Raw genomic sequence first — 57,671 nt, forward strand, 5'->3', positions numbered from 1 at the left:
GTCCTCGGACTGGGCGCCCTCGTTCGCCGCCGTGCCCCGCGCGCCGTTCCTCCCGGAACTCATCTGGCCGTTCGACATGGAGACCGGGCAGAGCGTTCCTGTCTTGCGGGCGACCGATCCTGAACTCTGGTACCGGTACGCGGAATCCGACGTCCCTTTGGTCACGCAGTGGGACGACGGAAAGCATTCCGGCCCTGAGCCGGGAGCAGTGGCGACCTCTTCGGCGTCCATGCCGTCCGCCGTGTTCCGGATGCTCCAGGACCTCGACGTGCAGCCGGGAAACCGCGTGCTGGAGATCGGCACCGGGACTGGATGGAACGCGTCCCTGCTCGCTCACCGGCTGGGCGCCGGGAACGTCACCACGGTCGAAGTCGATGCCACGGTTTCCACTGAGGTGCGCACGGCGCTGAACGTGTTCGGGCTCCCGGTCCGGGTCGTCCACGGGGACGGACTCAAGGGGTACCCGGAAGGCGGTCCGTACGACCGGATCATCGCCACATGCGGGCTGCGTTCCATCCCCTTCGCGTGGGTGGAGCAGTGCCGACCCGGCGGGGTCGTCGTCGCCCCTTGGGCCACCCACTACGGCAACGGCGACGCCGTCGCGCGGCTGGTGATCGCCGAGGACGGGCGAAGTGCCTCAGGGGTCTTCACCGGCCCCGTGGAGTTCATGAAGGCACGGGCTCAGCGGCTCCCGTCGATCGTCCATGGCGACTACATCAGCGGCGCCCCCGACCGAAAGAGATCGTTCACCACGATCTCGGAGGGCGACTTCCTCGGAGGACGATTCGACCCCCTGCAATTCGCGCTCGGCGTGAGCCTCCGCGAGTGCGTTCACGTCGTGGCGGAGAAGCGCGATGGGAAACGCCCCGTGTGGCTCTATGGCCTCACCGACCGTTCATGGGCATGCACGGTGTTCCAGAACGGCCACCCCGCGCCCGTATGGCAGTCGGGTCCGCGCAGCCTGTGGGACGAGGCGGAGTCGGCGTACGTGTGGTGGAAAGGGAAAGGGGAACCCGGATTCGAGCGATTCGGGCTGACGGTCACCGCCGGAGCGGAGACCGTCTGGCTCGACGATCCGGGAAATCCGGTCCGTGGACAGTTCCTGTGAATTGATCACTTCGCCCGGTCGAAATCCACCGCGCTGTAGGCCCGCAGCTTCCGCAGCCGGTGTTCGGAGTCGATCCGCCGGACGGTGCCCGACTTCGAGCGCATGACGATGGAGTCGGTGGTGGCGGTCTCGGAGCGGTAGCGGACGCCGCGCAGCAACTCGCCGTCCGTGATGCCCGTGGCGACGAAGAAGACGTTCTCGCCCGTGACGAGGTCCTCGGTGGTCAGGACGCGGTCGAGGTCGTGGCCGGCGTCGAGGGCGCGCCGGCGCTCCTCCTCGTCCTTGGGCCAGAGCTTGCCCTGGATGACGCCGCCGAGGCACTTGACGGCGCAGGCGGAGATGATGCCCTCGGGGGTGCCGCCGACGCCGAGGAGGAGGTCGATGCCGGTGCCTTCGCGCAGGGCGAGGATGGAGCCGGCGACGTCGCCGTCGGAGATGAGCTTGATGCGGGCGCCCGCCTTGCGGACCTCGTCGATGATGCCGGCGTGCCGGGGGCGGTCGAGGATGACGACGGTGACGTCCTCCGGCGTGGCCCGCTTCGCCTTGGCGACCCGCCGGATGTTGACCTCGACGGGCGCGTTGATGTCGACGAACTCGGCGGCCTCGGGCCCGGTGACGAGCTTGTCCATGTAGAAGACGGCCGACGGGTCGAACATCGCGCCCCGCTCGGTCGCCGCGAGCACGGCGATCGCGTTCGGCATGCCCTTGGCCGTGAGGGTCGTCCCGTCGATGGGGTCGACGGCGATGTCGACCTCGGGCCCCGTCCCGTCGCCGACCCGCTCGCCGTTGAACAGCATCGGCGCCTCGTCCTTCTCGCCCTCCCCGATGACGACGACGCCGTTCATCGAGACGGTCGACACGAGCGTGCGCATCGCGCGTACGGCGGCCCCGTCGGCACCGTTCTTGTCGCCGCGCCCGACCCACCGCCCCGCGGCCATCGCGGCGGCCTCGGTCACCCGGACGAGTTCGAGGGCGAGGTTGCGGTCGGGGGCCTCGGAGGGGACATCGAGCTCGGACGGCAAGTGATGGTGCTCGGACACGGGGCGCACCTTTCTGACCGATACGACGACGGCCGGGGCGAGGTTCTGACTCCTGACTCTAACTCCAGTACGAAAAAATGAGCAGGGGACCCCACGGATGAGCGCGGGGGGCACCTGCGACGATAGGAGGCGTGGCAGGTTCGAACGGCAAGCAGAAGTCGGCCCGGGACATGATCCTCTCCCTGGGGCTCATCGTGGCGGCGGCACTCGTCATCTACCTCTTCATCCCGCACGACGACGGGGAGCCCGACCTCAAGCGGGTCGACTACACGGTGGAACTGGCGACGGCCCGCCGCGCGGCGTCGTACCCGGTCTCCGCGCCCGTCGGACTGCCGGACACCTGGAAGGCGACGTCCGTACGGTTCAACGGCGCCGACTCCGACGCCTGGCACCTCGGCTTCCGCGCGCCCGACGGGCAGTACGTCCAGGTCGAGCAGTCCGCGTCCGCCAAGCGCGACCAGTTCGTGGACGACGCGAGCCAGGGCTCCACCGCGACCGACGTCACCGACGAGATCGGCGGCGCGAAGTGGACCCGCTGGACCGGCGGCCGGTACGACGCGCTCGTCCTGAACGGCGCCGACGGCTCCACCACGGTCGTCGCCGGCACGGCCTCCTTCGACCGCCTCGCGGAGATGGCGCGGGCCCTCAAGACGGCCTGACACGGAGAAACCCCCCGGCTGATCCCGGGGGGTTCCGTCTGCCGTACGGCGCTGATCAGACCGTCGTGACGACATCCTCGTACGCCAGGCGCGGCGAGCGCGGGTACGAGGCGCCCTCGGCGGCGTGACCGATGTTGACCACCATCAGCGGGGTGTGGTCGTCGTCCAGGAACTCCTTGCGGACGCCCTCGAGGTCGACGCCGGTCATCGGGCCGGCCGCGAGGCCCGCCGCGCGCACGCCGATGATGAAGTACGCGGCCTGGAGGGCGGCGTTCACCTTCGCGGAGCCCTCACGGACCGGGCGCTCGGCGAAGAAGACGTCCTTGGCCTGCGGGAACGCGGGGAACAGGGTCGGCAGCTCCTCGTGGAACTCGTTGTCCGCGGAGAGGATCGCGACCAGCGGCGCCGCCTGCGTCTTGGCCTGGTTGCCCTCGGCCATGTGCCGCACCAGGCGCTCGCGGGCCTCCGGCGAGCGGACCAGGGTGATGCGCAGCGGCGTCTGGTTGAACGCCGTGGGTCCGAACTTGACCAGGTCGTAGATCGCCTGGACCTGCTCGTCGGTCACCGCCTCGTCCGTGAAGGCGTTCGCGGTGTGGGCCTCACGGAACAGCAGGTCCTGGGCGGTGGGGTCGAGAACGAGAGACATGCGTGGCTTTCCTTAGGTGCGCGTCCGGGTACGGGACGCCGTACCGGTTGACGTGTACGACGGTACGCCACAGAAGTTCAATGTTCAACCAACATTTGTCCTGGACCCCACCACTCACTCCGCCTCCCCCTCGTCCTCCTCCGCCAGCGCCGCGTCCAGCCGCGCCCGCGCGCCCTCCAGCCAGCGGCGGCACACCTTCGCGAGCTCCTCGCCGCGCTCCCACAGCGCGAGGGACTCCTCCAGGCTCGTACCGCCCGCCTCCAGCCTGCGCACCACGTCGATCAGCTCGTCCCTCGCCTGCTCGTAGCCGAGGGTCTCCTGCTGGGTGTCCGTCATTCCTGTGCTCCCCGCTGCTCCTGTGCCACCCGTACCGCGAACTCGCCCTCGGCGACCCGCGCGCGCAACGTCTCGTCCGCCGCCACCTCGTCCGGGGCGCGGACCACATGGCCGTCCGGCCGTTGCAGGACCGCGTACCCGCGCTTCAGCGTCGCCGCGGGGGAGAGGGCCACCACGCGCGCGTGCGTGTGCGACAGTTCCGACTCCGCGCGGTCCAGGACGTGGCCCAGCGTCCTGCGCGAGCGCTCCAGCAGCGACGCCACGTGATCCTCCCGCTCGGCCACCATCCGGTGCGGATCCTGTATCGCCGGCCTCGCGAGCGCGTGCGCCAGCCCCCGCTCCTCCCGGTCCACGAACCCCTCCACACAGCGCCGGGCCCTGCCGCGCAGCATCCGCACGCGCTCCAGCTCCTCCCCGACGTCCGGAACGACCTTCTTCGCCGCGTCCGTCGGGGTCGAGGCGCGCAGGTCCGCGACGTGGTCCAGCAGGGGGTTGTCCGGTTCGTGGCCGATCGCCGAGACGACCGGCGTACGGCACGCCGCGACCGTCCGTACGAGCTGCTCGTCCGAGAACGGCAGCAGGTCCTCCACGCTGCCGCCGCCCCTGGCCACGACGATGACGTCCACCTCGTCCAGCGCGTCCAGCTCCTTCACCGCCTGCACGACCTGGGTGACCGCGTGCACGCCCTGTACGGCGACGTTGCGCACCTCGAACCGGACGGCGGGCCATCTGTGCCGGGCGTTCTCCAGCACGTCCCGCTCCGCCGCCGACGCCCTCCCGCACACCAGCCCGATCAACTGCGGCAGGAACGGCAGCCGCTTCTTGCGCTCCGCCGCGAACAGGCCCTCACTCGCCAGCGCCATCTTCAACTGCTCCAGCCGCACGAGCAGTTCGCCCACCCCCACGGGCCTGATCTCGGCGGCCCGCAGCGACAGCTGACCCCGGGGCGCGTACCACTCCGGTTTGGCCAGCACGACGACCCTCGCGCCCTCGCCCACCACATCGGCGACGGCATCGAAAACCTGCCGAAAACAGGTCACCCCGACGGAGATGTCATGCGAGGCGTCCCTGAGGGTCAGAAAGACAACCCCCGCGCCGGGCCTCCTCGACAGCTGCGTGATCTGCCCCTCGACCCACACCGCCCCCAGCCGATCGATCCAACTCCCGATGAGCCGCGACACCTCCCCGACGGGCAGGGGAGCTTCCGCGGACGTGTTGACAGCCATGTGCCCGAGAGTATCGGCCGGGACTGACAACGGGCGGGCTGTTCGTCTGCGGGCTCGTCGTGGCTGTTCGCGCAGTTCCCCGCGCCCCTGGGGTCGTCGGACTCACGTGTGTTGGATACAGCCCCGCGCCCCTGGGGCGGCGTGCTTGCCCCGGTTGCCAAGGGGCCACAGCGACGCACCCTCGCCTGCCGCCTGCACTTGATGAGGCACGGTCACCCCCACCCACCTCAGGGGCGCGGGGAACTGCGCGACCAGCCACGATGGGCCTGCACTCACCCACACACCTCACCCTCAACGGCGGGTCCACACACCCACTCACCCGTCAGGCTCAGCTCGCGCGCCCCGCTGAACCAGCAGCACCCCCAACCCCACCGCCAACCACACCGCCCCCACCACCAACGCCGTCCCCGACGCTTCCACGATCACCGTGATCGTGATCGCCGCGCCCAGCAGGGGAACCGCGACGTGGCGCCACCAGACCACCGGCCCGCCCGCGCGGCGTACCGCGAACCAGCCGATCACGCTCGCGTGGAGCAGCGTGAAGGCGGTCAGCGCGCCGATGTCGACGACGGAGACCAGGTGGTCCATGCCGTCGTCGCGGCGGGCGGCCCAGACCGCGGCGACGAGGGTGATCAGCGCCGAGGTGAGGAGCGCGGGGCGGGGGACGCCCGAGGTGGTACGGGACAGGACGCGGGGGAGCCGGCCGTCGCGGGACATGGCGAAGAGGAGGCGCCCGGCGGCGGCCTGCCCGGCCAACGCCGCGAACGCCGCGCCGATCGCCTTGCTGACGGCGACGAGGTCGTGCAGCCAGGTCCCGACGGACGCCTCGACGGCGTCGTAGAAGGCCGAACCCTGCCGGGAGGGGGCCGAGGACAGCTGGGCGGAGGAGAGGGGCTCCAGGAGGGCGACCAGGTACGTCTGGGCGATGAACAGGACGCCCGCGAGGGCGAGGCAGAACAGCAGCGCGCGGGCGACGCGCGCGGAGCCGCCGGTGACCTCCTCCGCGAAAGAGGCGACCGCGTCGAAGCCGAGGTAGGACAGGACGGCGACGGAGACCGCCCCGAGGACGGCGGAGAGGGCGAAGTCACCCTGCGTACCGTCCCCGGTGAACGGCGACAGCCACCCCCGCTCGGCGCCGTCCCACGCGAGGACGACGACCGCCGACACGACGAACACCAGCAGGACGACGATCTCCATCGCGAGGACGAGGAACCCCACGCGCGCGGCGGCGCGTACGCCCCAGAGGTTCAGCAGGGTCGTGACGACCACGGCGAGGGCGGTCCACACCCACCGGGACACCTCGGGGACCAGGGAGTTCAGGGCGATGCCGGAGAAGAGGTAGGCGACGGCGGGGATGAGGACGTAGTCCAGGGCAGCCATCCACCCGGCGACGAACCCGGGCCCACGACCGAGCCCCACGCGCGCGTACGCGTAGACGGACCCGGCCTGCGGGGCGACGCGCACCATCTGGGCGTAACTGAACGCGGTGAACGCCATGGCGACGGTGGCGACGGCGTACACGAGGGCGACGGCGCCGTGCGACTTCGCGTCGAGCGTGCCGTACACACCCACCGGCGCCATGGGCGCGATGAACAGCAGCCCGTAGACGACGAGGTCACGGAAGCCGAGAGTGCGTCGCAACGACGCCGTATCGACGTCCTTGGGGGTGGCCGTCATCAAGAACCTCCGCTCCCGCGCGCGTAGCGTGCCGACAGTCTCCCCGACGAGTGGATCTCCGACCCCTCGGACGCACCCTTACGATGGGACGCATGACCGCTTCGCCGCGCCGCCGTGTCCTGCTCGCCGCCCCCCGGGGCTACTGCGCGGGTGTGGACCGCGCCGTGATCGCCGTCGAGAAGGCCCTGGAGCAGTACGGGGCCCCGATCTACGTCCGGCACGAGATCGTCCACAACAAGTACGTCGTCCAGACCCTGGAGAAGAAGGGCGCGGTCTTCGTCGAGCGCACGGAGGAGGTGCCGGCGGGGAACATCGTGATGTTCTCGGCGCACGGTGTCGCCCCCGTCGTCCACGAGGAGGCCGCGCGCGGGCGCCTGGCCACGATCGACGCGACCTGCCCGCTCGTCACGAAGGTCCACAAAGAGGCCGTCCGGTTCGCCAACGAGGACTACGACATCCTGCTGATCGGCCACGAGGGCCACGAGGAGGTCATCGGCACCTCCGGCGAGGCACCGGACCACATCCAGCTCGTGGACGGCCCGAAGGACGTCGAGAAGATCACCGTCCGCGACGAGTCGAAGATCGTCTGGCTGTCGCAGACGACGCTGTCCGTCGACGAGACGATGGAGACCGTCGACGCCCTCAAGGAGAAGTTCCCGCAGCTCGTCTCGCCGCCGAGCGACGACATCTGCTACGCCACGCAGAACCGCCAGCTCGCGGTCAAGCAGATGGGCGCGGAGGCGGAGCTGGTGATCGTCGTCGGCTCCCGCAACTCGTCCAACTCCGTACGGCTCGTCGAGGTCGCCAAGCTCGCGGGCGCGCGCGAGGCGTACCTCGTGGACTTCGCGAGCGAGATCGACGAGGCGTGGCTGGACGGCGTGACGACGGTCGGGGTCACCTCCGGCGCGTCCGTGCCCGAGGTCCTCGTCGAAGAGGTCCTGGAGTGGCTCTCCGCGCGCGGGTACGGCGACGTCGAACTGGTCAAGGCCGCCGAGGAGTCGATCACGTTCTCGCTGCCGAAGGAGCTGCGCCGGGATCTGCGGGACGAGGCGGCGGCGCTGGTCGCGGAGCGCGGCGGGAGCGGGCCGGAAGCGGCCTGAAGGCGTCTTGACGGCCTCGGACGGGTGACTGTCAGTGGGGCGTCGTAACGTGGAGCCATGCAGATCTTCGGTGTGGACATCGGTGGTTCCGGGATCAAGGGCGCCCCTGTGGACCTGGACAGGGGCGACCTCGCGGAGGAGCGCTGCAAAGTGCTCACCCCGCACCCGGCGACGCCGGAAGCGGTGGCCGACGGCGTCAAGGAGGTCGTCGACCACTTCGGCTGGACGGGGCCCGTGGGGCTCACCTTCCCGGGCGTGGTGACCGGCGGATCCACGGTGCGTACGGCGGCGAACGTCGACAAGAGCTGGATAGACCTCGACGCGCGGGCGCTGTTCACCGAGCGGCTCGGCGGGCTGCCGGTGACGGTCGTCAACGACGCGGACGCGGCGGGCGTCGCCGAGATCAACTTCGGCGCCGGGCAGGGCCGCAAGGGGACGGTCATCCTCCTCACCTTCGGCACCGGCATCGGCAGCGCCCTCTTCGTCGACGGCGCGCTCGTGCCCAACACGGAGCTGGGCCACCTCGAACTGCACGGTCACGACGCGGAGACCCGCGCCTCCAGCAAGGCCAGGGAGGACGGCGAGCTGACGTGGGAGCACTGGGCCCACCGGGTGACCAAGTACCTGGCGCACGTGGAGATGCTCTTCTCGCCCGAGCTGTTCATCATCGGCGGCGGGGTGAGCCGTAAAGCGCAGAAGTTCCTGCCGTACGTCCAGGGGATCAAGGCGGAGATCGTGCCGGCGGAGCTCCAGAACAACGCGGGCATCGTGGGAGCGGCGATGCGCGCGGCCGGGTAGCGGGTCAGCGTCCGGGGGGCGCCGGGTGCCGGTCCGCCGGGCGGGGCCGGAACCGGCGTACGGCGACCACCGCCAGCGCCGCCAGCGTCCCCCCGTACAGCCAGCCCGCCTGCGTCGCCAGCGCCGTCACCAGGCCCATCAGGGTGGCGCCCACGCCGTCCCCGCCGTCCGCGACGAAGACGATCCCGACGGCGAAGGCGATCGGCAGCACGACCGGCGCGGAGACCAGGTCGCCGCGGCGGGTCCACAGGGCCGTCAGCAGGCACACCGGCAGGTAGAGCACCGCGTACACGGTCGTGGAGTCGCCGACCAGCAGGTTGACGAGGAGGCCGAGAGCGGTCATGAGGGTGGCGCTGAAGAGGCCGCTGCCGAGGCCGGTGAGGCGGGGGGTGGGGTAGCGCGGGGGGCGCGGCGCAGCGGTCCGACGGGGGGCGGCGTGCGGGGGGCGGCTGCGGCGGGGTGGGGGAGCGGTGGGTACGGGGGCGGCGTCGCCGGTCCGTTGGCTGCCTGCGGGGGTGCTGCCGCGGCTGGGGCGTACGGGAGGGGAAGCGCCGTTGCCTGTGCCGCGTACCGGTGTCGAGCTGCCGCTCCCGTTGGCGCGTACCGGTGTCGAGCCGCTTTTTCCGTTGGCGCGTACGGCCCCCGTGGTGCCCTTCGCGGCGGCGTCCCTTCCGCCCGGTGGGCGGTCCCTCTTCGCGGGGCGGGGGACGTCTCCCCTGGGGGCGAGGAGGTTCAGTGCGTCGGCGGTTGCCTCGGTGAACTCGTCCGTGCCGGGGCCGTTCGGGCGGGACCTGCCGTTGCCTGCCATGCGGGGCGCCTCCACGCGGTCTCGCACCGGGCTGTCGTCCGCGCGGCCCTCCCCCTGCCGGGGAGCCGCCGTGGGTCGGTGCACTCGTCCACGTTAGGTCTGTTTATGTGGAGAATCCGGTGCGGGACACGCCGTCGGAGCGGGCTTGCGCACGCGTTCGAGACGGACGGCGGGGCGGGGACGCGTACCGCTTAGACTGGGGGATCGGCCGGGTTTCCGGGCCGCGGCGGGGTTCTTCGTACGGACCGGCCGGGTCCCCACCGCCCCGGCTCCTGGCCCTCCACTCACGGGAAGTCGCAACGTGTCGCTCACGATCGGAATCGTCGGTCTGCCGAATGTCGGCAAGTCGACCCTGTTCAACGCCCTGACCAAGAACGACGTGCTGGCGGCCAACTACCCGTTCGCCACGATCGAGCCGAACGTCGGTGTCGTGGGCGTGCCGGACCCCCGCCTCGACAAGCTCGCGGAGATCTTCGGCTCCCAGAAGATCCTCCCGGCGACCGTCGACTTCGTCGACATCGCGGGCATCGTGCGCGGCGCGTCCGAGGGCGAGGGGCTGGGCAACAAGTTCCTCGCGAACATCCGGGAGTCCGACGCGATCTGCCAGGTCATCCGGGCGTTCAAGGACGAGAACGTCGTCCACGTCGACGGCAAGGTCTCGCCCAAGGACGACATCGAGACCATCAACACCGAGCTGATCCTCGCCGACCTCCAGACCATCGAGAAGGTCCTCCCGCGCCTCCAGAAGGAGTCCCGGATCAAGAAGGACATCGCGCCGAAGGTCGCGGCCGTCGAGGCGGCGAAGGAGATCCTGGAGCGCGGCGACACGCTGTTCTCCGAGGGCATCGTCCAGGGCACGGAGCGCGCCGAGCTCCTCCACGACCTGCACCTCCTCACGACCAAGCCCTTCCTGTACGTCTTCAACGTCGACGAGGACGAGCTCACCGACGACGCGTTCAAGGACGAACAGCGCGCCCTCGTCGCCCCCGCCGAGGCGATCTTCCTCAACGCGAAGCTCGAAGCGGACCTGGCGGAGCTGGACGAGGCCGACGCGCTGGAGCTCCTGGAGTCGGTGGGCGCGGAGGAACCCGGCCTCGCCACCCTCGCCCGGGTCGGCTTCACCACCCTCGGCCTCCAGACCTACCTCACCGCCGGCCCCAAGGAATCCCGCGCCTGGACCATCAAGAAGGGCGCCACCGCCCCCGAGGCCGCAGGCGTCATCCACACCGACTTCCAGAAGGGCTTCATCAAGGCGGAGGTCATCTCCTTCGCCGACCTGGTGGAGACGGGCTCCGTCGCCGAGGCCCGCGCGAAGGGGAAGGCGCGGATGGAGGGCAAGGAGTACGTCATGCAGGACGGGGATGTGGTGGAGTTCCGCTTCAACGTCTGACCCGCTGATCCGCCGCGCACCACAAGGGGCCGAGCTCTCCCGAGCCCGGCCCCTTTTCTCAGCTGGTCCGCGGCGGGGTGAGCTTGTCGAGGTCCAGGGTGATGTCGAAGGGGACGGGGCGTTTCAGGGTGGTGCGGAAGATGCCGGCGGGGGCGTAGGCGCCGGTCGGTTCGTCGAGTTCGTAGACGTGGACGACCGGGGCGCCGTCCTCTTCCTCGATGCACCAGTAGTGAGGGATGCCGGCTTCTGCGTATTTGCGGAGTTTTACTGTGCGATCACGATGGGCGGACTCAGGGGAGACGACCTCGATGACGAGCTGGACGTCTTCCGGTGCGAACCATGTGCGGTCGCCGTCGAAATCGGCCGTCGTCACCAGCAGGTCCGGCTCGGGGCGGTTGCGCGGGTCGAGCTTGATGGTCATTTCGCGGCCGACTCTGGCGCTGGCAGGCACCTGTTCCATGAGCGCGACAGTGAGCATGGTGATGAGGTGGCCGTGCCACCACCTCTGGGGCGACATCATGAAAACCAGTACTCCGTCGATCAGCTCGGTGTGGCGAGGTGCCTCGGGGAGGCGGTCCAGATCCTCCGCGAACCAGCCTTCCAAGCGCGGCGGGCGCATCCAGTCGGGCAGTGCGGTCATGGTCCAACCGTAGCGACGTGGCGGGGCGCGGGCCACGAGATCATCGACAAGGGGGGGCTGGTGTGGGGCGGGAAGAGCGGGGCGTTGTCGCGCGTGGGGTGGAGTTGGGGGACGCGGCTCGGAGGGTGGTCGGGGATCATGCGCGGGCTGTTGAGGAGGTGCGGGGTGTGTTGGGGCCGATTGAGGATGCTCTGGTGAGGAGGGAGGTCGACGGGATCGGGGTGGGGCGGCTTCAGGAGGTGACCGAGGGGCGGTTGCGGGTGGCGGGGATCGAGGGGAGCGGGGTGCGGACCGTGGGGGGTGTGCTGGAGGCGGGGGTGTATCGGCTGGTGCAGGTTCCGGGGGTGGGGCGGCGGACCGCGGAGCAGCTGGTGGCGGCGGCGCGGACGGTGGAGGCGGCGGTGCGGGAGAGCGTCGCCGTACGGATCGATGTGGAGCGGCCGGAGCCACGGACGACCGAGTTGGTGGGGGCGTTGTACGTGCTGGTCGCGGCGGGGTCCGAGGCGCGGCGGGCCGTTGATCGGGCCGGGGTGTTGTTGGAGCGGCTGGAGCCGTTGCTGGCGGATGCCGGGCCTGTCGTGCGGCGGTTCGGGATGGTCGTGGCCGGGCGGGAGAGGAGGGAGCGGGCGCGGGAGGCGGTCGCCGGGATCCGGGCGCTCACCGAGGAGGCCGCGTCGCTGGCGGAGCTGTTCGCGCAGAGTTCCGTGGACCTGCTGAGGAGGCCGCCGTCGGAGGCCGCCGCGTGGGTGGACTTCGAGCTGCGGTCCGCCGAGTACTACGGGCTCCTCGCGGAGATCTCCCGGCGGGAACCCGACGAGGCCGCCGCCGAGGGGTTCCTGCCGGAGGAGATCGCCGAGCGGGTCCGCGTGCAGCGCCTCGACGACACCCACCGCCGTGTCTCCCTGCGCGGCTACCAGGAGTTCGGCGCGCGTTTCGCCCTCGCCCGGCGCAAGGTGATCCTCGGTGACGAGATGGGCCTCGGCAAGACGATCCAGGCGATCGCGGTCCTGGCCCACCTGGCCGCCGAGGGGCACCGCCGCTTCCTGGTCGTGTGCCCGGCGAGCGTCCTCGTCAACTGGACGCGCGAGGTCGAGGCCCGCAGCGCCCTGCCCGTCAGGGTGCTGCACGGCCCCGCACGGCACGACGTGTTCGCGGACTGGCGGGGGCGCGGCGGCGTCGGGGTCACCACGTTCGAGGCGCTGCGCGGATTCCCCGTACCCGGCCCGGACGAGGTCGGTCTGCTCGTCGTCGACGAGGCGCACGCCGTGAAGAACCCGGAGGCCAAGCGCTCCCGGGCGGTGGCCCGCTGGACGGAGCGGTGCGAGCGCGCCCTGTTCCTGACGGGTACGCCGATGGAGAACCGGATCGCGGAGTTCCGCAGCCTGGTGGGGATGCTCGACGGCGAGGTCGCCGAGGCCCTGCGGGACCGGGACGCGCACGCGTTCCGCCGGATCGCCGCCCCCGTCTACCTGCGCCGCAACCAGAGGGACGTCCTGACCGAACTCCCGCTCCTCCAGCACACGGACGAGTGGGAGGAGCTGAGCGCGTCGGACGAGGAGGCGTACCGGGACGCGGTGCGGGCCGGGAACTTCATGGCGATGCGCCGGGCGGCGTACGCGCGCCCCGAACGGTCGGCCAAGCTGAACCGGCTGCGGGAGATCGTCCGCGAGGCCGCGCAGACCGGGCAGAAGACGGTGGTGTTCTCGCACTTCCGGGACGTCCTCGCGGTGGCCGGGGCCGCGCTCGCCGCCGACGTCCCCGTGTACGGCCCCCTCGACGGCGCCACTCCCGCCGTACGGCGCCAGCTGGTCGTGGACGACTTCGGCGGCGCCGCCGGACCGGCCGTGCTGCTCGCGCAGATCCAGGCGGCCGGTGTCGGGCTCAACGTGCAGGCCGCGTCCGTCGTCGTCCTGTGCGAACCCCAGACCACCCCGGCCCTCGAACACCAGGCGGTGGCCAGGGCGCACCGCATGGGCCAGGTCAGGCCGGTCCGGGTGCACCGGCTCCTCGCCACCGGCGGGGTCGACGAGCGCCTGCTCCAACTCCTCGCGCGCAAGGCCCGGTTGTTCGACACGTACGCCCGGCGCAGCGCCGTGGCCGAGGCCACCCCCGACGCGGTGGACGTCTCGGACACCGACCTCGCGCGCCGCGTCGTCGAGGAGGAACAGCTCAGGCTGGGGCTGACGGGCGGGTAACTCGTCCTGCACGGGCCGATGTTGGGGCCAGGGGTTCGGGGATACGATCATTTCGGGTGAATGTGTTTCTCCGGGGGAGCCCGTGGAGGGCGTGATGACGACACGGACGTTGAAGCAGCGGCGGGCCGAGGTGACGCGTACGGCGTTGCTGCGGGCCGCTGCGGAGATGTTCGGGCAGGTGGGGTTCGAGCGGGCGACCGTGAAGGGGATAGCCGAGCGGGCGGGGCTGACCCTGGGTGCCGTCTACTTCCACTTCCGGAACAAGGAGCACCTCGCGCGCGAGATCGTCGTGTCGCAGCCCTTGTTCATGGTCGCGCCGCATCCGTCCGAGGGCTTGCAGCACGCCGTCGACCTCACGCTGATGTGGGCCTGCCGGATGCTGTCCGACCCGCTGCTCCAGGCCGGCGCGCGGCTCGTGATGGACCAGGAGAACTTCGTCGTCCCCGAGCAGAACTCGCACCGCCAGTGGGCGGACGTCCTCGTCGAGCACCTGCGCACGGCCCGCGCCCGCCGCGAACTGCGCCCCGGCGTCGACGTGGAGGAACTGGCCCGCGTCCTCGTCAACGCCTGCACCGGCGCCCAGATCCACTCCCGCATCGAGACCGAGTACCAGGACCTGCCGGACCGGGTGGAGGCGATCTGGCGCTGCCTGCTGCCGGGGGTCGCGGCACCGGCGACGGCGGCCCTGATCGAGTACGGCGCGGGGCGCGCGGGCGAGGCGGGGTGACCCGCTGCCGTCCCCTCCGCCGGCATCCCCTCCGGGTGCCGTCGCTCCCGCTGTCGTCCCTCCCGGTGCCGGTCTCCCGGTGTCAGCCCTTCCGGACGGACACCCCCGTCGGATGCGCCCCCTCCACCAACGGCCCGCTGTCCAGCACCAGTCGCAGTATCCGCGACACGTCCTCCGTGGAGCCCCCGCACCCCTGCTCCCCGGCCTCGGGATGGTACGCGCGCTGCCGTGCGCAGGTCTCCGAGCCGGCGACCAGGTGCGCGGCGAGCGCCGTGAGGGTCGACGGGTCGGCGCCGGGCGGGAGTTCGGCGGGGCAGACCGAGGCGAGGCGGTCGCGCAGGGCCGGCTGCCAGGCGGAGTACCAGTTGGGCGGCGTCCACAGGAGCTCGCGGGTGAGGCGGGCGGCGGCCCGTACGGTGGGGTCGTGGTCGAGGAGCCCGGTGAGCGCGAGGGTGAAGGACGCGAGCCAGCTCATGGACGACGCCGGGTGCGCGGGCAGGTCCATGAGGGCGGCCCGCGTCCGGCCGACCCCCTGCTCGCCGACCGTCCTCGCCAGGTCCTCCTTGGACGCGAAGTGGAAGGTGAGCGCGCCGAGCGAGGTGTCCGCCGCCTGTGCGACCCGGGTGAGGGAGGCGCCCTCGTAGCCGTCCCGGTCGAAGACCTCGGCCGCCGCGTCCACCAGGGTCCGCCGCGTCCGAACGGCCCGCTGCTGCCTCATGCCGTTCCTCCCTGAACCTGCGCCGTCAACAGGACGAACAGCCAGTGAAACAAAATCCTCACCACTTTAGGCAGCCGTTCCGACGGCGTGTCAGGTTCGGGGAGTTGTCCCGAAAACAAAAAAGCCATTATTCTTTCGTGCGGTCGAGATCCAGAATCCGGCCGAGGCTGGTGGCGAATCGCTTGGGGGCAGCGTGGACATCAAGGTACTCGGAACGTTCTCGGTCAAAGTGGACGGCATGCCCGTCCTCCCGGCCGCCCGGCTGACCCGGCAGACGCTGGCACTCCTCGCCGCCTACCCCGGCCAACTCGTGCCCACCGCAGTCCTCGCCGAGGAAGTCGCCCCCCAAGAGCCGCCCGGCACCGGCAGGCTGGTCGTCCAGACGGCCGTGCGGGAGCTGCGCGAGCGGTTCGCTGAAGCCCTGCGCGGCGGCCGGCGCGGCGAGGACCTGCTCTCCGAACTCCCGGGCGGATACCGGCTGGAGACCGGCGCGGGCACCCTCGACACCTGGGACTTCGACCGGTACGCGGGCGCCGGGTACCGCGCGATGGAGGCGGGCGACGCGGAGAGCGCGGCCCGCAGACTGCGCCAGGCCCTCGCCCTGTGGTCCGGCGAGGCGTTCAGCGGCGTCGAGGCGGGCCCACGGCTCCAGCTCCGGATCGACGACCTGGAGCGCTCCCGCCGGCGCGCCGTCGACCAGTGGATCGAGGCCGAGCTGCGCGCGGGCCGCGACCGCCAGCTCATCACCGAACTCGTCGCCGTCATGGCCCGGTTGAGGCTGCGCGAGCCGCTCTACGAGCGCCTCCTGGAGAAGCTCCACCCGGGCAACACCTCCCAGACCGCCCTCACCGCGTACTGGCAGCTCCGCCGCGAACACCCGGCCCCGACCACCGCGGGGGCGTGACGAGGGACGTGACGGAGAACGACCGGAATATCCGGACAGATTAAAACGGCACACGAATAGGCCGGGCAGCGGTGGGCCGCCACGGAATTCGGCCGGGCCGCCGCCCGGAAAGCCGTTTTCACGCCACGGGGATTCCGTCCCTCGTCCACCCCGCCGCGCCTTCGGCCGCGCCTCACTCTACGGACGCCCCACCCCCCGGCAACAAATGCGCGGGAACAATGTCAAGTCCTCGACCTGATGGACTCCGCCGCACCTGACGTACTGCTCACAGGCCCGTTGGCCGGGCCTCCGCGACGGCCCAAGAATCCTGGCGAGCCGTCACCCGCATCCCGCGCCGCGCCCCGCGCCGCCGGTTTCCTCCGAGCGCGCCACGGCTCGCCCCGCACCGCAGGCCGTGACCCCTCAGCTCTACGGAGACCCCAGTGGACAACACCCTGCTCGACATCCGGCTGAAACCCGCGCGGCAACAGCCGGCATGGGACGACCTGGAGCAACTGGAGCGCGTACGCGACGAGCTGGTCCGGCGCCCCGCACTGGTCACGGGAGCGGACGTACGGGCCCTGCGCGCCGCTCTCGCCGAGGTCGCCGCCGGGAACGCCCTGGTCGTCCAGGCCGGCGACTGCGCCGAGGACCCCGACGAGTGCACGGTCGCCCACGTCGCCCGCAAGACCGCCGTTCTCGACCTCCTCGCGGGCGCCGTCAAGATGATCGCGCACCGTCCCGTCGTCCGCATCGGGCGCATCGCCGGACAGTTCGCCAAGCCCCGCTCCAACGACACCGAGACCGTGGACGGCGTCGAACTCCCCGTGTTCCGGGGGCACATGGTCAATGCGCCGGAGTTCGAGAAGGACGGCAGGCGGCCCGATCCGCTGCGGCTGCTCACCGGGTACATGGCCGCCGCCGAGATCATGGAGCACCTCGGGCGCCGCGCCGGCGTCGAACCGCCCGTGTGGACCAGCCACGAGGCGCTCCTCCTCGACTACGAGATCCCCATGCTGCGCCGCGACCGCGAAGGCCGGCTGCTGCTCGCCTCCACCCACATGCCGTGGATCGGCGAACGCACCCGCCAGGTCGACGGCGCGCACGTCGCCCTCCTCGCCGAGGTCGTCAACCCCGTCGGCTGCAAGGTCGGACCCACGATGAGCGTTCCCGAACTCCTCGCGCTCTGCGAGAAGCTGGACCCCGAGCGCGAACCCGGACGGCTCACGCTGATCGCCCGCATGGGCGCCGGAACCGTCGCCGACGTCCTGCCCGCGCTGGTCGCCGCCGTACGCTCCGCCGGGCACCCCGTCAGCTGGCTCAGCGACCCCATGCACGGCAACACCGTCACCACCCCCGACGGCGTCAAGACCCGGCACACCGAGACCGTCGAGCGCGAGATCACCGCCTTCCAGGAGGCCGTGCGCTCCGCCGGGGGCGTCGCCGGCGGACTCCACCTGGAGACCACCCCCGACGACGTCGTCGAGTGCGTCACCGACTCCGGCTGCGCGACCGGGCGTTACACCTCCCACTGCGACCCCCGGCTCAACCCCGGCCAAGCGGTGGCGGTCGCCTCCGCCTGGCACCCTGCGAAGTGAGGAACTCCATGGACAGCATGGCCAACAGGACCGCGCTCGTGACGGGTGCGGCGGGCGGTATCGGCACGGCGATCGTGCAGGCGCTCGCGTCCGCCGGGGCGCGCGTCGCCGCCGTCGACCGGGACGTGCGGGAACTGCTCGAAGTCACCACCAAACTCTCCACCGGCGGGCTCGACATCGCGCCCCTGCCCGCCGACATCACCGACGAGGACGCGGTACGCCGCGTCGTCGACGAGGCCGAACAGCGGCTCGGCGGCATCGACTTCCTCGTCAACGCGGCGGGGATCCTGCGGCTCGGCGCGGTCCGGGGGTTCCGTACGCAGGACTGGGCCGACACCTTCGCCGTCAACGCGACCGGGGTGTTCCACATGACCCGGGCCGTCGTCGACCGGATGATTCCCCGGCGCAGCGGGTCGATCGTCACCGTCGCGTCCAACGCCGCGCGCACGCCGCGCGGCGAGATGGCCGCGTACGCCGCGTCCAAGGCCGCCGCCGCGCAGTTCACCAAGTCGCTCGGCGTGGAGGTGGCCCGGTACGGGATCCGGTGCAACGTCGTGGCGCCGGGGTCCACCGACACACCGATGCTGAGTTCCATGTGGGCCGACGAGAGCGGGCGGCAGAAGACCATCGACGGGTCGCCGTCCGCGTTCAAGCTGGGGATTCCGCTGGGGAAGATCGCGCGGCCGGAGGACGTGGCGGCGGCGGTGTGCTTCCTGCTGTCGGACGAGGCGTCGCACATCACGCTGCACGACCTGACGGTCGACGGAGGGGCGACGTTGGGGGCGTGAAGCCCGACACGCCCTGTTCCCAGGTTATTTCGAGAGGAATTCCATGCCCGGTCTGCCGTCCATCGACCCCTACCCCATGCCCACCGCCGACTCGCTCCCGCCCCGCATCCCCTCGTGGACCGTCGACCCCGCGCGAGCCGTTCTCCTCCTCCACGACCTCCAGCGGTACTTCCTGCGGCCCCTCCCCGACGCCCTGCGCACCGAACTCATCTCCAACGCCGCCGAGTTGACCTCCTGGGCCAGGGCCGGCGGCGTACCCGTCGCCTACACCGCCCAGCCCGGCGGCATGACTCCCCAACAGCGCGGTCTGCTCAAGGACTTCTGGGGGCCCGGTATGCGCGTCGACCCCGCCGACCGGGAAGTCGTCGAGCCCGTCGCGCCCCGGGACGGGGACTGGCTGCTCACCAAGTGGCGGTACAGCGCGTTCTTCAACACCGATCTGCTCCGGCGGATGCGGGACGCCGGGCGGGATCAGCTGGTCGTGTGCGGGATCTACGCGCACGTCGGCGTGCTGGCGACCTGCGTCGAGGCGTACACGCACGACATCGAGACCTTCCTCGTCGCCGACGCCGTCGCGGACTTCGGGGAGGGCGACCACCGGATGGCTCTGGAGTACGCGGCCCGCTGCTGTGCGGTCGTCCTGCCGACGAAGGAGGTCCTGGGATGACAAGTGACGCTCTTCAGAGGGTGCTTGAGGGAACCGCGGGACCGTTCGCCGTGCTGTTCCGGCCGGAGACCGCGGGACCGAGGTCCCTGGACGTGCTGCTGGGGGAGGTCCAACTCCCGTCCACGCTGGGGGAGATACCCCTCTCCGACGACCGCGGGCCCGGCGCCGAGGTCCTCGTCCTCGTGCCCTACCGGCAGGTCGCCGAGCGGGGGTTCGAGAGCCACGACGACGGGGCGCCGCTGATCGCGATGACCGTCACCGAGCAGGAGACCCTGCCGCTCACCGAGGCCCTCGCGCGGATCCCGGACGCCGGGATCGAGCTGACGGGGGGTCATTTCGACGTCGGGGACGAGGAGTACGCCGAGATCGTGCGGCGCGTCGTCGCGGACGAGATCGGCACCGGCGAGGGCGCCAACTTCGTGATCAAGCGGTCGTTCACGGCCGACATCACCGGGTACGGCGTCCACTCCGCGCTGACGTTCTTCCGGCGGCTCGTCGAGCGGGAGACCGGCGCGTACTGGACGTTCGTCGTGCACACCGGGGAGCGGACGTTCGTCGGGGCGACGCCCGAGCGGCACGTCAGCCTGCACGACGGGACCGCCGTCATGAACCCGATCAGCGGGACGTACCGCTACCCCGAGTCCGGGCCGACCCTGCCCGGCGTCCTCGACTTCCTCGCCGACCGCAAGGAGGCCGACGAGCTGTACATGGTCGTCGACGAGGAACTCAAGATGATGGCCCGGATCTGCGCCGACGGCGGGCGGGTCGTCGGGCCGTACCTCAAGGAGATGGCGCGGCTCGCGCACACCGAGTACTTCATCGAGGGGCGCTGCGACCGGGACCCGCGCGAGATCCTGCGCGAGACGCTCTTCGCGCCGACCGTCACGGGCAGCCCGCTGGAGAGCGCGTGCCGGGTGATCGCCCGGCACGAGCCGCGCGGGCGCGGGTACTACAGCGGGGTCGCCGCGCTGATCGGGCGCGACGAGAGGGGGGTGCGCACCCTGGACTCCGCGATCCTCATCCGCACGGCCGACATCGACGCGCGCGGCCGGGTGGACATCGGCGTCGGGGCGACGCTCGTCCGGCACTCCGACCCCCTCGCCGAGGTCGCCGAGACCCGGGCCAAGGCGGCCGGGCTGGTCGCGGCGCTGGAGGCGGGCGGTCCCGCGCGGTTCACCTCGCACCCCGAGGTGCGGGCGGCGCTGGAGCGACGGAACCTGTCCGTCGCCGACTTCTGGCTGGCCGACGGTGCCGCACAGGTCGGCTCCCGGCCCCGCCTCGCCGGTCAGCGGGTCCTCGTCGTCGATGCGGAGGACACGTTCACGTCGATGATCGAGAAGCAGCTCAAGGCGCTGGAACTGGAGGTGACGGTCCGCCGGTTCGACGAGCCGTACGCCTTCGACGAGTTCGACCTCGTCGTCATGGGGCCCGGACCCGGCGACCCGCAGGACACCGGGCACGTGAAGATCGCCCACCTCGACGCGGCGGTCAGCTGCCTGCTGCGCGAGCGCAGACCGTTCCTCGCGGTGTGCCTGAGCCACCAGGTCCTCGCCCGGCGGCTGGGGCTTGACGTGGTCCGGCGCGACGTGCCCAACCAGGGGGTGCAGAAGGAGATCGACCTGTTCGGGGCGGCCGAACGCGTCGGCTTCTACAACACGTTCTCGGCACGGGCGGACCGGGACCGGCTGACGCTCCCCGACGGCACGGAGGTCGAGGTCAGCCGCGATCCCGCGACCGGCGAGGTGCACGCCCTGCGGTCGGGGCGGTTCGCGTCCATGCAGTTCCACGCGGAGTCCCTGCTGACGGTGGACGGGCCCCGGATCACGGCCGGGCTGCTCGACGCGCTGGTGGCGGGACTCCCGGCGCTCGCGTCGTGAACCACGGGGCCGAGCAGACCAGTTGCCCCGACCCCGCCGACCCCGCCGACCCCATCGACCCCGTCGTCGTCCTCGTCGGCCCCATGGGCGTGGGCAAATCCACCGTCGGCCGCCTCCTCGCCACCCGGCTCGGCGTCGGTTTCCGCGACACCGACGACGACATCGTCACCGCCGAGGGGCGCACGATCGCCGAGATCTTCGCGGCCGACGGCGAACCCGCCTTCCGTACCGCCGAGAAGCGGGCGGTCGTGCGGGCGCTGACCGGGCACGGCGGGGTCCTCGCCCTCGGCGGCGGCGCCGTCCTCGACGCCGGTACGCGCGCTCTGCTCACCGGCCGCCGGGTGCTGTACCTGACGATGGGCGCCGGCGAGGCGGCCCGGCGGCTGGACCTCGGCGCCGGGCGCCCCCTGCTCGCCGCCGACCCCCTGGACCGCTGGCGGGAGTTGATGGCCGCACGCCGCCGGCTGTACGAGGAGGTCGCCACGGCGATCGTCGCCACGGACCGGCGTACACCGGACGAGGTGGCCGAAGCGGCCCTGGACGCGCTGGAGTCGAGGCCCGCCGTCCCGACGTCCCCCACCACCCCCTTCCGAGGAGCCCCCCTTGACCAGACTCCGCTGGCTCACCGCAGGTGAGTCCCACGGCCCCGCCCTAGTCGCCACCCTCGAAGGTCTCCCGGCCGGTGTCCCCGTCACCACCGCCGAGGTCGCCGGTCAGCTCGCCCGGCGCAGACTCGGGTACGGCCGGGGCGCCCGGATGGCGTTCGAGCGGGACGAGGTCACGTTCCTCGGCGGCGTCCGGCACGGGCTCACGCTGGGTTCCCCGGTGGCCGTCATGGTCGGCAACACCGAGTGGCCCAAGTGGGAGAAGGTGATGGCCGCCGACCCCGTGGACCCCGCCGAACTCGACGGCGTACAGCGGGGCGCCCCGCTGACCCGCCCCCGTCCGGGGCACGCGGACCTCGCCGGCATGCAGAAGTACGGGTTCACGGAAGCCCGCCCGGTGCTGGAGCGCGCGTCGGCGCGGGAGACGGCGGCTCGCGTGGCGCTGGGCGCGGTCGCGCGGGCGTACCTCAAGGAGACGGCCGGCGTGCAGATCGTCAGCCACGTGGTCCGGCTGGCGGGCGCGCAGGCGCCGTCCGGCCTCCTGCCCACCCCGTCCGACGTACAGAGGCTGGACGCCGACCCTGTGCGCTGCCTCGACGCCGACGCCTCGAAGGCGATGGTCGCCGAGGTCGACCGGGCCCACAAGGACGGGGACACGCTCGGCGGGGTCGTCGAGGTGCTGGCGTACGGCGTGCCGGTCGGGCTCGGCTCGCACGTGCACTGGGACCGGCGTCTGGACGCGCGGATCGCCGCCGCGCTCATGGGAATCCAGGCGATCAAGGGCGTGGAGGTCGGCGACGGCTTCGCGCTGGCCGGGGTCCCGGGGTCACAGGCCCACGACGAGATCGTGCGCGGCCGAGGCGGCGTACGGCGGGCCAGTGGGCGCGCGGGCGGGACCGAGGGCGGGCTGTCCACCGGTGAACTCCTGCGCGTACGGGCCGCGATGAAGCCGATCGCGACCGTGCCGCGCGCGCTGCGGACCGTCGACATGGCGACCGGGGAACCCGCCGTCGCCCACCACCAGCGCTCGGACGTCTGCGCGGTGCCGGCCGCCGGGATCGTCGCCGAGGCGATGCTCGCGCTCGTCCTCGCGGACGCGGTCGGCGAGAAGTTCGGCGGTGACAGTGTCGTGGAGACCCGGCGAAACATCCGGGGATACCTGGAAACCCTTTAGCCGGGCCCCGCCCCGTTTTTCCGGAGAGCTGAATCCGATTTCCGCGGGGCTGATTTTTCTTCAAGTACCCTGTCATGCTGGCCGCTTCGGTGTTCGAACTACGGGGGATGGGTTGGGTGATGGAGCCGCCGAACTCGGACAGTCACATACTCGCCGTGCTGGAACTCCTCGCGGAGGACAGCCCGCCGAGCCGCTTCGACTCACTGCTCGTACGGGCCCGCCGTGAGGGCCTGCCCGACGCGGAACTCGGGCGCCTGAGCCGGGCCGTACAGCTCGCCCGCGCCCTGCCCGAACGGCCCGGCAGACGCCGGCAGTGGGAGGACGACCTCACCGCCCTCGTCGACACCGCCCGCGACCTGATGGACGCGCCCGACGTCGACGCGCTCCTGCGGACCGTCGCCCGGCGCGCCCGCCGGCTCCTCAGCCTCGACATCGCCTTCGTCGTCCTCACCGGCCTCGACGGCGAGATCCGCGGGCACGCCGCCGAGGGCGCCGTCACCGACCTCAGCACCAACGTCGACCTCGTCTCCGAGGGCAGCGTCGGGGCGCGCGTCCTGCGCACCAAGTCGCCCGCGTGGACCGCCGACTGCCTCCTCGACCACACCTTCGTCACGTCCAAGGGCCTCGACGACGCCACCCAGGCCGAAGGGCTGCGCGCCCTCCTCGCCGTCCCGCTGCGCGTCGGGGACTCCGCCGTCGGCGTCCTCTACGGCGCCCAGCGCGCCGTACGGCACTTCACGCCCGACGAGATCGGCGCGATGATCCAGTTCGCCGACCTCGCGGCGCTCGCCGTCGACAACGCGCGCCTCCTCCAGCACGCCCGGCACCAGTCCACCGAACTGGAGCAGGACAACTACCGGGTACGGGCCGGGCTCGTCCGGCTCCAGGAACTCACCGACGCGTACGGGCGGATCATGAGCCTGCCGCTGGTGGGGGCGAACCTCGCGACGATCGTCTCGGCGGCGGGCGCAGCGCTCGACGGGCGGGCCCAGCTCTTCGACCCGGCGGGGAGGCCGCTGGCCTGTAGCGAGGGCGACGGCGAGGGCGGGAGCGCCGACGGCTTCGGCGGTTCGCGTGCGGGTGGCTTCTCGCGTGGGGGTGCCGGAACCGCCCGGCCGGGCGGTTCCGAGAGGGGCGGCGCCGGTGACGGGCGTCCCGGCGGCGGTGTGCGCGGTGCCGTCGCCGAGGCCATCCTCGACGCCCACGCCCGCCGGACCACCGTCCGCACCCCCGACGGCGTCTGGGTCGCGCCCGTCATCGCCGGGGCCGAGAACCTCGGCTACCTCGTCCTCGACCCCGAGACCCCGCTCGTCGGCGCCGACGAGCGGCTCCTCCAGCTCGCCGCGCAGGTGTGCGCCGTCCAGCTCCTCATCCAGGGCAGCGCCGGCGTCACCGAGAGCCCCCAGCGCGACGAGCTCCTCGACGAACTCGTCTCCGCGCCGCCCCGCGCGCCCCGCCGGATCGCCCAGCGCGCCCGGCAGCTCGGCGTCGACCTCGACGAGCCGTACGTCGTCGTGGTCATGCGGCCCGAGGGCGGGGACCACGGGCGGGCCACCGTCTGGTCCCTCTCCTACGTCCACCGCATGACCGGCCTCAAGACCGAGCACGACGGCTGCATGGTCCTCCTCCTGCCCGGCACCGACGCGTCCGGCGCGGCGCGGGCGGTCGCCGGGGAGCTGTCGCCGCTGCTCGGGCGGCCCGTGTCCTGCGGGGCGGCCGGGGCGGGGCGGGGGGTCCTCGAAGTGCGGCGCGTCTTCCAGGAGGCGGTGCGCTGCCTGGACGCGGTGACGGCACTGGACGCGCCGGGTGCCACCGCCGCGCCCCAGGACCTGGGCTTCCTCGGGGTGCTGCTCTCCGACGACCGTGACGTCCGGGGGTTCGTCGACTCCACGATCGGGCCGATCCTGCGTCACGACGAGGAGCACTTCACGGAGTTCGCGGTCACCCTGGAGGCGTACTTCGCGGCGAAGTCCAGCCCGACGGGGGCGGCCGGCGCTCTGCACGTCCACCCCAACACGGTCTCCCGCCGCCTCGAACGCATCACCGCCCTCCTCGGCCCCGACTGGCAGAACCCCGGCCCCCTGCTGGAGATCCAGCTCGCCCTGCGCCTGCATCGCGTCCGGGACGTCCTGCGCCGCTGAGGGGGTGCGGGGGCGAGCGCCCCCGCACCCCGCCGTACCGAACCCTGTCGGCGGGGGTTCGGTACGGGTGTCACAGCTGGGGCGGGAGGGACAGGGCGTGGTCCGCCCGTGCCAGGGACATCGCCGTGTGGGCGGCCGACGCCAGGGTCACATGGCGGTGCCAGCCGGGGAAGGAGCGGCCCATGAAGTCGCGCAGGCCGCAGGGCTCGCCTATCTCCGCGAAGTCCGTCTCCACGCGGCGCGGCAGGCGGGTCAGGCGGACCAGGCGGCCCACCGGGGACTGGCTCAGGTTCGTCAGCCAGGCTGCGGACGGCGGCTGGTTGGGGTCGGACCACTCGCCCAGGAGGAGCATCGGGTGCCGGCGGCCCTGCGCGTCGGGGACCGTCACGCGGACCACGGAGGCCAGCGCGGAGCGCACCGTCCCCGCGCCCGCGGGGTCGGGCCAGGTCACCGGGCGGCGCAGGCCCTTCGTCGCCTCCAGGATCTGGGACGCGCACAGCAGGCCGGCGCGGAAGCCGGGGAGCGCGCGGTCGGCGACGGCCAGCCGGGTCGCCGCCGTCACCCGGGCCAGTACCGGGACCCCGGCGTCCGAGAGCCGCGTCAGCGTCGCCGCCGTCGTACCGCCCCGGACGTCGAGGACGACGGGCCTGCGCGCGACGCCGCTGCCCCGCTGGACGACCTCCAGGACCGCTTCCGCCGTGCACTGTTCGAGGCTCTCGGCGGACGCCTTCTCGGGGACCTCCGCGCGGTCGCGGCGGCGGGGGTCGCTGACCCAGGGGTCGGTGAGCAGGAGGCGCCAGTGGACGGGCGCGCTCAGCCGCTCGGAGGCGTACCAGACGCCGATCGCCTGCTGCCCGCTGAACAGCTGGCCCAGCTGGGGCGCGAACAGGCGGTCCACGCCGACGGAGTGCTCGCCGGCCTTGGGGATGTGCATCGAGCGGACGACCCACGCCTGGGCCGGCGCGAGGCGTTCCGTGTACGCCGCGAGCGCGGCCCGCATGGGGCGCCAGTCCCACGTGGAGCAGGAGATGAAGTGGTGCAGGCCCTGTTCCGCGCCGGGGTCGCCCAGGTGCGCGGCGATGTTCCGGACGGACTTGCGGCCGCTCGTGGTGAGCAGGCCCTGGAAGTACATCTCGGCCTTGCGTCGCTGGTCCCTTCTGCGGAATGGGGCGAACAGCACCCGGCTCAGATCGGCGGCCACGGCGTCTACGGCCGGGGCGGGGGGCCGGCCCGCGGACTGGTGGCGTGTGGTCACGGACCCGGCGGGTACGGACCCGGCGCAGGTGGACACAGGCACGACGGTCTCCTCAGCGGTGTGTGGGGGGACAGCTACTGTCGGTCGCTGTCCCAACCGTCTCTTCGGTCACCGCTCTGTAACCAGGTGGGCACGCAATCGACTTTGGGGCGCTCGGTGGTTGTCCCGTCCTCATGTGCGAAGCCGTGATGACAACGCCGTCAACAAATCGCCCGCACCGCGTCTGCAACGAGCGGTGTAAGTGTTCCCGGGTCACACAGGCCACCCCCGCCCGGGGTCGGCCGTTCGCGCAGCCCCCGGGTGGGGCCGGAAGCGGACGCGGGCCGACCGGGCGGGGGCCGTGGGGCTCACGGGGCGGGAGGTGGCTCACCGGGGGACGGCTCGCCGCGCAGGGCCGCCCTCACCGCGCTGACCTGCGGAAACCGTGTGAGCCCACCTTCGGGGGCGCGCTCGCTGTGGGGCGAGGACCGTCACGCCGTCCTCAGCCAAGACCCGCCGGGTTGCTGATCCGGAAACGCCAGCGGTCGTCGGCACCCCGGTGGGCCACGTCGATCGCCGTGCCCGTGAAGCGCAGGGGGCGCCCGTCGGGGGCCGTGCCCGTGTGCGTGTAGTCGATGATCAGGAGGGCCGTGTCGCCCGCGGTGTGCGTCGCGCGGAGGGTGAGGGCGATGGGGAGGTCGGTGATGGGGACGCCCTGGGTGTCGCGGTCGGGGAGGACGGTGACGGCGTCTTCCGTGAAGAGGTCCTTGAGCGCGGCCGAGTCCTTCGCGTTGAAGGCGCGCTGGAAGGTCGCCGGGAGGTCGCGTACGTCGTACGGCGGGGTGTGATCCATGGGGCCAGCTCAGGGCGGGCCCGGCGGTGGGGCAAGCGCGGGGTGTCCGGTACGTCAGATCGGCCCGCGCCCGCCGTCAGAACGCGTACCGGTCCGACGGCTCCGCCACCCACCCCGCCATCAGCACCAGCCCCGTCCCCCGGTGCACCGCGAGGAACCCGAAGGGCCGGTCGAAGCGTGCCTCGACGGTTCTGGTGGTCCAGCGGAACTCCGGGATCCCGCCCGCCGCCGCGGCCACCAGCGTCACCGCCGCCGCCTCGAACCCCTGCGCGCCGAACCGGGCGACGGCGGACTGCTCGGCCGAACTCACCGCGAGGGGACGCCCGCTGACCCCGGGGAAGTGACCGCGCGACCTGTCCCGCGCGGCCCCCAGGCCGAACAACTCGGCCCGGTCCAGCAGATCATGGCGAGCCGTCAACGCGAACGGCGCGGTGAGCAGCATGAGTTCGCCAGGCTTCTGCCGCGCACTCGGCGCCTCCCGCACCCGCACCCCGGGCCCGGCGTCACCGAGGGGAAGCCGGGAGCCGGGTACGACGGGATGCTCCCCGGCGAGCAGCCCGACGCCCGCCCGCAGCACCCGGGAGGGCGACAACTCCGGCTCACCCAGCAGCAGATGGACGTCCAGGGACTCCGTACCGCGCACCCGCACCTCGGTGACGCACCCGAACGGCGTGGAGGCCACGGCGAGTTCGTCGGGGGAGTCGGTCGTCCGGCGCAGGCCCAGGTAGGCGTGGCCGGTCCAGTGCGGGGACTCCAGGAACGTCTCCTGGAACCGCTCCACCCACCGCGTCCGCAGCGCGAGCGCACTCGCGAGGACGAACTCGGTGCCACGGTCGAGGGCGACCGGCATCGAGGGGATGCGTCCGCCCGTGCGCTCGCGGGCCCACGCGTCGAGGGCGGCCCGGTCGGCGTCGAGGTCACCGGTGAGGACCCCGCGCGCGAGACCCTCGCCCCACGACTCCCGCAGCTCCAGAGGCTGCCGCGCCCACACGCCGACCGCGCCGTCCAGCCCGGCGACGTCCGCGAGCCCGGCGAGCAACTTCCGAGCCAAGGGCGCCGCCCGCGACGCCGGCACCCCCACCGCGGCCGACAGCTCCGCGCGGGCCGCGCCGTCCGCCCCGTCCGCGAGGAACGCCAGCAGCGGCCACACCCCGGCCGCCGAGAAGGCCGTACCGTGCGAGACGTCCACGGACCCGGCCCACCGCGAGGTGAGCGCGTTCACCGCCTGTACGGCCGTCCGCATACCCGTTACCGCCCCCGTTTACCGCTCGCTTACGATGCGCCCGCACACCTGTGTGAAAACCGGACCGTCCGAACCAGGAGCACGCTACCCGTGTCGACACCCCCGCCGCACGAGCCCCAGGGGCCCCAGGACAACCCGTTCCGCGCCCCGGAGCCTGGCCGGGCACCGGTCGCCGCGCCGGCGCCGCAGGGCTGGGGACAGGGCTGGGCGCCGGGTCCGTACCGGCCGGCGCGGCAGGTCAACGGCGTGGCGATCTCCGCGCTCGTGCTGGGCGCGCTGTGCTTCCTGCCCGCCGTCGGGATCGTCCTCGGGATCATCGCGCTCGTCCAGATCAAGCGGCGCGGCGAGCGCGGCCGGGCGATGGCCGTCATCGGGATCGTCCTGTCGTCCCTCGGCCTCGCCCTGTGGCTCGTCGCGCTCACCACGGACGTCGCCCGCGACGCGGTGCGCGCCATCGAGGACGCCGCCGACACCACCACCGTCTCCGCCCTCGACACCGGCGACTGCTTCGACCTGCCGCCGGGCGACACGATCGGCGACGACGTGTACGACGTCGACGAGGCCGACTGCGAGCGCCCCCACGACGCCGAGATCTTCGGCATCGTCCCCGTGAGCGGCGACGAGTTCCCCGGGCGGGCCAAGCTGCGGGAGGTCGGCAACGACCAGTGCTACGACCTCAAACGCCGCTACACCATGGACCCCTGGGCCGTGCCGGACGACACCGACTGGTACACCCTGCTGCCCGAGCGCGACGGCTGGGAGGCCGGCGACCGCGCGATCACCTGCGTCTACGCCCACGCCGACCTCGGCGGCTCCCTGCTCGGCTCGCTGCGCCGCGACGAGACCACCCTCGACGACGACCAGATCGCCTTCCTGACAGCCATGTCGGCGATCGACGACGCCCTGTACGCCGAGCCCGAGGAGTACCCGGAGGAGGACCTGGCGGCCAACACGGCGTGGGCCGCGGAGGTCCGCGACGCGCTCGGACAGCAGCTGACGGCGCTTCAGGCGCGCTCCTGGTCCGGCGCGCAGACCTCGGTCGACCTCCTCCTGCGGGACCTGCGCGAAGCGCGCGAGTCCTGGCGCAAAGCCGCCGCCGCCGACGACGCGGACGCGTACTACGAGGCGTACGACGCCGGGTACGCGTTCGTCGACGGCACCACCACGATCGGGGCGCGCAGTGCGCTGGGGCTCGCGGTGACCGTGCCCTCGGACGGCGAGGACGGCGGCCGGCTCGACGTCTGAGGTGTGAACGCGGCTATACCGGGAGAAAGTTCCCCCGTAAAGCTCCACCCCGGGTTTTGTCATCACATCGAGTGATTCTCTGGCCTTTGCTTGCATGGAGGAACCCAGGGTTGCCAGGCTGTAGCTGTCTGTAAAGCCTGATGGGAGCGGCCTTGTGAGTATCGGTGAGCAGCCGGCGTATCTGAGGGTCGCGGGGGATCTGCGCAGGAAGATTGCCGACGGTTCGCTCCCGCCGCACACCCGGCTGCCGTCCCAGGCGCGGATCCGCGAGGAGTACGGCGTCTCCGACACCGTCGCGCTGGAGGCGCGCAAGGTGCTGATGGCCGAGGGGCTGGTCGAGGGCCGCTCCGGGTCGGGGACGTACGTCCGCGAGCGGCCCGTCCCGCGCCGGATCGCCCGCTCCGGATTCCGGCCGGCCGGGGGGGCCACGCCGTTCCGGCAGGAGCAGGCCGAGAGCGACGTCCGGGGGACCTGGGAGTCCAGCAGCGAACAGGCCGACGCCGACGCCGGGGTCGCCGCCCGGCTCGGCATCGAGGCGGGGGAGCGGGTGATGCGCACCCGCTACGTCTTCCGCGAGGGCGGGCGGACGATGATGCTCTCCACGTCCTGGGAGCCGCTGGCCCTCACGGGGCGTACGCCCGTCATGCTGCCCGAGGAGGGGCCCCTCGGGGGGATGGGGGTCGTCGAGCGGATGCGGGCCATCGACGTCATCGTCGACAACGTCGCCGAGGAGGTGGGGGCCCGGCCCGGACTCGCCGACGAACTGGCCGCGCTGGGGGGCGTGCCGGGGCACGTGGTGATCGTGGTGCAGCGGACGTACTTCGCGTCGGGGAGGGCGGTGGAGACCGCGGACGTGGTGATTCCGGCCGATCGGTACCGGGTGGCTTATCACCTGCCGGTTCGCTGAACGGCCCGGCGGCGGCCAACGGCCCGTCGGGGGCCGGGCGGGGGCTGTGCGGGGGCCGCGCGGGGCGGTGGTGGGCCGCGGGGCCGCGGTGGGCCGTGGCCGGCTGTCCCGTCAAATCCGGTCGTTTCTCGTCGGTCCCGTAGGGCGGCGGATTCCCGCGCCGGGCGGGCGGGAGCGGGCGCGAGCGGGCGCGTCCCCCGCCCCGAGAGGTCGGTCGGGGGGCGTACGCCCCCTCCTGGCTGGCTTGTTGCATGTCTGTTGGTGAAAAGGCGTGTTCGGTGCGTGAAGGTTGGGCGTAGGCTCGGGCATATGCGTATTGCGGTTTCCTCAGCGGGTGGGGCGTGTGGGAGGAGCGGGGCGCGATGACCGACGGCAGCACCATCTCCCTGCCCTGGCTCGTCATACGTCAGGACGACAACGGGAACCGGTACCGGGTGGGGCGTTACGCGACCCAGGACGAGGCGCAGAAGATCGCGGACACGCTCGACGACACCGGCCACCGGCAGCTGTACTGGGTCGAGCGGGCGGGACAGCACGGGGACCCGACCCGCAACTGACCGGCGGGGGCAGGGCGCCCCGGCCCCTTCGCCGGCTCCCGTAGGCTCCGGCGCATGACTGAGCGGATCGTGGTGGTGGGCGCGGCGCTTCTCGACGGAGGACGGCTGCTCGCCGCCCGGCGCAGCGCGCCGCCCGAGCTGGCCGGGCGGTGGGAGCTGCCCGGGGGGAAGGTGGAGCGGGGGGAGAAGGCCGAGGACGCGCTCGTGCGGGAACTCCGGGAGGAGTTGGGGGTCGACGCGGAGGTGGGGGACCGGGTTCCGGGGGAGTGGCCGCTCCGGTCGCCGTACACGCTTCGGGTCTACGTCGCCCGGCTGCGGCCCGGGTCGCCCCGGCCGGCCCCGCTGGAGGACCACGACGAGCTGCGGTGGCTGACGCGGGACGAGGTGTGGGGCGTCGAGTGGCTGGCGCAGGACGTGGCGGCGGTGCGGGAAGTGGTGGGGCGGATGGGGGCCGGGGTGGAGTGAGGCGCGGTGGGTCCGGGGCGCGCGCGGGGCCGTGGGTGGTGTGTGTGCCGGAGCGTGGGGGGCGGGCGTGCGCTGGGTGGGGTGGTGTGCGCCAAGTCGGGTGGTACCGAGTGTGTGATATCGGGTATGTGGTTATCGAATATCTGAAATCGGACATGGTGTGCATCGCTGTGCTGGGAAGTGATCGGCGTGATCGACACCGAAGGCGACTGCGCCGAGTGGACGTTCCCGGCGGATCCGGGAGCGGTGCGCGGGGCTCGTACGGTCGTTCGGATGCAGTTGCAGAGGTGGCGGCTCGAGGGGGTGAGCGATGTCGCGGTCCTGCTCGTCAGCGAGCTGGTGACCAACGCCCTGCGGCACGCGGCCGGGCCGATCGGGCTGCGGCTCGTCCGGCCCGCCGGGCTCGGTGACGTCCTCGTCGTCGAGGTCTCCGATCCGCTGCCCGACCCGCCCCGGGAGCGCGCGGCCCGGCCGGAGGACGAGAGCGGCAGGGGGCTCCAGCTGCTCGCGTCCGCGGCGAACCGGTGGGGTACGCGTCCGGACGCGACCGGCAAGACGGTCTGGTTCGAACTGGCGGTGCCCGAGACGGTGCCCGAGTGACCTGCGAAAACGCCGCCCCGGCCGGCTTTCCGGCGGCGTACGTCGGTTTTCGGCCAGGGACTCGTGTCGATCCGGGTGGTTCGAGGGTGTGCCCGCTGGTTAGAAGAGTGGAAGTGTTGGAACGGAACGGTCCAAAAAACGCCTGGACCGTGCTGTGATCGTGAACACCGTGCCGTGCGGCCCCGTAGTGCTGGATACTGCGGGCAGCCGCCCCTGGTGACCGGTACCGGGCGCGGTGAGCTGGAGGGGACGGTTCGCGTGAGCGAGATACCAGCGAAGGCCACGGGGTCGCACGACCCGTCGGACGCCGCGGGCGCCTTCGGCGACGGCGCCTCACCCGGCGGCACGGCGCCGAGGGACACCGCGCGCCCGAACGGGCCGGACCGCACCGACGCGGCTGCCCCGCACGGGGCGACCCCCGAGGGCACCCGGAACCCGGCACAGGACAGTCCCGGCGCCGCGCGAGACCGGTCCCCCGAGTCCTCCGGCATCCCTCGGGCTCAGTCGCACGACGCTTCCGACGCCTCGCGCGGCAGTGCGTCGGCCCGTTCCAGCGCCTCGGGCGGCGACGCCCCGGCCCACTCCCGCGACACTTCCACCGACGCCCCCGTCCCGCGCCGGACGGGCGCGCACGGCGAGCCCGCCGAGGGCGCCCCGCAGGGCGAGCCGCCGGGCGCCGCCCGCCCCCGTACCGCCCCCGTGGCCCCGGGCGCCACCCCCGCTCCCTCCCGTGCCGGTGCCCACGGCGAAGCCGCCGACGGCTCCCCGCGCGGAGAATCGGCCGCGCCCCGCCCCACGCCCGTACCCTCCTCCGCCTTCTCCGACGTCCCCGCCGCCGACGCGGTCTGGCAGAGCAGCCCCCCGGGGTCCATCTACGACTACATCCGGGTCGCCTCCTTCTCCATCGGGCCCGACGGGCTCGTCGACCAGTGGAGTCTGCGGGCCGAGCAGATCTTCGGGATCTCCGCGGAGCGGGCCGTCGGGCTGGATCCGATCCAGGCGTTCATCGACCCGGACCTGCGCGCGCGGGGGCAGCGGAAGATGGCGGAGATCCTGGACGGGCGGGAGTGGACCGGTGTGGTGCCGTTCAAGGCGCCGGAGAGCGGGGAGAGGGGGCTCGCCGAGGTCTATGTGATGCCGACCACGACGCCGGACGGCGACCGGGCCGCCGTGTGCATCGTCGTCGACGTGCGGACGCTGCGCAGCATCGAGACCGACCTCGCCGCCTCGCAGTCGATTTTCGGCCAATCCCCGTTCGGGTTCCTGCTGATCGACCCGGACCTGAGAGTGCGGCGGGCCAACGAACGGTTCGCGTCGCTGTTCGGCGGGACACCGGACGACCACCGCGGGCACGGCGTCGCGGACTACCTCCAGCGGTCGGAGGCCGAGCGGGTCACCGCGACCCTGAAGCGGGTGCTCCAGACCGGCGACTCGATCACGGACATGCACGTCACCGGGTTCACCCCGGGCTCGGACGAGCGCAGGCACTGGTCGATCAACCTGTACCGCGTGCACAGCGGCAGCGGACGCCCCATCGGCATCGCCTGGCTCGGCATCGACATCACGGCCCGCAGGGCGGCGGCCAGGGAAGCCGCCGCGGCCCGCCGCAACCTCGCCCTGCTGAACGAGGCCGGCGCCCGCATCGGCAACTCCCTCGACCTGGAGACCACGGCCCGCGAACTCCTCGACGTGGTCGTCCCCGGCTTCTGCGACCTCGCGACCGTCGACCTCTACCAGGGCCTGCTGGCCGGCGACGAGACCCCGCCGGGCCTCGCGGACGGCAGCGCGGAACTGCGCCGCGTCGCCTTCGCGTCGGCCGTCTCGGACGTCCCGTTCACCGCGACCGGCGGCACCCCGATCCCCGTCGGCTCGGTCCACCACTTCCCGTTCACGTCGCCCCGCGCGGACGCGCTGCGCACCGCACGCCCCCAGCACATCGCCGGCGCGGAAGGCGGCCTCGTCCAGTCCACGCTGGCCGTGCCGATGGTCGCGCACGACACCGTCGTCGGGCTCGCGCAGTTCTCCCGTACGAAGGGCAGCGAGCCGTTCGGCGACCGGGACCGCGACCTGGCCGTCGAACTGGCCGCGCGGGCCGCCGTCAGCATCGACAACGCGCGGCTGTACCGGCGCGAACGCGAACGCGCGCTGATACTGCAACGCTCCCTGCTGCCGCCGGGCGACCCGATCGCCTCCGGCCTCGACATCGCCTGCCGCTACCTGCCGGGCAACGCCTCCACCGGGCGCCCCAGCGAGGTCGGCGGCGACTGGTTCGACGTCATCGAACTGCCGGGCCACCGCACCGCGTTGGTCGTCGGGGACGTCATGGGACGGGGCCTGCGGGCCGCCGTCGCGATGGGTGAACTCCGCACAGCCGTACGGACGTTGGCGCTGCTCGACACCGAACCCGCCGAAGTCCTCAGCGCACTGGACGAGATCGCGCGCGGCCTCGGTACGCCGGGGGGCGTGCAACAGGCGACCCGCGCGGCCCGGCGCCCCCGGGAGGCGGACCTCTCCGAGGTGTACCTCGCGACGTGCGTGTACGCGGTGTACGACTCCGTCACCCGCCGGTGCACGTTCGCCAACGCGGGCCACCTGCCGCCGGTGCTGGTCGAACCCGGCGAGCCCGCGCTCATGCTGGACGTGCCGCCCGGTATGCCGCTCGGCGTGGGCGGGGAGCCGTTCGAGGAGGTCGAGGTCGAGCTGCCCGAAGGGGCGTTGCTCGCGCTGTACACCGACGGGCTGGTCGAGTCCCGTGACCATCCCCTCGACGAAGGGCTCCAGGCGTTCGTGGGGGCGCTCACCGATCCCTCCCAGCCGCTGGAGGACGTCTGCGACCACGTTCTCAACACGCTCGACTCCCACCACGGCGAGGACGACATCGCGCTGCTGATGGCCCGCGTCCAGGGGCTGCCCGCGGAGTCCGTCGGGGACTGGACATTGCCGCGTGAGCCGAAGAGCGTCGGGCGCGCCCGGGAGTACGCGCGGGCCCAGTTGGTCAGCTGGGACCTCGAACCCCTCGTCGACACCACCGAGTTGCTCGTGAGCGAGCTGGTCACCAACGCGTTGCGCTACGGCGAGGGGGAGATCCGGCTGCGGCTCCTGCTCGACCGGACGCTGGTGTGCGAGGTGTGGGACGCCGGGTTGGTCCAGCCCCGGCGACGCCGTGCGCGGGACACGGACGAGGGAGGCCGGGGGCTGCAACTCGTGGGGCTGCTGTCAGCGGCGTGGGGCTCACGCCGGACCCCCCGGGGGAAGACGGTGTGGTTCGAACTCCCGCTGCCGGACGGGGACTCGACGCCGGTCGATCCTGCGGAGGCGTTGTTGAGCCTGTTCTAGGGGCGGGTTCAGGTTGCCGTCGCCGCCCCCACCGGCCCCGATGCAAAAAACCCCTTGGGCCCGACCGACCCGCTCCGCAAGACTCCGCCGATGCACTCTCCCCGAACCCACCTCACCACCCCCGACCTCGCCCCCCTCGCTCGCGAAGCCTTCGGACCCCACCGCCGACTCCTCCGCTCCGAACGTCTTCGCGGCGGTTCCAAGAAAGGCGTCTACCGGCTCCACCTGGACGACGGCCGCACCGCCATCGCCTACATCTGGTCCCCCGACGAAAACTACTGGGACCAGACTCAACCCCCCGACCCCCGCCACCCGTTCTCCCCGGCGACCGGCCAAGACCTCCTCGTGGCGGCCCACGACCGCCTCACCGCCGCAGGCATCCGCACCCCACGCATCCTGCACGTCGGAACGGACACGGTGGTGGCCGAGGACGTGACGGGCGGGACCCTGGAGGACGCCCTCCAACGCGACCCGGGGCACCCGGCGTTGGACCGCCTCGCGGAAGCCCTGCGGGTCATGCACGCACAGGAGAACCCCCGCTACGGGAAGGTCGCCCTCGTCGACGCGGGCGGCGTCTCGAACGGGACCTCGTGCGAACAGGTCGTCTACGAAGGGGCGTTGAGGGAGCTGGCCAAGGGAGTCGCACGGGAACCCCGCCTCGCCGCCGTACGGGAACCCCTCGCCGAGCGGATCGGGAGTCTCTACCGGGCCGTGCAGCCGCGTGAGCGGCACGCGTTGATCCATGGCGAACTCGGCGCGGATCACGTCCTGTTGACCGAGGACGGCGAGCCGGTGCTGATCGACATCGAAGGGCTGATGTACTTCGACCTGGAGCAGGAGCATGTCTTCCTCAAGCTGCGCTTCGGGAACTGGTACGAGCGCCTCCCGCACCCCGAACTGGACGCGGACAGACTCCGGCTGTACCGCCTGTGCATGCATCTCAGCCTGGTCAGCGGCCCGTTGACCTTGATCGGGGGAGATTTCCCCAACCCCGGGTTCATGCGGGGCATCGCGGAGCACAATCTGGGAGAGGTGCTGCGTCTCCTGGACGACACCCGCTGAAACCGCCCGCCGCAAGCTTCACCGGAAGTTCATACCGGCTTCGCCGTCAGGGATCCACGCGTTGGTTGTGCGGCTCATGCGCACGCCCTAGCGTCCACATCTCCGAACTCTGTGAGGGATCCACCCTGATGCGATCGCTACTCACCAGCAAGGCTGTTCGCCGCGCGCTGCGCCCGGCGGCGGAACTCATCGACCAGCGCATCGAACGCCAGGTCCGCAAGGCCGTGAAGAGCGCCGGCCCGGCGGCGGACATCCAGCGGGAGCTGAAGCAGCTGCGCGATCGCCAGCGCCCGATGGAACTCTTCTTCGACGGCACCGGGCGCGGCGTCTCCCGGATGCCGGGCGGCGAGCACCTCGACAAGGCGATCAACGAGCTGACGGTGGTGACCGGCGACCGCGAGGGCGCCGAGCGGGCCGTCGCCCAGGCGTTCCGGCTGCTGATCGCCGTGGAGGCGCTCGGCGTCGGCCGGATCGCGGGCGGCACGATGAACATCGTCGGCAAGCTCTCCGCCGTCCCCCTCCTGGACCCGCCGAACGACGAGATCCTGGAGATCGGCACGCTGTACGGCATGTTCAGCGCGGCCCTGATCCGCATGATGGAGCGCGCGGGCCGCGACCCGAAGCTCACGATCGTCGACCCGCTGGCGGGCACGCAGCTCCAGCCGGGCACGACGATGGGCGACGACGCGACGGGCACGCCGGTGCGCGGCGCGGCCGTCCGCACCAACCTCGCGCTGGCCGGCGACGCGGGCACCTCCGCCCGCGTCCAGCAGGGCTTCTCCGAGGACCCCGAGGTCCGTGCGCTGGTCTCCGACCGGAAGTACGGCGTGGTCATCGTCGACGGCGACCACTCCGCGAACGGGGTCGCGCAGGACCTGGAGTGGGTCGAGGAGATCATCGCGCCGGGCGGGATCGTCGTCCTCGACGACTTCGGTCACCCCAAGTGGCCCGGGATCAAAGAGGCGTTCGACAAGCACATGGCCGGGGGGACCCGGCTCGAATTCCTCGGTTCCGTGGCGCACTCGGGGTACCTGCGGGCGAAGAAGTCCTAAGGCGTCCTGCGGCGGATCTTGTTGCCGAGCCACACCAGCGGGTCGTACTTGCGGTCGACGGCCCGCTCCTTCAGCGGGATCAGCGCGTTGTCGGTGATGTGGATGCCCTCGGGGCAGACCTCCGTACAGCACTTGGTGATGTTGCAGTAGCCGAGGCCGTGTTCGTCCTGGGCCGTCGTCTTGCGGTCCAGGCCGGACTCCTGGGCCGCGTCCAGCGGGTGCATGTCCAACTCGGCGACCCGCATGAGGAATCGGGGTCCCGCGAACGCCGTCTTGTTCTCCTCGTGGTCCCGGACGACATGGCACGTGTCCTGGCAGAGGAAGCACTCGATGCACTTGCGGAACTCCTGCGAGCGGTCCACGTCCTCCTGCATCATCCGGTACTCGCCGGGAGCGACCCCGGCGGGCGGCACGAACGCCGGAACCTCCCTCGCCTTCTGGTAGTTGAAGCCGACGTCCGTCACCAGATCGCGGACGACCGGGAAGGCCCGCAGCGGCGTGACCGTGATCGTCTCCGTCCGCTCGAACACCGACATGCGGGTCATGCACATCAGCCTCGGGCGGCCGTTGACCTCCGCCGAGCACGAACCGCACTTGCCCGCCTTGCAGTTCCAGCGCACCGCCAGGTCCGGTGCCTGCGTTGCCTGGAGGCGGTGGATGATGTCCAGCACGACCTCGCCCTCGTTGACCTCGACGGTGAAGTCCTCCAGGCCGCCGCCTCCGACGTCACCCCGCCACACCTTGAAGCGGGCCTCGTATCCACTCACTCGTACAGCTCCTCTTCGGCGAGGTACTTGACCAGCTCCTCCTTGTCGAAGAGGGCGAGCAGGTCGGGGCGGATGGGGGTGGTCGTCTCACGGGTCAGGGTGATCTGGTCGCGCTCGGTCAACTCGCCCTTGGGGTCGGTGAGTTGGCACAGGAGATTGACGTTGCGCCAGGACCGCTCCATCGTCGGGTGGTCCTCGCGGGTGTGGCCGCCCCGCGACTCGGTACGCTCCAGCGCCGCCCGCGCCACGCACTCGCTGACCAGCAGCATGTTGCGCAGGTCCAGGGCGAGGTGCCAGCCCGGGTTGAACTGCCGGTGCCCCTCGACCCCGGCGCGCCGGGCACGGACCCTCAACTCGGCGAGTTTCCCCAGGGCTTGTTCCATCTCGCCCTGGCGGCGGATGATCCCGACGAGGTCGTTCATGGCCTGCTGGAGTTCCTGGTGGAGGGTGTAGGGGTTCTCGGGGGTGGTGTCCGTGTCGGGGTGTTCCTCCGCCGAGAACGGCCTGAGCGCCTCCGCAGCCGCCGCGTCGATCGCCGTCTCCTCTGTCACTGGCCGCGCTTCCAGGTCGTCCACGTAGTTCGCCGCGTGCCACCCCGCCCTGCGCCCGAACACCAGCAGGTCCGACAGGGAGTTGCCGCCGAGCCGGTTCGACCCGTGCATCCCGCCGGCGACCTCCCCCGCCGCGAACAGCCCCGGCACCCCGCGAGCGGCGGCCGTGTCGGAGTCGACGGCGATGCCGCCCATCACGTAGTGACACGTCGGCCCGACCTCCATCGCCTCGGCCGTGATGTCGACGTCCGCCAGCTCCTTGAACTGGTGGTACATGGACGGCAGCCGGCGCCGGATCACCTCGGCCGGCATCCGGGTCGACACGTCCAGGAAGACCCCGCCGTGCGGGGAGCCCCGGCCCGCCTTGACCTCGGAGTTGATCGCGCGGGCGACCTCGTCGCGGGGCAACAGCTCAGGCGGGCGGCGGTTGTTGTCGGGGTCGTCGTACCAACGGTCGCCCTCCGCCTCGGACTCGGCGTACTTCTCCTTGAAGACGTCCGGGATGTAGTCGAACATGAACCGCTTGCCCTCGGAGTTGCGCAGCACCCCGCCGTCCCCGCGCACCGACTCGGTGACGAGGATGCCCTTCACGGACGGCGGCCAGACCATGCCGGTCGGATGGAACTGCACGAACTCCATGTTGAGCAGCGGCGCCCCGGCGAGCAGCGCGAGGGCGTGGCCGTCGCCGGTGTACTCCCAGGAGTTGGACGTCACCTTGAACGACTTGCCGATGCCGCCGGTCGCGATCACCACGGCCGGCGCCTCCAGCACGAGGAAGCGGCCCGTCTCACGGTCGTAGGCGAAGACCCCGGAGATCCGGCCGTCCGGGGACTTCAACAGCCGGGTGACGGTGTGTTCCTGAAAGACCTTCAGCCCCGACTCGTAGTCGCCGGTCTCCTTGTGGTCCTCCTGCTGGAGGCCGACGACCCGCTGTTGCAGCGTGCGGATCAGCTCCAGGCCGGTGCGGTCGCCGACGTGCGCGAGGCGCGGGTACTCGTGGCCGCCGAAGTTGCGCTGCGAGATCCGGCCGTCCTTCGTCCGGTCGAAGAGGGCGCCCCAGGTCTCCAGCTCCCAGACCCGGTCCGGGGCTTCGCGCGCGTGCAGCTCGGCCATCCGCCACTGGTTGAGGAACTTGCCGCCGCGCATCGTGTCGCGGAAGTGGACCTGCCAGTCGTCGCCGGAGTTGACGTTCCCCATCGCCGCCGCGATGCCGCCCTCCGCCATCACCGTATGCGCCTTGCCGAACAGCGACTTGCAGATCACGGCCGTACGGGCGCCGCGCTCGCGCGCCTCGATCGCGGCGCGCAGCCCGGCGCCGCCGGCCCCGATCACGACGACGTCCCACTCCTGGCGGTCGACCACGGACATCAGAAGGCCCCACTCACTAGAAGAATCGCGGATCGTCGAAGGCACCGGAAGCGACGAGATACACGTAGAAGTCCGCGGCGGCCACGCTGATCAACGACGCCCACGCCAGCAGCATGTGACGGTCGTTCAGTTTGCCGACGAACTGCCACGCCCTGTACCGCACCGGATGTCTGGAGAAGTGCTTGAGCTTGCCGCCGACGATGTGCCGGCAGGAGTGGCAGGAGAGCGTATAGGCCCAGATCAGGCCGATGTTGACGAGGAACACCAGCGAACCCAGGCCCATGTGGCCCCAGTTGTAGTGCTCGTCGCGGAACGCCAGGACCGTGTCGTAGGTGAGGATGCCCGCGACCACGATCGCCGCGTAGAAGAAGTACCGGTGGATGTTCTGGAGGATCAGCGGGAACCGCGTCTCGCCGGTGTACCTGGCGTGCGGCTCGGCCACCGCGCAGGCCGGGGGAGAGGCCCAGAAGCCCCGGTAGTACGCCTTGCGGTAGTAGTAGCAGGTCAGCCGGAAGCCCAGCGGGAAGATCAGGATCAGGATCGCCGGCGAGATCCCCCACCAGCCCCCGAAAATCCCGGCGTTGGGCCCCGAGCGCATCGGGTCGCAGTTCTCCGCGAGGCACGGCGAGTAGAACGGCGAGACGTACGGGGCCGCGTAGTAGTCGGCGTTCGCGAACGCCCGCCACGTCGAGTACACGACGAACGCGAGCAGCCCGGCGGCGGTGACCGCGGGCGCCAGCCACCAGCGGTCGGTGCGCAGATGGGGTGCGGAGATCGCGGCGCGGGTCGGCGCGCGGACGCCGACCCGGCGGGGATGAGGGTCCGTACCGGGTTCCGTGTCGGTTGCCAAGGATGACTCCCGTTCGGTGGTCAGGGTCGGTGGCGGTTGCCTACTCCCTCGTCGTCCGAGTCCGTCCACAGGGAGCTGTCGTACGGGGTGTCGGGGATGGGGACCAGGTCGGGGCGGCGGGCCGCGGGACCCGGGGTCGCCTCGCGCAGGAGCGCCAGGCTCTCGCGCAGATGGGTCACGTCGGAGCGGACCCGGCGCAGCTCAAGCGAGCCGGCGTCGCACTGCTTCTCCAGCCGGCCGATGGCACGCACCAGGTCGTCGAGGCAGCGCTGGACCGACGTGAGTTCGTCGTGCACGGACATGACGCGACCTCACTTCCGTGGGCGGACATGACGTTCATGCGCCTGCGAGTGTCGCGCGTCACACCACCCGGTGTGAAGCGCCGTGCACGGATTGGGTGACCGATGGGGCGCACGGGGTCGGATTTACGCCGGAGCGCAGGGCGCGCGGCGCCCGAGTGCGCCATGCCGGCCCGCTCCCGTTGCGCCGTGCGAGTGACCTTCCGCCCCGCCCCCGTCGTGTCGGGAGACCTCCCCGCGCCCCTTCCTCTTCAGTGGCGGCGTACGCCCGCCCGTACATCCGATCAAGGGTTGATCGGACTTTACGTCGATCCGCGAGCGCCCTCCCGCGGAGCCGGAGGTAACAGCGATGTCATACGACGGCGTCAGCACCCGCGCGGTCATGCGCTCGGTCGCCTTCCTCACCGCGGGTGCGCTCGCGGTCCCCCTGCTCAGCGGCTGCGCCGGCGACGACGAGGCCACCAAGCCCCTCGCCGGCCAGCAGATCGCCGCCGCCGGCCGGCCCCTCGTCGCCGACGGCGGCACCCTGCGCTGGGCCGTCGACGACGTGCCCGACACCTTCAACACCTTCCAGTCCGACGCCGACGCCACCACCACCCGCGTCGCCCAGGCCGTCCTGCCGGCCATGTACCGCCTCGACGCCAACGGCCGCCCGCAGCGCGACGCCGACTACCTGGAGTCCGCGAAGGTCGTCGAGACCGAGCCCCAGCAGGTCGTCCTGTACCGCCTCAACCAGCAGGCCGTGTGGAGCGACGGCCGCGAGATCGGCGCCGCCGACTTCGCCGCCCAGTGGCGCGCCCTCTCCGGCCGCGACAGCGCCTACTGGACCGCCCGCAACGCCGGGTACGACCGCATCGAGAAGGTCGAGCGCGGCGCCAACGACCTTGAGGTCCGCGTCACCTTCAGCCGCCCGTACGCCGACTGGCAGTCCCTGTTCTCGCCGCTGTACCCCAAGGACGTCATGGGCACGCCGGACGCCTTCAACGACTCCGCGCGCCGCAAGCTCAAGGTCACCGCGGGGCCGTTCGCGCTCACCGACGTCGACCGCAAGGCCGACGTGATCCGCCTCACCCGCAACGCCCGCTGGTGGGGGCGGCCCGCGAAGTTGTCCGAGATCCGCCTCACCGCCGTACCCCGCGCGAAGCGCTCCGCCGCCCTCGCCGCGGGCACCGTCGACCTCGCCGACATCGACCCCGCCGACGCCACCCGCATCGCCGAGGCCGCGAAGGGCACCGGCGGCCCCCTGACCGGCGCGGGCAGCGGCCGTACCGCCGCGAAGTCCCTCACGGCGGCGATGGCCCGGGCGTCGGCCGCAGCGAAGGCCGAGAGCGACGAGTACGAGGAGGAGGGCGCCGACCGCAAGGTCCGCGCCGCGAAGAAGCTGCGCAAGGCCATCGCCGCCTGGGAGAAGCAGCAGCGGACCCTCCAGGGCTACGAGGTCCGCAAGTCCCTTGAACCCGCGTACACGCAGCTCGCCATGAACGGCGAGAACGGCCCCCTCGCCGACGAACGCGTCCGGCGCGCCGTCGCCCGCGCCCTCGACCGCACCGAGCTGGCCTCCGCCGTCCTGCACCCCCTCGGCCTCCCCGCCGCCCCCGTCGGCTCCCACCTCGCCCTCTCGGGCCAGGACGCGTACGCCGACGGCAGCGGAGCGCTCGGCGGCCAGGACACCGCCGAGGCCCAGGCCCTGCTGACCGACGCCGGGTGGGTGGCCGGGGGGCCGGTGATCGAGAAGAAGCCCGGCGAGAAGGGGGCGGGACCGCAGAAGCCGGCGGACTCCGACGGCGGGGACGACGGGACGTACATCGTGGGGGAGGACGACAAGGCGCCCTCGGACGACGCGTCGGCTCGGGCCCAGGACGGCAAGCAGTACGCCGGACAAGGCGCCGCCCCCGGCGCGTACGCCCCGAAGGGCACCCCCGCCCCCGCCGGCGCCGCAGGTCCCCTCGCCAAGGACGGCAAGGCGCTCACCCTGCGCTTCGTCGTCCCGTCGGGCGCGGGCTCGGAGTCCCTGCGGGTCGTCGCCGAGCGGATCTCCCGGATGCTCACCAAGGTCGGCATCCGCACCGACATCACCAAGGTCCCGGACGAGAGCTACTTCAAGGACCACGTCGCCTCGGGCCAGTACGACCTCGCCCTCTACACCTGGCCGGCCTCCGCGTTCCCCGCGACCGACGCCCGCCCCATCTACTCCAAGCCGGTCCCGGCGGCCGACGGCTCCCTGAACGTCGAACAGAACTACACCCGCGTCGGCACCGACCAGGTCGACCAGCTCTTCGACCAGGCCATCTCCACCCTCGACACCGACGAGTCCCGCTCCCTCATCCGCAAGGCCGACTCCCGCATCTGGGCCGCCGCCGGCTCCATCCCCCTCTACCAGCGCCCCCAACTCACCGCCGCCCGCAAGGACTTGGTGAACGCGGGCGCCTTCGGCTTCCAGACCCCGGTCTTCGAGGACATGGGCTTCCTGAGGAAGGGCGCGACGATCTCGCCGTCGCCGTCGGCGGACTGACCCCGCGCACGCGAAAGGCCGGTGCCCCCGAGAAAGGGGTCACCGGCCTTTTCGCGTACGTCAGTTGTGCTTCGCGCGGCTCGCCGTACGGGCGCGGTCGCGCTGGTCCAGGACCACCTTGCGGATGCGGATCGCCTCCGGGGTCACCTCGACGCACTCGTCGTCGCGGCAGAACTCCAGGGACTGCTCGAGCGACAGCTTGCGCGGCGGGACGATCGCCTCGAAGGAGTCGGCGGAGGAGGAGCGCATGTTGGTGAGCTTCTTCTCCTTGGTGATGTTCACGTCCATGTCGTCGGAGCGGGAGTTCTCGCCGACGATCATGCCCTCGTACACCTCGGTGCCCGGGTCGGTGAACAGGACGCCGCGCTCCTGGAGGTTGGTCATCGCGAACGCGGTGACCGCGCCCGCGCGGTCGGCGACCAGCGAGCCGTTGTTACGGGTCGTCAGCGTGCCGAACCACGGCTCGTGGCCCTCGTGGATGGAGTGCGCGATGCCCGTGCCGCGCGTCCCGGTCAGGAACTCCGTACGGAAGCCGATCAGGCCGCGCGAGGGGACGACGAACTCCATGCGGACCCAGCCGGAGCCGTGGTTGGACATGTTGTCCATGCGGCCCTTGCGGACGCCCATGAGCTGCGTGACCGCGCCCATGTGCTCCTCGGGGACGTCGATCGTCATGCGCTCGACGGGCTCGTACGTCTTGCCGTCGACCTCCTTCGTGACGACCTGCGGCTTGCCGATGGTCAGCTCGAAGCCCTCGCGGCGCATCTGCTCGACCAGGATGGCGAGCGCCAGCTCACCGCGGCCCTGCACCTCCCAGGCGTCCGGGCGCTCGGTGTCGAGGACGCGCAGCGAGACGTTGCCGATGAGCTCGCGGTCGAGGCGGTCCTTGACCTGGCGGGCGGTGACCTTGCGGTCCTTGACGGCCGCCTTCGCGTCGGCGCCCTTGCCGGTGCCGCCGCGGCCGACCAGCGGCGAGGTGTTGGTGCCGATGGTCATCGAGATCGCGGGCTCGTCGACCGTGATGAGCGGCAGCGGGATCGGGTTCTCGGTGTCGGCGAGGGTCTCGCCGATCATGATGTCCGAGATACCGGCGACCGCGCAGATGTCACCCGGGCCGGCCTTCTCGGCGGGCTTGCGGGTGAGCGCCTCGGTCATCAGCAGCTCGGTGATGCGCACGTTGGTCATCGAGCCGTCGCGCTTGATCCACGTGACGGTCTGGCCCTTGCGCAGCTCGCCCTGCTCGACACGCAGCAGCGCGATACGGCCGAGGAAGTTGTCGGCGTCGAGGTTCGTGACGTGCGCCTGGAGGGGCGCCTCCTCGTCGTACTCCGGGGCCGGGACGTGCGACAGGATCGTGGAGAAGAACGGCTCCAGGTTGTCGCTGTCCTGCGGGACCGTGCCGTTCTCCGGCTTGGTCAGGGAGGCGACGCCGTCGCGCGCGCAGGCGTAGACGATCGGGAACTCGATCTGGTCCTCGTCGGCGTCGAGGTCCAGGAAGAGGTCGTACGTCTCGTTGACGACCTCGTCGATGCGGGAGTCCGGGCGGTCCGTCTTGTTGATGCACAGGATGACCGGGAGCTTGGCCTGGAGGGCCTTGCGCAGCACGAAGCGGGTCTGCGGGAGGGGGCCCTCCGAGGCGTCGACCAGCAGGACGACCGCGTCGACCATCGACAGGCCGCGCTCGACCTCGCCGCCGAAGTCGGCGTGGCCGGGGGTGTCGATGATGTTGATCGTCACGACGTCCGCCCCGTCCTTGGGGTGGTACTTCACCGCCGTGTTCTTGGCGAGGATCGTGATGCCCTTCTCACGCTCCAGGTCGTTCGAGTCCATCATGCGGTCGTCGAGCGACTCGGCGGCGTGCGCGGCGAAGGCACCGGCCTGCTTGAGCATGGCGTCGACCAGGGTCGTCTTGCCGTGGTCGACGTGGGCGACGATGGCGACATTGCGGATGTCGTGGCGCGTGGCCATAGTGGACGTACTCCCGGAGTATGAGGAAGAGGCCGACGCGTACGTCTGTGTTACGCGGACCCTGCCGGGCGGTCACATGCCACGGCCTCACCCCATGGTACGGGGCTCGGGGCGGGGGTGCCTGCGGAGGGGTGGGCGGGGGCCGGCCGCGGCTTTTCGTGATCCGCGGCCTCGCTTCCCGACTCTCAGATCTCGCTCAAGTGCCGTGACGCCTCCCAGGCCCCCTGTTAGCTTCCTCGCACGGCTCCTCACCAGGGCCGTTCGTACGAGAGATATCGGGGGACCTCTTGAAGAAGAAACTGCTGTCCGTCGCCGGCGTCACCGGGCTGGTCGCCGCCACGGTCGTGCTGGGGCCGGTCACCGCCGCGAACGCGGCTCCGCTCGTCTGCGAGCCGGGTTACAAGAGCGCCAAGTGGACCAGCGTCAGCCAGAGCTGGGTCATCACGCACGCCAAGCAGATCAGCATCGCGGCAGGGACGACCGGCACGCACTCCAAGACCGCGACGGTCCGTGCCTCCGTCTCGTCCAGCCGGGAGATCACCACCGGGGTCAGCTACTCGGCGAGCTGGGTGATCTCCAGCCTCGACGCGAACGTCTCCGGGACGTTGGCGAAGGCCGGGGAGAAGACCAAGGAGACGAGCGAGACGATCACGTTCAACTTCAACCAGCCGGGTACCTACGCGATCTTCAGCGGTGTCAAGAAGGTGTCGGGCTACTACAGCGCCAAGACCTGCAACTCCCGGGGGACGGGGTGGGGAAGCGTCGGCTACGGCAAGGCGCGCAGTTGGAGCGTCGACGCCGAGGGCGCGGTGAAGTGCACCGAGAACCCCGCGGCGGGCACGGCGAAGCGGGCCGCGAAGAACGGGTACTGCTGACGGCGCGGTAAGAAGAGAGTGATGAGGCCGGGTCCCTTTCGAGGGGCCCGGTCCTCGTGCGTACAGGGTTTTCCCTACGGCCTGGGCGGGCTTGTGCGGAGCGATCGCACCGGAGGGCGGCGCGGCGCTATCGTGGCGAGGAGGACGGGTCACCTGTCGGGGAACGTCACGTTTTGTTCCGCCCGGTGCGTCGAGGGAGTTCCTCCGCACTTGTTGGCAAATGATTTTTTTGCGTCAGCGTCCGCTATCCGGACACCTATCGTCGATAGTTGTGTAACAAGTCCGTTTCGCAGGGATCTCTCACCTAGCGCTTTGTCCGGATTTTGGAAGAAGTAGGCGGCAGGTGTGATCGAACCGAGACCTTGCGGGTGTGGTTCGGCCATCTGTGATGGCAGATAGTTAGGCGCGTAGAGCTCGGAACTACGGGTCCACGTCTTCAGGTGGCGTCGGCTCGCGAGCGCAGGGGGCACTGACTCTTACCGACATCGGTGACGGTGTGATGTCTTGTGCTCTTCTATGCGGTGAACCTAGGGACTCATGAGGAGGAACCCATGCGCGGTGCCAAGAGCGCCAAGTGGGTGGCCATAGCCACGGTGGTGGTACTCGGCGCGACGGCCTGTGGCGGGGGCGGTGACAGCAGCGGCTCGGGCAAGAACGACGGCACTGTCTCGATGCAGATCGGTGAGCCGCAGAACGGACTCGTTCCGAGCAACACCTACGAGACCGAGGGCGCCCAGGTCATCCACGCCCTCTTCACGGGTCTGACCAAGCTCGACGCGGACAACAAGGTCGTCGACGACATGGCGGCCTCGATCGAGACCAAGGACAACAAGGTCTGGACGTTCAAGCTGAAGCCGGGCTACACCTTCCACAACGGTGAGAAGGTCACGGCGCAGTCCTACGTCGACGCCTGGAACTACGGCGCCAACCAGCAGAACGCGCAGCAGACCAACGCCCTGTTCAACCACATCCAGGGCTGGACCGACCTCAACCCGGGCGAGGGCAAGAAGCCCACGACCGACAAGATGTCCGGCCTCAAGGCCATCGACGAGAACACCCTCCAGGTCACGCTGACCGGTGCGTTCTCCGCGTTCCGCGCGCAGCTGTCGTACACGGCGTTCGCCCCGCTGCCCCAGGCGTTCTTCAAGGACCCGAAGAAGTTCGGCGAGGCCCCCATCGGCAACGGGCCGTACATGATGGACGGCACGTTCAAGCACAACGAGTCGATCAAGGTCAAGAAGTACGACAAGTACCCCGACGCGGCCAAGTACACGGTCAAGGGCATCGACTTCAAGATCTACTCGAACGCCGACACCGCGTACAAGGACCTGGTCGCAGGCAACCTCGACCTCGACATCACGATCCCGAACTCGGGTCTGCCGACGTACAAGAAGGACCTCCCGAACCGCACGCTCGACGAGTCCGACTCCGGCGTCGGCTACATCGGCTTCCCGCTGAAGTACAACAAGCTCTTCCAGAACAAGGACCTCCGCAAGGCGATCTCGATGTCGATCGACCGGAAGGCGATCGCCGACAAGATCTTCCTCGGCGCGCGCATGCCCGCCGACGACTTCGTCAGCCCGATCATCGACGGCTACCGCCAGGGCGCCTGCGGCGACGCGTGCACGCTGAACCCGACGAAGGCCAAGGAGCTGTACAAGGCCAGCGGCGGCCTCCCGGGCAACACCCTGGAGATCGGCTACAACGCCGACGGCGACCACAAGGCGTGGGTCACCGCGGTCGCGAACCAGATCCAGCAGAACCTGGGCATCAAGGTCACGGCCAAGCCGTTCGAGCAGTTCCAGACCATCCTCAACGACCTGGACGCGAAGAAGTACCAGGGTGCGTTCCGCATGGGCTGGAACATGGACTACCCGGACATGGAGAACTACCTCCGTCCGATCTTCTCCACGGACGCCATCGCGAACGGCTCCAACTACGCCGGCTACTCGAACCCGGCCTTCGACAAGCTGCTCGTCGAGGGCGACCAGGCGCCGACGCCGGCCGACGCCATCAAGAAGTACCAGGCGGCGGACGACATCCTGCTCGACGAGATGCCGTACATCCCGATCTACTTCTACAAGATGAACGCCGGCTTCAGCGACAAGATCAAGTCGGTCAAGGTCGCCGGTCACAACGTCCTGTGGGACTCGGTCACGCTCAGCTAGTACGCAACTGAGCGGTTTCCGACCAACAGCGGACCAGGGTGAGCAGGGGGAGGCGGGTCCTTCCCCTGCTCACCCCGTCTGCCGTCTCCCGTCCTGACGAGCCGTGCCCCCGGCGGCGGACGGACTCAGCAACCCCCCCCTCTGGAGTACCCATGGGCCGATATGCGGCGCGACGCCTGCTACAGGCAATCCCTGTACTGATAGGCGTCACGTTCATCATCTTTTGCCTGGTCTTCGCTTTGCCCGGCGACCCGATCCAGGCCCTGGCCGGCGAGAAGCGCGCCGACCCCAACGTCGCGGCGATGCTGCGTGAGCAGTACCACCTCAACGAGCCGCTGTACCAGCAGTACTGGCACTACATCAGCGGTGTCTTCACCGGTGACCTGGGCCAGACGTACAACGGCCGCGAGATCTCGGAGATCGTCTCCGAGCGGTTCCCGGTCACGCTGGAGCTCGCCCTCACCGCGTTCGGCATCGAGGCCGTGATCGGCATCGTCGCCGGTATCTTCGCCGCGCTGAAGAAGGGCAAGTTCATCGACAACGTGGTGCTGGTCTCCACGCTGATCCTGATCTCCATCCCCGTCTTCGTCCTCGGCAGCGTGCTCCAGCTGGAGCTCGGCGTGAACCTCAAGGTCACACCGGTCGCCGGTATCGAGAAGGGCTGGCCGCAGAGTTACATCCTGCCCGCCATCGTCCTGGCCTCGACCTCCATGGCCTACATCGCCCGTCTCACCCGGACGAGCATGGGCGAGTCGGTCCGCGCCGACTACGTGCGCACCGCGGTCGCCAAGGGCCTGCCCCGTCGTCGCGTCATCGGCGTGCACGCGCTGCGCAACTCGCTGATCCCGGTCGTCACCTTCCTGGGCATGGACCTCGGCGCCCTGATGGGCGGCGCCATCATCACCGAGCGCGTCTTCAACCTGCCCGGTCTCGGCGGCCAGATCGCCCAGTCCGTGTACCTGCGCGAACGGCCCGTCGTGGTCGGTCTGGTGACCCTGCTCGTCCTGATCTACCTGGTGGCCAACCTCCTCGTAGACCTGCTGTACGCCGTGCTCGACCCGAGGATCCGCTATGAGTGAGAAGACGATAGAGAAGCCCTCTGTCCCCGACGAGGCCGCGCTGGCCAAGGAGTTGGAGGCGGAGGAGAAGGCGGCAGCCCGGCAGGCCAGTCTCCTCAAGGACGGCTGGGCGGACCTGCGCAAGCGGCCCATGTTCATCTTCACCCTGATCATCATCGCGGCCCTGCTCGCGCTGGCGATCGCACCGAGCCTGTTCACCTCCCGCTCGCCGTTGTCCGACGGCTTCTGCCAGCTGGAGAACTCGATGAACGGGCCGTCCTCCGGCCACTGGTTCGGCTATGACGTCCAGGGCTGCGACATCTACACCCGCACCGTCTGGGGTACCCGCAACTCGATCGTGGTCGGTGTCGTCACCACCCTCGCCACCACCTTGATCGGTGGCCTCCTCGGCATGCTCGCGGGTCTCATCGGCGGCTGGGTCGACTCGGTCGTCTCCCGTGTCACCGAGATCTTCGCCTCCCTGCCGCTGATCATCGGCGGTCTGCTGATCATGTCGATCTTCAACGCCGGCAACGTCTGGGGCGTCTCGTTCATCATGGCGATCCTCGGCTGGCCACAGGTCTACCGGATCATGCGCGGCGAGGTCATCGCGAACAAGTACCACGACTACGTCTCGGCGGCGCGAGCACTCGGCGCCGACTCGAAGCGGATCGCGTTCCGGCACATCCTGCCGAACACGCTGGCCCCCGTCATCGTCATCACCACGATGAACCTCGGCGTCTACATCGCCGCGGAGGCCGCCCTGTCCTACCTCGGCATCGGCATCCAGGCCCCCAACATCTCCTGGGGCCTGATGATCTCCGACGCGCAGGACCGGTTCCTCACCTCGCCGCACGCGCTGCTGTTCCCGGCCGGTTTCCTCAGCATCACCGTGCTGGCGTTCATCATGCTCGGCGACGTGGTGCGCGACGCCTTCGACCCCAAGATGCGCTAGGGAGGCGTACGTGACCACCATCGATACGACGGACGCAGTCCCGGCTCCCCGGGACGGCAAGGACAGCGACAGCCCGCTGCTCGAAGTCCGCGACCTGCACGTCGAGTTCAAGACCCGCGAGGGCGTCGTCCGCGCCGTCAACGGCGTCAACTACTCGGTGAAGTCCGGCGAGACGCTCGCCGTGCTCGGCGAGTCCGGTTCGGGCAAGTCCGTGACGGCTCAGGCGATCATGGGCATCCTCGACATGCCGCCGGCCAGCATCCCCCAGGGCGAGATCCGCTTCAAGGGCCAGGACATGCTGACCATGTCCGAGGAGGAGCGGCGCAAGCTGCGCGGTGCCCGCATCGCGATGATCTTCCAGGACGCGCTCTCCTCGCTCAACCCCGTGCTCAGCGTGGGCTTCCAGCTCGGCGAGATGTTCCGCGTCCACCAGGGGATGTCCCGCAAGGACGCCAAGGCGAAGTCGATCGAGCTGATGGACCGGGTGAAGATCCCGGCCGCCGCGGCTCGCGTCAACGACTACCCCCACCAGTTCTCGGGCGGTATGCGCCAGCGCATCATGATCGCCATGGCGCTCGCCCTCGAACCGGACCTGATCATCGCCGACGAGCCCACCACGGCCCTCGACGTGACCGTCCAGGCCCAGGTCATGGACCTGCTCGCGGAGCTCCAGCGCGAGTACCAGATGGGGCTCATCCTCATCACCCACGACCTCGGGGTCGTCGCGGACGTCGCCGACAAGATCGCCGTGATGTACGCGGGCCGGATCGTCGAGACGGCGCCGGTGCACGAGCTGTACAAGCGCCCCGCCCACCCGTACACCCGGGGTCTGCTCGACTCGATCCCGCGCCTGGACCAGAAGGGCCAGGAGCTGTACGCGATCAAGGGCCTGCCGCCCAACCTGCTCAAGGTCCCGCAGGGCTGCGCCTTCAACCCGCGCTGCGAGAAGGCGCAGGACATCTGCCGTACGGACCTGCCGCCGCTCGTCCCGGTGACCGAGCGGGACGGTACGGAACTGCCCGGCCGCGCCAGCGCGTGCCACTTCTGGAAGGAGACGATCCATGGCTGAGACGACCAAGGCCGCCGAGCCCGAGGACGTCAAGCCGGACGTCTCCGTGTCCAAGGAGGCGGCTCCGGCGGACCGGGGTGAGCCCATCCTCCAGGTGCGCAACCTCGTCAAGCACTTCCCCCTGACGCAGGGCATCGTCATCAAACGCCAGGTCGGCGCCGTCAAGGCCGTCGACGGGGTCTCCTTCGACCTCTACAAGGGCGAGACGCTCGGCATCGTGGGCGAGTCCGGCTGCGGCAAGTCGACCGTCGCCAAGCTCCTGATGAACCTGGAGCGCGCGACGTCCGGCGAGGTCTTCTACAAGGGTGAGGACATCACCCGGCTGTCCGGCAAGGCCCTCAAGGCCGTCCGCCGGAACATCCAGATGATCTTCCAGGATCCGTACACCTCGCTGAACCCGCGCATGACGGTCGGCGACATCATCGGGGAGCCGTTCGACATCCACCCCGAGGTGGCCCCCAAGGGCGACCGGCGCCAGCGGGTGAAGGAGCTGCTCGACGTCGTCGGCCTCAACCCGGAGTACATCAACCGCTACCCCCACCAGTTCTCCGGTGGCCAGCGGCAGCGCATCGGCATCGCCCGCGGACTCGCCCTCAACCCCGAGGTCATCATCTGCGACGAGCCGGTCTCCGCGCTGGACGTCTCCGTGCAGGCCCAGGTCATCAACCTGATGGAGGGGCTCCAGGACGAGTTCGACCTGTCGTACATCTTCATCGCGCACGACCTGTCGATCGTCCGGCACATCTCGGACCGCGTCGGCGTCATGTACCTCGGCAAGCTCGCCGAGATCGGCACCGACGAGCAGATCTACGAGCACCCGACGCACCCGTACACGCAGGCGCTCCTGTCGGCGGTTCCCGTCCCGGACCCCGAGGCCCGCGAGAACCGTGAGCGGATCATCCTCACCGGCGACGTCCCGTCCCCGGCCAACCCGCCCTCCGGGTGCCGCTTCCGCACCCGCTGCTGGAAGGCCCAGGACAAGTGCGCCGAGGAGATACCGCTCCTCGCGATCCCCGAGCGCTTCCGGGGCGAGGACACCCCGGCCGCGCACGACTCGGCGTGCCACTTCGCCGAGGAGAAGGACATCGTCCACGCGGCGTAGTTCTTGACCGAGGTTCCCGGCACCTGGCGGTTCAGGTGCCGGGAACCTGTGTTTCCAGGGCGTGATGGCAGGCGACTTGAGCCTCGCCCGCCCCACCCAACACCCCCGGATCCTCCGTCCGGCACCTCCCCGCCACCCCCGCCCGCTCCGCCTCCCCGCTCGCCAGCACCGGGCACCGCGCCCGGAACCGGCAGCCGCTCGGGATGCGGGACGGGTCCGGGGGTTCGCCGGTGAGGACGACGGGGGCGCCGGGGGCGTCGGGGAGGACCGACAGCAGGGCCTGGGTGTACGGGTGCCGAGGCCCCGTCAGGACCTCCTCCACCGTCCCCGTCTCCACGATCCGGCCGAGGTACATCACCGCGACCCGGTCGGCGATGTTCCAGGCGAGCCCGAGGTCGTGGGTGACGACGAGGGCCGCGAGGCCCAACTCCTCGCGCAGGCGCAGGAGAAGGGCGAGGATCTCGCCGCGTACGGAGGCGTCGAGGGAGGCGACGGGCTCGTCGGCGACGAGGAGTTGCGGCTCCAGGACCAACGCCCCGGCGATGACGACCCGTTGACGCTGGCCGCCGGACAGTTCGTGCGGGTGGCGCAGGAAGAACCGCTCGGGAGGCCGCAACCCCGCCCGCGACAAGGCCCCCGAGACGGCGGCGCGTTCGTCACCGCCGTACCCGTGGATGCGCAAGCCCTCGGCGACCGCCTCGTAGACGGTGTGCCGGGGGTTCAGCGACCCGCTCGGGTCCTGGAGCACGAGCTGCGCCTTGCGCCGGTACGCCTTCAGCGCACGGGAGTTGTACGCCAACGGCTCCCCGGCGAAGGCCACGTGCCCGGCGCTGGGCCGCACCAGCCCCAGCAGCGCCCGCGCCAGCGTCGACTTCCCGCACCCCGACTCCCCGACGAGAGCGACGACTTCACCGGCACGGACGGCCAACTCGACCCCGTCCACGGCCCGTACGGGCGGCCCACCCCGCCGCCCGGGGAAGGTGACGTGGAGGGAGTCAGCGGTCAGGAGGGCCACGGGAGGCTCCTTCGTACGGCGGTCGGCGTCGTCGTCGGCGTGCTTCCCCGCACGGCCCCCGGAAAGGCCACCGGCGTGCTTCCCCGCGTCGAGTTCCCCGCCCCCGCTCACCGGGCTTCTCCCACCCGCACACACGCGGCCACCCGCCCCGCCCCCGCCTCCCGCAGCACCTGGTCCTCCCGCGCGCAGACCTCCAGCGCCACCCCGCACCGAGGGTGGAACGCGCACCCGCCCGGCAGGTCGGAGGGGTCCGGCGGGTCGCCGGGCAACCCGCGTGGGGCGAACCGGGCCGCGGGGTCGCCGACCCGGGGGAACGCCGATGCGAGGGCGCGGGCGTAGGGGTGCCGGGCGTCGGAGAAGACCTCCCGGGCCGGGCCCTCCTCCACGACCCGGCCCGCGTACATCACGGCGAGCCGGTCGCAGGTCTCCGCGAGGACCGCCAGATCGTGACTGATCATGATGAGGCTGAGGTCCTCCTCGGCCACCAGCCCCTCGATGAGCCGCAGGATCTGGGCCTGGACCATGACGTCGAGGGCGGTGGTGGGTTCGTCGGCGACGATCAGGTCCGGCGCGCAGGCGAGCGCCATCGCGATCATCACGCGCTGGCGCTGGCCCCCGGAGAGCTCGTGGGGGTACGAGCGCCCGCGAGCCGCTGGTAGCCCGACCTGTTCCAGCAGCTCGCCCGCCTTGCGCCGCGCGGCAGTCGGCGTCACCGCACCGTGCAGGACGATCGGCTCGGCGATCTGGTCGGCCACCCGGTGGACGGGGTTGAGGGAGTGCATCGCGCCCTGGAAGACGATGGACGCCCCGGCCCAGCGGACGGCCCGCAGCCGCCCCCAGCGCATCGCGAGGACGTCCTCGCCGTCGAGCAGGATCCGCCCCTCGACCCGTGTCCCGGCGGGCAGCAGCCGCAGCAGCGCGAGGGCGAGCGTGGACTTCCCGCACCCCGACTCCCCGGCCACGCCCAGCTTCTGACCGGGCATCAGATCGAGGTCGACGCCCCGCACCGCCGCGAACCCGCCCGGGTACGTCACCCGCAGATCCCGTACTTCGAGGACGCTCAACGCCCCACCCCCAGCCGGGGGTTGAGCACCGACTCGACCGCGCGCCCGCACAGCGTGAACGCCAGCGCGACGAGGGCGATGGCGATGCCGGGCGGCACGAGGTACCACCAGTGGCCCGCGCTCACCGCGCCGGCCTCCCGGGCCTCCTGGAGAAGCCCGCCCCAGGACACGACAGCCGGGTCCCCGAGCCCCAGGAAGGCCAGCGTCGCCTCCGAGAGGATCGAGGACGACACCATGAGCGTCGTCTGCGCGAGCACCAGCGGCATGACGTTGGGCAGGACGTGCCGGGCCATGACGTGCCCGTGCCCGCCGCCGAGCGCGGTGGCGCGTTCGATGTACGGCCGTGACTCGACGGCCAGCGTCTGCGCGCGCACGAGACGGGCCGTCGTCGGCCAGGAGGTCACGCCGATCGCGAGGATCACCGTCCCGAGGGAGCGGGACAGGACGGTCGCGAGGGCGATGGCGAGGACCAGAGTCGGCATGACGAGGAACCAGTCGGTGACGCGCATCGCGACGGTCGCGTACATGCCCTTGAAGTGCCCGGCGGTCACCCCGATCAGCGTGCCGATCGCCACCGACAGGATCGCCGCGAGCAGCCCGACGAGCAGCGACACCCGCGAGCCCCAGATCACGAGCCCGAGCAGGTCGCGGCCGTAGCGGTCGGTGCCGAGCCAGAACTCGCCGCTCGGGCTCTCCAGGGGCCGCCCGGGGGCGTGGGTCACGCCGGTGACGTCCGCGCCGACGGTCAGGGGAGCGGTGAGGGCGACGAGCGCGAACGCGATCAGCGCGGCGAGCCCCGACAGGCCCGCGCGGTGCGTGCGGTAGGCGTTCCAGAAGCGTACGGCGCCGAGGCGGCGGCGCTGCCAGGCCAGGGTCGTCATCGGGCGGCCACCCTCGGGTCGAGCAGTGGATAGACGAGGTCGGCGAGGGTGTTCATGACGATCACCGCCGACGCGAAGAACAGGAACAGGCCCTGGACCAGGGGGAGATCGGGGACGCTGAGCGCCTGGTAGAAGAGCCCGCCGAGGCCCGGCCAGGAGAACACCGTCTCGACGAGGATCACTCCGGCGACGGTCCGGCCGAGGTTGACGAAGACGAGCGTCACCGTCGGCAGCAGCGCGTTCGGCACGGCGTGCCGGCGGCGCACGACCGCGTCCCGGAGTCCCTTGGCCCGCGCGGTCGTCAGGTAGTCGCTGCCCATCTCGTCGAGCAGCGCGGACCGCGTCACGAGCAGCGTCTGCCCGTACTCGACGGCGACGAGCGTGACGACGGGCAGCACCAAGTGGTGGGCCACGTCCAGGACATACGCGAACCCCTCCTCACCGCCCGTCTCCATCCCGCCCGTTGGGAACAGCCCCGGGACCGGTCCGGCCCCGACCGCGAGGACGACGATCAGCAGCAGCCCCAGCCAGAACGACGGCACCGAGTAGAGGACCAGCGCCAGACCGGTGTTGAAGCGGTCGCCGAGCCCGCCGTGCCGCCAGGCGGAGCGGGTGCCCAGCGCGATGCCGAGGACCGTGTAGAGGACGAACGCCGTGCCGGTCAGCAGCAGCGTGTTCGGCAGCGCCTCGCCGATCTTGTCGACGACCGGCGTCCGGAACTGGTATGACGTCCCGAGGTCACCGGTCAGCGCCTTGCCGCAGTAGTCCGCGAACTGCCGCCACACCGGCAGGTCGAGCCCGAACTCCCTGCGGTACTGCGCGAGTTGCTCCACCGACACCGGCCGGCCCCCGGTCATCGTCTTCACCGGGTCGCCCGGGATCAGCCGGAACAGGAAGAACCCGGTGACCAGCACGGCCAGCAGCGAGACGACCGCCCCGCCCAACTTGCCCGCGCCGTACCGGAGATAGCCGTTCGACGCCTTGGGTGTGCGCGCCTCTCCGACGACGACGGCCGCCGTGTCGCTCACTCCCGGTCCTCCGCCCCCGCGCGCCGCCGCAGCCCGAGGAAGACCCCGGCCCCGGCCAGCAGCACGGCCCCGGCGACGATCCCGGCGACCGCCCCGCCGGACAGCCCCGACGAGGAGTCCCCGGACGAGGCGGCCGGCACCGCCGACCACCAACTCCAGTACCCGTCCTGCCCGTAGATGTTCCCGGCGGCCTTCGGCATCGTCTCGATGGAGGCGATCTGGTCGGTGCGGTACGCCTCGACGGAGTTCTGGTACGCCATGACGTTCATGTACGCCAGGTCGTACAGCCGTGACTGCATCTGCTTCACCAGGCCGGCCCGCTTCGCCGGGTCGTACTCGGCCAACTGCCGTGCGTACAGGGCGTCGTACTGCTTGTCGCAGATGAAGTTGTCGGTGGCGCCGGTGTCCTTGGGGGTCGCGGGCAGGGCGTTGCAGGTGTGGATCGACAGGACGTAGTCCGGGTCCGGGTTGACGGACCAGCCGTCGAAGGCGAGGTCGTAGGTGCCGGCGAGCCAGGGGTCGGTGACGTTGTCGAGGCAGTCGAGGCGCACCCCGATGCCCAGTTCGTCCCACCACTCCTTGAGGTACTGGCCGACCGCCTTGTCGTTGGGGTCGGTCGCGTGGCACAGGACGCGGTACGTGATCGGCTTGCCGTCCTTGCCGAGGCGGCGGCCGTCCGCGTTCTTCCGGTAGCCCGCCCGGTCGAGGAGCTGGGCGGCGCGCCGCGGGTCGTACGACAGTTCCTGGTCCGCCGGCGGTTTCCAGAAGTACTCCGTGAACCGGGGC

Annotated in this window: 51 protein-coding genes (1 of these 51 running past the window's edge); 30 read left to right on the top strand and 21 right to left on the bottom strand. The window is 71.3% G+C overall.

Going from position 1 to position 57,671, the window contains the following annotated elements; translation table 11 throughout:
* Nucleotides 1-1,108 (top strand): methyltransferase domain-containing protein (locus tag PV682_RS25415; protein WP_319733704.1); only part of this gene is annotated, 1,108 nt, incomplete at its 5' end.
* Between the two features lie 5 nt (nt 1,109-1,113).
* Here the strand turns inward: PV682_RS25415 and glpX are convergent.
* Entirely contained in the window at nt 1,114-2,148 is a 1,035-nt protein-coding gene (gene glpX, locus PV682_RS25420; protein WP_319733706.1) for a class II fructose-bisphosphatase, read from the bottom strand.
* 131 nt (nt 2,149-2,279) lie between these two features.
* Here glpX and PV682_RS25425 point away from each other — a divergent pair, with 131 nt between their 5' ends.
* Complete coding sequence (locus PV682_RS25425; protein ID WP_319733708.1) at nt 2,280-2,807, top strand: DUF4245 domain-containing protein; 528 nt, start codon at nt 2,280-2,282, stop codon at nt 2,805-2,807.
* Between the two features lie 55 nt (nt 2,808-2,862).
* Here PV682_RS25425 and PV682_RS25430 read toward each other — a convergent pair whose 3' ends face one another.
* From PV682_RS25430 to PV682_RS25445, 4 genes are all read right to left on the bottom strand, one after another.
* The gene (locus PV682_RS25430; RefSeq protein ID WP_319733710.1) at nt 2,863-3,453 is read right to left on the bottom strand and encodes a malonic semialdehyde reductase; all 591 of its coding nucleotides are present in this window, start codon (nt 3,451-3,453) and stop codon (nt 2,863-2,865) included.
* A gap of 114 nt (nt 3,454-3,567) precedes the next feature.
* The gene (locus PV682_RS25435) at nt 3,568-3,789 is read right to left on the bottom strand and encodes an exodeoxyribonuclease VII small subunit (RefSeq protein ID WP_319733711.1); all 222 of its coding nucleotides are present in this window, start codon (nt 3,787-3,789) and stop codon (nt 3,568-3,570) included.
* Complete coding sequence (xseA, locus tag PV682_RS25440) at nt 3,786-5,015, bottom strand: exodeoxyribonuclease VII large subunit (RefSeq protein ID WP_319733712.1); 1,230 nt, start codon at nt 5,013-5,015, stop codon at nt 3,786-3,788. Before xseA ends, PV682_RS25435 begins: the two co-directional genes overlap by 4 nt.
* A gap of 315 nt (nt 5,016-5,330) precedes the next feature.
* The gene (locus tag PV682_RS25445; RefSeq protein ID WP_319733714.1) at nt 5,331-6,692 is read right to left on the bottom strand and encodes an APC family permease; all 1,362 of its coding nucleotides are present in this window, start codon (nt 6,690-6,692) and stop codon (nt 5,331-5,333) included.
* Between the two features lie 83 nt (nt 6,693-6,775).
* Here PV682_RS25445 and PV682_RS25450 point away from each other — a divergent pair, with 83 nt between their 5' ends.
* Both PV682_RS25450 and ppgK read left to right on the top strand, forming a co-directional pair.
* On the top strand, nt 6,776-7,792 hold the full coding sequence (locus PV682_RS25450; protein WP_055719304.1) for a 4-hydroxy-3-methylbut-2-enyl diphosphate reductase: 1,017 nt from the start codon (nt 6,776-6,778) through the stop codon (nt 7,790-7,792).
* A 57-nt stretch (nt 7,793-7,849) separates the two neighbouring features.
* Nucleotides 7,850-8,590 carry a polyphosphate--glucose phosphotransferase gene (gene ppgK / locus PV682_RS25455; RefSeq protein ID WP_109361323.1) on the top strand — a complete coding sequence of 247 codons (741 nt, stop codon included), beginning with the start codon at nt 7,850-7,852 and terminating at the stop codon, nt 8,588-8,590.
* A gap of 4 nt (nt 8,591-8,594) precedes the next feature.
* Here the strand turns inward: ppgK and PV682_RS25460 are convergent, their stop codons facing one another.
* Nucleotides 8,595-9,482, bottom strand: coding sequence for a DUF6542 domain-containing protein (locus PV682_RS25460; protein ID WP_319733718.1), 888 nt, complete (start codon nt 9,480-9,482; stop codon nt 8,595-8,597).
* Nucleotides 9,483-9,699: 217 nt separating this feature from the next.
* On the opposite strand from PV682_RS25460, the gene ychF reads away from it, so the two are divergent.
* Nucleotides 9,700-10,788, top strand: a complete 1,089-nt coding sequence (gene ychF / locus PV682_RS25465; protein ID WP_319733720.1) for a redox-regulated ATPase YchF — start codon at nt 9,700-9,702, stop codon at nt 10,786-10,788.
* A gap of 58 nt (nt 10,789-10,846) precedes the next feature.
* On the opposite strand, the gene PV682_RS25470 is transcribed toward ychF, so the two are convergent.
* A complete protein-coding gene (locus PV682_RS25470; RefSeq protein WP_319733722.1) occupies nt 10,847-11,428 on the bottom strand; it encodes a Uma2 family endonuclease in 582 nt (193 codons plus the stop codon).
* A gap of 62 nt (nt 11,429-11,490) precedes the next feature.
* On the opposite strand from PV682_RS25470, the gene PV682_RS25475 reads away from it, so the two are divergent.
* Entirely contained in the window at nt 11,491-13,623 is a 2,133-nt protein-coding gene (locus PV682_RS25475) for a DEAD/DEAH box helicase (RefSeq protein ID WP_319733724.1), read from the top strand.
* A gap of 94 nt (nt 13,624-13,717) precedes the next feature.
* The gene (locus PV682_RS25480; protein ID WP_319733726.1) at nt 13,718-14,350 is read left to right on the top strand and encodes a ScbR family autoregulator-binding transcription factor; all 633 of its coding nucleotides are present in this window, start codon (nt 13,718-13,720) and stop codon (nt 14,348-14,350) included.
* 82 nt (nt 14,351-14,432) lie between these two features.
* On the opposite strand, the gene PV682_RS25485 is transcribed toward PV682_RS25480, so the two are convergent.
* Nucleotides 14,433-15,068 carry a TetR/AcrR family transcriptional regulator gene (locus PV682_RS25485; RefSeq protein ID WP_319733728.1) on the bottom strand — a complete coding sequence of 212 codons (636 nt, stop codon included), beginning with the start codon at nt 15,066-15,068 and terminating at the stop codon, nt 14,433-14,435.
* 238 nt (nt 15,069-15,306) lie between these two features.
* Here PV682_RS25485 and PV682_RS25490 point away from each other — a divergent pair, with 238 nt between their 5' ends.
* From PV682_RS25490 to PV682_RS25525, 8 genes are all read left to right on the top strand, one after another.
* Nucleotides 15,307-15,972 carry an AfsR/SARP family transcriptional regulator gene (locus PV682_RS25490; RefSeq protein WP_319733730.1) on the top strand — a complete coding sequence of 222 codons (666 nt, stop codon included), beginning with the start codon at nt 15,307-15,309 and terminating at the stop codon, nt 15,970-15,972.
* Between the two features lie 422 nt (nt 15,973-16,394).
* Nucleotides 16,395-17,549, top strand: a complete 1,155-nt coding sequence (locus PV682_RS25495; RefSeq protein WP_319733732.1) for a 3-deoxy-7-phosphoheptulonate synthase — start codon at nt 16,395-16,397, stop codon at nt 17,547-17,549.
* Nucleotides 17,550-17,566: 17 nt separating this feature from the next.
* Entirely contained in the window at nt 17,567-18,337 is a 771-nt protein-coding gene (locus PV682_RS25500) for a 2,3-dihydro-2,3-dihydroxybenzoate dehydrogenase (protein WP_319733944.1), read from the top strand.
* A gap of 43 nt (nt 18,338-18,380) precedes the next feature.
* Complete coding sequence (locus tag PV682_RS25505) at nt 18,381-19,004, top strand: isochorismatase family protein (RefSeq protein WP_319733734.1); 624 nt, start codon at nt 18,381-18,383, stop codon at nt 19,002-19,004.
* Complete coding sequence (locus PV682_RS25510; RefSeq protein WP_319733736.1) at nt 19,001-20,881, top strand: anthranilate synthase family protein; 1,881 nt, start codon at nt 19,001-19,003, stop codon at nt 20,879-20,881. The genes PV682_RS25505 and PV682_RS25510 overlap by 4 nt, the downstream gene beginning before the upstream one ends.
* 83 nt (nt 20,882-20,964) lie before the next feature.
* The gene (locus PV682_RS25515) at nt 20,965-21,516 is read left to right on the top strand and encodes a shikimate kinase (protein WP_319733946.1); all 552 of its coding nucleotides are present in this window, start codon (nt 20,965-20,967) and stop codon (nt 21,514-21,516) included.
* On the top strand, nt 21,485-22,660 hold the full coding sequence (aroC, locus tag PV682_RS25520; RefSeq protein WP_319733738.1) for a chorismate synthase: 1,176 nt from the start codon (nt 21,485-21,487) through the stop codon (nt 22,658-22,660). Before PV682_RS25515 ends, aroC begins: the two co-directional genes overlap by 32 nt.
* Nucleotides 22,661-22,734: 74 nt before the next feature.
* On the top strand, nt 22,735-24,801 hold the full coding sequence (locus PV682_RS25525) for a helix-turn-helix domain-containing protein (RefSeq protein ID WP_319733740.1): 2,067 nt from the start codon (nt 22,735-22,737) through the stop codon (nt 24,799-24,801).
* 70 nt (nt 24,802-24,871) lie between these two features.
* Here PV682_RS25525 and PV682_RS25530 read toward each other — a convergent pair whose 3' ends face one another.
* The 3 genes from PV682_RS25530 to PV682_RS25540 form a co-directional block, all read right to left on the bottom strand.
* On the bottom strand, nt 24,872-26,056 hold the full coding sequence (locus PV682_RS25530) for an IS701 family transposase (RefSeq protein ID WP_456154975.1): 1,185 nt from the start codon (nt 26,054-26,056) through the stop codon (nt 24,872-24,874).
* Between the two features lie 481 nt (nt 26,057-26,537).
* Nucleotides 26,538-26,888 (bottom strand): YybH family protein, encoded by a 351-nt coding sequence (locus PV682_RS25535; protein WP_319733744.1) that lies wholly within the window; start codon nt 26,886-26,888, stop codon nt 26,538-26,540.
* Between the two features lie 76 nt (nt 26,889-26,964).
* On the bottom strand, nt 26,965-28,131 hold the full coding sequence (locus tag PV682_RS25540) for a serpin family protein (protein WP_319733746.1): 1,167 nt from the start codon (nt 28,129-28,131) through the stop codon (nt 26,965-26,967).
* A gap of 90 nt (nt 28,132-28,221) precedes the next feature.
* Between PV682_RS25540 and PV682_RS25545 the strand changes: the two genes are divergently transcribed.
* The 8 genes from PV682_RS25545 to PV682_RS25580 all read left to right on the top strand — a co-directional run bounded on the left by PV682_RS25545 (nt 28,222) and on the right by PV682_RS25580 (nt 37,355).
* The gene (locus PV682_RS25545; protein WP_319733747.1) at nt 28,222-29,376 is read left to right on the top strand and encodes a DUF4190 domain-containing protein; all 1,155 of its coding nucleotides are present in this window, start codon (nt 28,222-28,224) and stop codon (nt 29,374-29,376) included.
* 154 nt (nt 29,377-29,530) lie between these two features.
* On the top strand, nt 29,531-30,283 hold the full coding sequence (locus PV682_RS25550; RefSeq protein WP_055724746.1) for a GntR family transcriptional regulator: 753 nt from the start codon (nt 29,531-29,533) through the stop codon (nt 30,281-30,283).
* Between the two features lie 362 nt (nt 30,284-30,645).
* On the top strand, nt 30,646-30,840 hold the full coding sequence (locus tag PV682_RS25555) for an SPOR domain-containing protein (protein ID WP_319733748.1): 195 nt from the start codon (nt 30,646-30,648) through the stop codon (nt 30,838-30,840).
* Between the two features lie 54 nt (nt 30,841-30,894).
* Nucleotides 30,895-31,305: a (deoxy)nucleoside triphosphate pyrophosphohydrolase gene (locus PV682_RS25560; protein WP_319733749.1), complete on the top strand. Its 411-nt coding sequence runs from the start codon at nt 30,895-30,897 to the stop codon at nt 31,303-31,305.
* A 180-nt stretch (nt 31,306-31,485) separates the two neighbouring features.
* Nucleotides 31,486-31,905, top strand: a complete 420-nt coding sequence (locus PV682_RS25565) for an ATP-binding protein (protein WP_319733750.1) — start codon at nt 31,486-31,488, stop codon at nt 31,903-31,905.
* Nucleotides 31,906-32,121: 216 nt separating this feature from the next.
* Entirely contained in the window at nt 32,122-35,241 is a 3,120-nt protein-coding gene (locus tag PV682_RS25570) for a SpoIIE family protein phosphatase (protein WP_407705741.1), read from the top strand.
* Nucleotides 35,242-35,331: 90 nt separating this feature from the next.
* Nucleotides 35,332-36,303, top strand: coding sequence for a phosphotransferase (locus PV682_RS25575; RefSeq protein ID WP_319733751.1), 972 nt, complete (start codon nt 35,332-35,334; stop codon nt 36,301-36,303).
* 128 nt (nt 36,304-36,431) lie between these two features.
* Nucleotides 36,432-37,355 carry a class I SAM-dependent methyltransferase gene (locus PV682_RS25580; RefSeq protein WP_319733752.1) on the top strand — a complete coding sequence of 308 codons (924 nt, stop codon included), beginning with the start codon at nt 36,432-36,434 and terminating at the stop codon, nt 37,353-37,355.
* Here PV682_RS25580 and PV682_RS25585 read toward each other — a convergent pair.
* The 4 genes from PV682_RS25585 to PV682_RS25600 are packed head-to-tail and all read right to left on the bottom strand — an operon-like array spanning nt 37,352 to nt 41,193.
* Nucleotides 37,352-38,122, bottom strand: a complete 771-nt coding sequence (locus PV682_RS25585; RefSeq protein ID WP_319733753.1) for a succinate dehydrogenase/fumarate reductase iron-sulfur subunit — start codon at nt 38,120-38,122, stop codon at nt 37,352-37,354. The two genes, PV682_RS25580 and PV682_RS25585, sit on opposite strands and share 4 nt — an antisense overlap.
* Nucleotides 38,119-40,041: a fumarate reductase/succinate dehydrogenase flavoprotein subunit gene (locus PV682_RS25590; RefSeq protein WP_319733754.1), complete on the bottom strand. Its 1,923-nt coding sequence runs from the start codon at nt 40,039-40,041 to the stop codon at nt 38,119-38,121. The genes PV682_RS25585 and PV682_RS25590 overlap by 4 nt, the downstream gene beginning before the upstream one ends.
* Nucleotides 40,042-40,057: 16 nt before the next feature.
* Nucleotides 40,058-40,891 carry a hypothetical protein gene (locus PV682_RS25595; RefSeq protein WP_319733755.1) on the bottom strand — a complete coding sequence of 278 codons (834 nt, stop codon included), beginning with the start codon at nt 40,889-40,891 and terminating at the stop codon, nt 40,058-40,060.
* Nucleotides 40,892-40,911: 20 nt separating this feature from the next.
* Complete coding sequence (locus tag PV682_RS25600; RefSeq protein WP_319733756.1) at nt 40,912-41,193, bottom strand: hypothetical protein; 282 nt, start codon at nt 41,191-41,193, stop codon at nt 40,912-40,914.
* A 346-nt stretch (nt 41,194-41,539) separates the two neighbouring features.
* Between PV682_RS25600 and PV682_RS25605 the strand changes: the two genes are divergently transcribed.
* Nucleotides 41,540-43,702, top strand: a complete 2,163-nt coding sequence (locus PV682_RS25605) for an ABC transporter family substrate-binding protein (protein WP_319733759.1) — start codon at nt 41,540-41,542, stop codon at nt 43,700-43,702.
* 60 nt (nt 43,703-43,762) lie between these two features.
* Here PV682_RS25605 and typA read toward each other — a convergent pair whose 3' ends face one another.
* Nucleotides 43,763-45,670 carry a translational GTPase TypA gene (gene typA, locus PV682_RS25610; RefSeq protein WP_319733761.1) on the bottom strand — a complete coding sequence of 636 codons (1,908 nt, stop codon included), beginning with the start codon at nt 45,668-45,670 and terminating at the stop codon, nt 43,763-43,765.
* A 287-nt stretch (nt 45,671-45,957) separates the two neighbouring features.
* Between typA and PV682_RS25615 the strand changes: the two genes are divergently transcribed.
* The 6 genes from PV682_RS25615 to PV682_RS25640 all read left to right on the top strand — a co-directional run bounded on the left by PV682_RS25615 (nt 45,958) and on the right by PV682_RS25640 (nt 52,897).
* A complete protein-coding gene (locus PV682_RS25615; RefSeq protein ID WP_319733763.1) occupies nt 45,958-46,545 on the top strand; it encodes a hypothetical protein in 588 nt (195 codons plus the stop codon).
* Nucleotides 46,546-47,096: 551 nt separating this feature from the next.
* The gene (locus PV682_RS25620; protein ID WP_319733766.1) at nt 47,097-48,713 is read left to right on the top strand and encodes a peptide ABC transporter substrate-binding protein; all 1,617 of its coding nucleotides are present in this window, start codon (nt 47,097-47,099) and stop codon (nt 48,711-48,713) included.
* A 152-nt stretch (nt 48,714-48,865) separates the two neighbouring features.
* Nucleotides 48,866-49,792 carry an ABC transporter permease gene (locus tag PV682_RS25625; protein ID WP_319733768.1) on the top strand — a complete coding sequence of 309 codons (927 nt, stop codon included), beginning with the start codon at nt 48,866-48,868 and terminating at the stop codon, nt 49,790-49,792.
* Nucleotides 49,785-50,726 carry an ABC transporter permease gene (locus tag PV682_RS25630; protein WP_319733771.1) on the top strand — a complete coding sequence of 314 codons (942 nt, stop codon included), beginning with the start codon at nt 49,785-49,787 and terminating at the stop codon, nt 50,724-50,726. The genes PV682_RS25625 and PV682_RS25630 overlap by 8 nt, the downstream gene beginning before the upstream one ends.
* Nucleotides 50,727-50,736: 10 nt before the next feature.
* Nucleotides 50,737-51,795: an ABC transporter ATP-binding protein gene (locus PV682_RS25635; protein ID WP_109361295.1), complete on the top strand. Its 1,059-nt coding sequence runs from the start codon at nt 50,737-50,739 to the stop codon at nt 51,793-51,795.
* Nucleotides 51,788-52,897 (top strand): ABC transporter ATP-binding protein, encoded by a 1,110-nt coding sequence (locus tag PV682_RS25640; protein WP_319733776.1) that lies wholly within the window; start codon nt 51,788-51,790, stop codon nt 52,895-52,897. The genes PV682_RS25635 and PV682_RS25640 overlap by 8 nt, the downstream gene beginning before the upstream one ends.
* A gap of 31 nt (nt 52,898-52,928) precedes the next feature.
* Here PV682_RS25640 and PV682_RS25645 read toward each other — a convergent pair whose 3' ends face one another.
* The 5 genes from PV682_RS25645 to PV682_RS25665 all read right to left on the bottom strand — a co-directional run.
* On the bottom strand, nt 52,929-53,912 hold the full coding sequence (locus PV682_RS25645) for an ABC transporter ATP-binding protein (protein WP_319733950.1): 984 nt from the start codon (nt 53,910-53,912) through the stop codon (nt 52,929-52,931).
* A gap of 107 nt (nt 53,913-54,019) precedes the next feature.
* Complete coding sequence (locus tag PV682_RS25650) at nt 54,020-54,976, bottom strand: ABC transporter ATP-binding protein (RefSeq protein WP_319733779.1); 957 nt, start codon at nt 54,974-54,976, stop codon at nt 54,020-54,022.
* A complete protein-coding gene (locus PV682_RS25655) occupies nt 54,973-55,857 on the bottom strand; it encodes an ABC transporter permease (protein WP_319733782.1) in 885 nt (294 codons plus the stop codon). Before PV682_RS25655 ends, PV682_RS25650 begins: the two co-directional genes overlap by 4 nt.
* Nucleotides 55,854-56,885, bottom strand: a complete 1,032-nt coding sequence (locus PV682_RS25660) for an ABC transporter permease (RefSeq protein ID WP_319733785.1) — start codon at nt 56,883-56,885, stop codon at nt 55,854-55,856. The genes PV682_RS25655 and PV682_RS25660 overlap by 4 nt, the downstream gene beginning before the upstream one ends.
* Nucleotides 56,882-57,671 carry the 3' end of an ABC transporter substrate-binding protein gene (locus PV682_RS25665; RefSeq protein ID WP_319733788.1) on the bottom strand. It continues 1,001 nt past the right edge of the window, so the window shows 790 of its 1,791 coding nt (coding positions 1,002-1,791); the start codon falls outside the window, past its right edge; its stop codon occupies nt 56,882-56,884. The genes PV682_RS25660 and PV682_RS25665 overlap by 4 nt, the downstream gene beginning before the upstream one ends.

The organism is Streptomyces niveiscabiei (assembly GCF_033794345.1).
Classification (GTDB): domain Bacteria; phylum Actinomycetota; class Actinomycetes; order Streptomycetales; family Streptomycetaceae; genus Streptomyces; species Streptomyces niveiscabiei.

Bases quoted from the DNA above. Each gene is read 5' to 3' on its own strand.
- PV682_RS25430 (WP_319733710.1), bottom strand. From the start codon at position 3,453: ATGTCTCTCGTTCTCGACCCCACCGCCCAGGACCTGCTGTTCCGTGAG.
- PV682_RS25435 (WP_319733711.1), bottom strand. From the start codon at position 3,789: ATGACGGACACCCAGCAGGAGACCCTCGGCTACGAGCAGGCGAGGGAC.
- xseA (WP_319733712.1), bottom strand. From the start codon at position 5,015: ATGGCTGTCAACACGTCCGCGGAAGCTCCCCTGCCCGTCGGGGAGGTG.
- PV682_RS25445 (WP_319733714.1), bottom strand. From the start codon at position 6,692: ATGACGGCCACCCCCAAGGACGTCGATACGGCGTCGTTGCGACGCACT.
- PV682_RS25450 (WP_055719304.1), top strand. From the start codon at position 6,776: ATGGGACGCATGACCGCTTCGCCGCGCCGCCGTGTCCTGCTCGCCGCC.
- ppgK (WP_109361323.1), top strand. From the start codon at position 7,850: ATGCAGATCTTCGGTGTGGACATCGGTGGTTCCGGGATCAAGGGCGCC.
- PV682_RS25470 (WP_319733722.1), bottom strand. From the start codon at position 11,428: ATGACCGCACTGCCCGACTGGATGCGCCCGCCGCGCTTGGAAGGCTGG.
- PV682_RS25480 (WP_319733726.1), top strand. From the start codon at position 13,718: ATGACGACACGGACGTTGAAGCAGCGGCGGGCCGAGGTGACGCGTACG.
- PV682_RS25485 (WP_319733728.1), bottom strand. From the start codon at position 15,068: ATGAGGCAGCAGCGGGCCGTTCGGACGCGGCGGACCCTGGTGGACGCG.
- PV682_RS25490 (WP_319733730.1), top strand. From the start codon at position 15,307: ATGCCCGTCCTCCCGGCCGCCCGGCTGACCCGGCAGACGCTGGCACTC.
- PV682_RS25500 (WP_319733944.1), top strand. From the start codon at position 17,567: ATGGCCAACAGGACCGCGCTCGTGACGGGTGCGGCGGGCGGTATCGGC.
- PV682_RS25505 (WP_319733734.1), top strand. From the start codon at position 18,381: ATGCCCGGTCTGCCGTCCATCGACCCCTACCCCATGCCCACCGCCGAC.
- PV682_RS25510 (WP_319733736.1), top strand. From the start codon at position 19,001: ATGACAAGTGACGCTCTTCAGAGGGTGCTTGAGGGAACCGCGGGACCG.
- PV682_RS25515 (WP_319733946.1), top strand. From the start codon at position 20,965: ATGGGCGTGGGCAAATCCACCGTCGGCCGCCTCCTCGCCACCCGGCTC.
- PV682_RS25525 (WP_319733740.1), top strand. From the start codon at position 22,735: ATGCTGGCCGCTTCGGTGTTCGAACTACGGGGGATGGGTTGGGTGATG.
- PV682_RS25535 (WP_319733744.1), bottom strand. From the start codon at position 26,888: ATGGATCACACCCCGCCGTACGACGTACGCGACCTCCCGGCGACCTTC.
- PV682_RS25540 (WP_319733746.1), bottom strand. From the start codon at position 28,131: ATGCGGACGGCCGTACAGGCGGTGAACGCGCTCACCTCGCGGTGGGCC.
- PV682_RS25555 (WP_319733748.1), top strand. From the start codon at position 30,646: ATGACCGACGGCAGCACCATCTCCCTGCCCTGGCTCGTCATACGTCAG.
- PV682_RS25560 (WP_319733749.1), top strand. From the start codon at position 30,895: ATGACTGAGCGGATCGTGGTGGTGGGCGCGGCGCTTCTCGACGGAGGA.
- PV682_RS25575 (WP_319733751.1), top strand. From the start codon at position 35,332: ATGCACTCTCCCCGAACCCACCTCACCACCCCCGACCTCGCCCCCCTC.
- PV682_RS25580 (WP_319733752.1), top strand. From the start codon at position 36,432: ATGCGATCGCTACTCACCAGCAAGGCTGTTCGCCGCGCGCTGCGCCCG.
- PV682_RS25590 (WP_319733754.1), bottom strand. From the start codon at position 40,041: ATGTCCGTGGTCGACCGCCAGGAGTGGGACGTCGTCGTGATCGGGGCC.
- PV682_RS25600 (WP_319733756.1), bottom strand. From the start codon at position 41,193: ATGTCCGTGCACGACGAACTCACGTCGGTCCAGCGCTGCCTCGACGAC.
- PV682_RS25605 (WP_319733759.1), top strand. From the start codon at position 41,540: ATGTCATACGACGGCGTCAGCACCCGCGCGGTCATGCGCTCGGTCGCC.
- typA (WP_319733761.1), bottom strand. From the start codon at position 45,670: ATGGCCACGCGCCACGACATCCGCAATGTCGCCATCGTCGCCCACGTC.
- PV682_RS25620 (WP_319733766.1), top strand. From the start codon at position 47,097: ATGCGCGGTGCCAAGAGCGCCAAGTGGGTGGCCATAGCCACGGTGGTG.
- PV682_RS25625 (WP_319733768.1), top strand. From the start codon at position 48,866: ATGGGCCGATATGCGGCGCGACGCCTGCTACAGGCAATCCCTGTACTG.
- PV682_RS25630 (WP_319733771.1), top strand. From the start codon at position 49,785: ATGAGTGAGAAGACGATAGAGAAGCCCTCTGTCCCCGACGAGGCCGCG.
- PV682_RS25640 (WP_319733776.1), top strand. From the start codon at position 51,788: ATGGCTGAGACGACCAAGGCCGCCGAGCCCGAGGACGTCAAGCCGGAC.
- PV682_RS25655 (WP_319733782.1), bottom strand. From the start codon at position 55,857: ATGACGACCCTGGCCTGGCAGCGCCGCCGCCTCGGCGCCGTACGCTTC.